The following is a 57,671-nucleotide window of genomic DNA, read 5'->3' on the forward strand; positions in this document are numbered from 1 at the left end:
TTTCGATATATAACTATAAAAAAAGTTATTATGTCTACATAATAACTTTTTTTCACCAATCTACTAGCATAGTTCTAAATATAGAAAAATATCCTAATAATATTTGAGGAAAACATATTCATATAATTTTATTTTTGTATATTAAAATTATATATAAATGCTATACTAAGATGAATCAAGAAGCATCCAAGATTCTTTGATTAATCACTACATTTTCCTTAAAGCAAACTCAACAAGAAAAGACACTGTATAGTGTCTTTTCTTGTTGAGTTTGCTCCTTTAATCAATAGTAAGAGAATATATATCTATACCTTCTTATTGCCGATTGGTATTAGAATTGCTGCTCCCACAAGCAGAATATCTGAAAGACACTCATATAAGAGTGTCTTTTCTTTATGTAAAAAATTATTTTTAAACAAAAACTCTTTATAAAAGAACACAGGTTCGTATATAATAAGAACAAACGTTCTTTTGATTTAAGGAGGAATCACAGTGTATGACTATTCAATCCTACCGAATAGAATCATCTTATGTGTTGATTTACGTAGCTTTTACGCTTCAGTTAGTTGCATTAAAATGGGGTTAGACCCTATGCATACAAAGTTGGCTGTAGTAGGTGATGTGAACAGGAGCGGATCAATTTTATTAGCTGCAACTCCACCACTGAAAGCACTGGGCGTAAAAAAGATGGCAAGGCTTTACGAGATTCCTCGAAGAAAAGATATTCTTGTTGTGAATCCGATTATGAGTACTTACATAAAATGCTCTAATTACATAACGGAGTTAGCTTTACAATACGTTCCTTATGAGGATTTCCACCAGTATTCCATAGATGAATTTCTGTTGGACGTTACTGATAGCATTCATTTATTTGCTAACGATCCCTATGAATTTGCTTTGAAATTCAAACGTGAAATATATGAGCATACACGCATTGAATGTACCATCGGAATTGCTCCGAACCCTTTAATGAGTAAGGTTGCTTTAGATATTGAAGCAAAGAAGAACAAAGAAGGTATCGCATATTGGAAGTATGAAGATGTCCCAACAAAATTATGGAGTATACGACCACTCAATAAATTTTGGGGCATTTCGTACAAAACAGAAGAAAAATTGAATCGAAAAGGGATACATTCTATTGGGGATTTAGCCAATTACCCTCTTAAATACTTAAAACAAAGCTTCGGCAAGATTGGGGAGGAATTGCACTTACATAGCAACGGCATCGACTTCAGCCGTATTTCGGAAAAATACGTCCCTGCTACAACTTCAATCGGAAAAAGCCAAATTCTAATGCGCGACTATACAATAGAAGAATTCCCAATTGTTCTATTGGAACATATTGAAGAAGTCTGTTATCGCCTTAGAAGACAAAACAAACTTGCTCAAACCGTTCAATTCTCTGTTGGTTATAGCAAGAGTTATACAGGTGGAATTAGGAAAACACATACTTTAAACCGTCCAACAAATTTAACAATGGATATTTATCATATCTGTACATACTTTTTGCATCAACAATATACTGGCGAACCCATTCGCAGCATAAACATATCCTTAACAAACTTAATTCAAGAAGGAGAAGAACAAATTTCTCTTTTTGATAATGTCACGAAACGAGAACAAGAAGTGAAGCTAACAAAAGTAATGGATGAAATACGCACAAAGTTTGGGAAAAACAGTATTTTACGAGGGATTTCCTACACGCATAGCGCTACAGCTAGACACAGAAATACACTAATAGGGGGCCACAAATCATGAATAACGCTAATATGCCAAAAGGAAGAGGAATGGTGTTAACAATAGTATAATATATGAGTAGAGATAACGTATACAACGATAGGTAGTTCTCTTTTTTTGTCTCTTTGTAGAAGCTATAATAATAGTATAAAAGAGATAGTATTTATAGTATAGATAGATTGAACAGTTGGAGGTGGAAAAATGTTTAAAGTACAAAGTATTATTACATCGTTTGGGGAAGAACGTTGGATGGTTTTACATAACAAGGGTGAACCAGTTATCCCAATCATGAAATTTATAAAACATAAGGATTCTTTAGGAAAAGCACCTAATACACTTAAAACATACTGTTATCATTTGAAAATATTCTGGTGTTTTCTAAACGAAAAGAATAAAGATTACAGAGAAGTGGATATAAGTTTATTAACAGAATTTATTCATTGGTTAAGAAAATCAACAGATGATATAAATACTATCTATTTAAATGACACAAAGAAGTTAGTGTACGCTAAAAGAACTGAATCTTCCGTTAACTTAATCACTAATTGTGTTATCGAATTTTTGGACTACCAATGGCGTAGTGGTCAAATCTTATTTAATGTAAAATCCAAAGTTACAAAAGAAGTCCATAATACAAGGCGGAAGTATCGTAAATTTTTAGATCATATAACACATACCCCAACAACCAAAATTAATATTTTAAAACTTAAGGAACCTAAAAGAAAAATAAAAACCATTACTACTAAGCAGGCGGAATTGATTCATATAGCATGTAATAACATAAGAGATGAGTTAATAATTCGTATTTTATATGAAGGAGGATTAAGAGCTTCTGAGTTATTAAGTTTATGGATAGAGGACTTCAATATCAATGATGGTAGTATCACTGTTAGAGAATCTAAAACACAAGCTGGAGAAAAAAGAAAAGTATATGTATCAAATGAAACAATGAATTTATTCCAAGATTATATTATCGATTACCATACTAATGATGTAGATTCTAACCATGTGTTTATTAATTTAAAAGGGAAAAATAAAGGGCAGCCAATGCAATATTGGGCTTTGCAAGCTGTTATACGTATATTGTCTAAAAAAACGAAAATAAACTTTACCGCTCATACACTTAGACATACATGTGCAACACAACTTTATGATCTAGGCATGGACGCTGGTATCATTCAAAAATTATTAGGACATGCCCAGGTACAAACTACTTTAAATATGTATATTCATCCTTCAGAAGAAACTATAAGAAAGCACTGGGATGAAGCCCAGCAGCATAGGAGAATGAGAAAATGAATATCGTAGCTATTAATTCTAATAAAATACAACGTAAAGTTATGAACGACCTTAAAGGGTATTGGGCTTTAGATGAATGGAAAATCGAAGAGTTTCCCCTGCCAGATAGAAGAGGAAAAATTAAAGAAACAAAAAAAATTGTTGATTTCAATAAAATTAGTAATGAATATATTAAACTGGAGATAAAGTACTATTCTTTTTATTCTTTAACCAATGAAATTTGGCTTTTATCCAGCTTTATGGAGAAGCATTTTTATAAAATGTACTTTCTTTCAAAATTTTTAGCCGAGAAATTCCCTCAAGTCACATCAATAATTGATATTCCTTACACTACATTATTAGATGAATACAAATTATATCTAACTGAAAATAATAAGCCGTTAAAATACCCCCATCATCGTGGAGGAGAATTTATTTCACCTTATCTTGGAGTATGTAAAAGTTTATATGATTTTTTCTCTAATTATTATGACGAACGACCTGAACATCAAAAAGATAAATGGAATATAAAAAGACTAGGGATTCCATATAATATGTCTCGAAGAGACAGATTTCTTAATTTCACCAGTATAAAATTTCCCTTTCGGGAATTAGTTAAAAAATATGTAAATCAAACATTACTTATACACCAACAAATTACCTTTGCGACCGCCCAAAATATTTTAAAGAAAATGTATTTGTTTTTTGATTTCATTGTAGAAACGTATCCAAAGTGGATAGATTTACAGAATCTACAAAGACAGGACATTGAAGATTTTTTATTTTATGTTAGAAATCGTGAAATGGGAGGAAAGAGTTATACGAAAAATCGTGTTCCTAGTAATCGTCATGTAATAGAGTGCCTTTCAAATGTCAGAAGAATAATTGAATATATGCAAGGTTTTGAATGGAAAGAAGCACCTAAAACCCCTGTTAACAGATTAATATTTCCCGAAGACTTTCCTCGAAGAGAAAAGAAAAACTATCACGAACATGTTAAACATGTGCCAGATTTTATATGGGAGCAAGTGTTGGAAAATCTACATAATTTAGATTCGGAAATTGCACGATTAATAGTCATTATGGAAGCAACAGGATTTAGAGTCTCAGATGTATGTCAGTTACAATTAAATTGTCTAGCATATAAGCAAGATGGTTGGTGGTTGGTAGGAGATCAACGAAAAGTAAATGTAAAAGAACATATTGTTCCTATTTCAGAAGAAATTGTGAAAATCGTTAAAATACAACAAGAATATATTAACAATCATGAAAAGAAGCATAACAACTTAAATCAATTTTTGTTCCCTGTTCTTACTGGAAAAAATAGAGGGATGGCCTTTTCACAAAAATCGGTTACCTATGCATTAAATCAACTAGCCGAAAAATATAAAATCCTTGATAAAAATGGAGAAATATTTCTATTTAAGAACCATGCTTTTCGACATAGATATGGGGTCAATCTAATTAATAATGGTATGAATATTCTTCATGTACAAAAGTTAATGGCACATACTAGTCCTGAAATGACATTAACTTATGCAAAAATTTCAGATAACACTCTTCGTAGGGAATGGGAAAAAGTTCAAAACTCAGTGCGTATTGACACAACTGGAGAATTAATACAAGCCAGTCTCCCTGAGCAGGCAGAAGAAAACGGTTTGGAACTAGAATGGATTCGCCATAACATGGACTCTATTCGTTTGGATCATGGATTATGCATAAAGAGTCCTAAGGTTAGCTGTGAATTCTTAGATTATTCGTTAGAAACCCCTTGTATTAAAAATAATTGTAGGAGTTTTCATGTAGATACAACATTTTTAGATTACTATAATGCGCAGATATTAAAGATGGAAGAAGATATTATAAAGTATCAAACTAGCGGTCGTATTCGTTCTATTGAATTGATTCAACCAAAACTTAATAAGTATAAGGAAATTAGGGATTCATTGAAAAATGAAATTGGAATTTTCGGTATGCCGAAACATAAACGAGAATATATAGGAGAGGAAAGAAAAATTGATGGTTAACAAACATCCGAATACAACGGGGTTATTGAATCATGCCTCTAAAAAAAAGAGGGAAACACAATATAGAGTGAATGAAGTAATACAGTTAATGGTTAAAGAAGGACAAAAAATTAATTTTAATTCAGTTTCAGAAAAAGCACAGGTTTCAAAAGCATATTTATATAGAGAACCCTTAATCAGAAAAACGATTGAAGACTTACGTCAACAGCAAGAAGGCATACATGATTTTAAGAATATAAAAAGAAGGACATCGGATGCCTCCAAGGATGTAATCATAGAAACTTTAAAGAATAAGCTCAATCTTTTAAAATATAAGAACAAGCTATTAGAAAGTGAAAATGAGCACTTAAAAACACAACTGAAAAAAGATTTAGGAAAGGTTTATGAAAATTTATAAATATGTGATATCGTCCTATCAGTTGTAAAATAACACCCTTAATAAAGCAGGATTTGAACATTTTTATTTTAAGAAATAGAATTTAAATCATAATGATACATATTAAAATCTTTTGAAAATACCTCTTGAACCAACTGAATTGTTTCTGCGTCATAAAAACTATCATAAGTAGGTAATCGTGGAAAAACAGGGGTTGTAATATCAGCGTCTGCATAAACTCCTTTGTAAATCATCTTACTCCCTTGATAATGCCAAGATTTTGATAATAGATCTAATGGTGATTTTTTTAATTTATATACCTCTTCTAGCTTCGAAATACCTGTGTTAAAATTTTCTAGATGGATATAGTTTGTAACAAATTCTTCTTCTCCTTGTATATATTGTTGTGTAAAGTGAGGATCTACTTGATCTAATTTTGTCATGTGTGCTTTTAAGTAATACAAAAATAGTTTAAAGGAAATGGGTTTATTGCAAGTTTCATCACCATACAGAAATTGCCGAATGGGTTTCCATACGGGATTTTCAATATTTGGTGGTGGAACCAGAGCAACAAAAGAACTTACTGCCCTTCTATAAGGATTTCTTACTAGTTTGTACGTCTTCTTCTCTTTAGTTTGTAATCCATTAGCTAATTGTGCTAAATAATGTGTAGAGTTCTTATATACTTCATACTCATAGTTGTGAATGAACGGATTGTACTTTATCGCTTCTTTAAATAAATTAATTTGATAAAAAAACCAGTGGGCTAGCGAAGTACATCCGCTTTTTTGGCTCCAAAACAAGATGAGGGGAAAATCTTTATGAAAATGAGGGACACGCCCTTGCTTGTATATAAAATTATATAGTTCTATATGATCCATTTTGAACCTCCATTCTTATATAGCAAAACATGAAATATTTTTAATAAGCGATAACTAACTTTAGTCCACTAACACCAATAATGATAGCTAAAAATATTTGAAGAGGTTTAACGGGAATCTTAGTGGAGAATTTACTACCAAGTATGACACCTGGGATAGAACCAATGAGTAAGTGAATTAATAAAAGATAATCTACGTTTCCTAAATTCATATTTAGTATGCTTGCAACCGTCACTAATAAAAACGCATGTGTAATATCTGTGCCTACTAATTCGGATGGTTTCAGTCGATATAAATATATCATTGCAATAGCAAATAAAGAGCCTGATCCAACGGAAGTAAGTCCCACGATAAAACCGAGTATTGCACCGATAAGAATTGTTAGGTTCTTTTTTTGGACCATAGTCTGTTTTTGAAAAAAACTTTGTGTAGATTCATTATAGAAAAATGTTTTTATAAAAATAGAAATTGCCGCAAGGATTAAAACATATCCTAATATATATTTTATAATTCCCTCTCGATTATCATGAAAAATTGGCAAGAAATGAATTATTATTACTGCGATAATTGCACTAGGTAAACTCCCAATAGCTAGATATTTTACTAGTTTAAAATTGATGGTTTTCTGTTTCCAGTGTTGGGATATTCCAAACATTTTAGTGATAGAATTATATACTAGATCCGTTCCAACAGCTACAGAAGGACTTATGCCTAATGTTAGAAGAAATGGAGTCAGTAATGCGGCCCCGCCTATCCCTGTTACTCCAACCAATCCCCCTATGATGAAACCCATCATTATAATAGAAATGCTCATTATAATTCCCCTTCCATACCGCTGGCTTTTCATAGTGGTTATAGTTTTTAAAGAGACTCTATACATAGTCGGGTGATAGGTATATTAGTTAAAAATTAATTTCATTCTTCTTATATCCATATGCTTCAAAATCGTCAGTAAATATTTCTGAAACAAGGTTTAGAGCTTCTTCATCATAAAAACTTCGATAGGTTGGTAATGAAGGGAAGTGTGGATTTGTAATATCATCATCTGCATAATTTCCTTTATGAATCATTTGATGTGCCCTATGGTGATTGGAGTTTGTAAGGAGTGATATATCAGAAGAAAGTAATCCATATTCTTTCTCCAGCTGCGGAATTATTGTATTAAAATTCTCTAGTTTTATATTTTGTTTGATGACCTTTTCTTCTCCCTCAATATATTGTTGTGAAAAATGTTGATCTAACAGAATGGATTTAGCCCCTATTTCTTTTACATAATATAAAAATTGTTTAAATGAAATTCCTTTCGATTCATTTTTATCATTATAAAAATACTCTCTAATCTGTTCCCATTGTTTCGAGGCGTAAGGGTTGTCATAAAGTATTAAAAATGAGCTTACAGCTCTTTTATAAGGGTTGCGCACAAGTTTTATGGTATCCTTACTTAGTTCCAAGAGTTGCATTTCTAAATTTGTGTAGTAATCAACTTTATTTTTGTATATTTCAGATTCATAGTAATGAATGAACGGTGCATATTTCATTGCTTCCTCATATAACCCAATTTGGAAGAAAAACCAATTCGCCAGAGAAGTACAACCACTTCTGTGACTCCAAAATAAAATTATGGGGAAATCTTTATGAAAATGTGGAATACGTTCGCCATATTCAATTAATCCTTTAATATTGTTCTTCATCAGCCAAACCCCTTCGTTATTCTGATATTTATTGAACACTTAAATACAATGGTAACTACTCATACCATTGTATTTAAACACCACTGTAAAGGTACTTAAGTTGGCATATAAAATCCCAGTGTATTAAAAACAGCTTACATAGGTGTCTTAATTTTCCAGGTTTATCAAAATGTAATAATTGCTTAACAAACTTTAAAATATAGAAATCTATTATAAAGAGAATTATGTATGAAGATATGTATACAACGATAGAGGCATTAATATCGCTACAATAATCGAAAAAAAGTCTTGATAATATGGTGAAATTCACTCCGTTTGCAGCAATTCCTGAACAGTTTGCTGGGATACGTGAAATCATCAAGGAGAAAAATAAAGTAACTCGGCCGATCTTAACAGATGAAGAAAAAGAACTAATTGAGAACATGTTATTATGTTCCTTATTATCTGAAGAAGAAATACTCATTACATATTATGAGGATGGTTATTTGCTCTCTAGCTATATGACTGTTGTTGATATTGATCCACCAAATAGTGCTGTTATATGTACCGATGCTTTTTATAACGAGATGAAACTGCAATTTTATAATATAATAGATGCAAAATAGAATATATTTACTTAAGCACATTTAGACCATTATAAAGGAGTGTAAATAATGCAAGAGGCTCAAATAAGAAAAAGTGCAGCAGGAGCAATTATTCATAACGATATAAATGACTATCCCTATTTAAATATACCGATGATTATTAATGAAAAAGATGGAATGATTTATGAAGTTCTAGGTGCTGGTTTTCACACTAATGATGCTGTAGCAATAATAACAACGGATGATTTTGCTACAACCAGGGTAACTGCGCCTCTTATAACAGTAAAAAACAATGATGGTAGTATTCAATTATATCGCTTACCTTTAGAACTAGAACATTGGGTACTTTCTTGTATGCGTGCTGCTTCAGTAGGAAAAAATCCGTTTCCCTGTAAAGTTGCTTTCGGAATCATCGATACTAAATTTTATGTAGAATTTATATAAAAAAGGTCTGCTTATTCAGCAGACCTACCATCAATTATAGCTTTATATTTTTTTCCTTTTCAATGTCCAAATAGGTGTAGAAGCAAGGATCTGGATTGGCTCAGGTAATAACGGTCTTACTTTCTTCCCATCTCGTTGTCGAGAAAACTTTGTGCTTAAACGTGCTTTATCCCAACCTAGTATCTCAGCAAATTCTTTTAAACCAACGAGAAGGGGAATTACTCCCCCAGTTCATCGCTCCACACTTGATAAAAGCCGCCACCAACCGTTTCAAGTACATTATCATCCTCTTGTGGGGATATTCCATACCAATATGAGGTTGTTATGACTTCGCCATCTAAAGTTTCAATTGTGATTTTTTCTTGCGTGTAAGCTATACCTTCTTCAGCAACTTTTTTCGCTTCACTTAAATCATTTACTTCAACTTCTTCTGTTACACCAGTATGATAGTTTACAATGTATTTTTCCATTTATAATATCCCCTTCAAAAGTGATAACTTTGTTAACACTTTTTAGGATAATTCATTTAATTATTTCCTTCCTTTTAGGAAAGAGAAAATCCATAGCTTCTACAGTTAAAATCCATTCTCCACGTTGTTTTCCTTCAGGCTTGTAGTATTTAACTTTTCCACTCTCAATCAATGCATCTATTAATTTATTATCTTTTCCTCGCTTCAATTTCATTAGCAGCGCTTCTTGTATAATCCCCCAACGATCACACGCCTCTCTTGGTGGCATAATTTCATCTAGCATAAATAACATCCCCATCACCTCTCGTTACCTATAAGTAACGTTCAACCGGATAAAAAAACATGATGAATTCTACATGCGTGTGATTGGAACCATAACTTTGCCCAAACGGCAAGGTTATGGTTCTTTTTGTTTGTGGCAAAGTTATGGTTCCAAAAATAAAATGTACAATCAACTTAATAACAAGTTGCCCCAAAAACGATAAAAATGAACTCCATTGTTATAAAGGAATCTAATTTTTTGTTTTGGGGGTAGTATAGAATATTAACTTGATTGTGATGTGGCGCTAAGCTTATAAGGGATCACTATATTTAAAAAAATTGTACGTTTAGACACGGTTTGGCAAAAAACTAACTGTTTTCTTGTACATTAATAAAAACTACAGTAAAAGTTGTAGTTTTTATGTTTTCATTTTCCTTTTTGCATTCATCTTTTACTTAGATGAATGCTTTTTTTAGTACATAATAAAAAAAAACGGAAAAAGTGTCACAAAATCCGTTTTTCTGGTTTCTATATAATACAGGCATCAAATTGAGAGTGAGGTTTTAACTAACATGTTAACAATAGAAAATGAAGAAAGTCATGCTTCTGACATGACTTTTGAAGATTTATTTAAGCAGTACTATGCTTACGCTGTGAAACAAATCATATGGATTGTTAAAGATCAATCTATCGCTGAAGAGTTAGCGCAAGAAGTATTTTTACAATTATATCGTAGCGATTGGAAAGCAATCGAAAACATACCTGGATGGCTGATTAAATCTTCTACTTATGTAGCGTATAACCATTTGCGATCTGAAAAAAGGCATCAAGCGAAGATTGATAAGGAAATACAATACCATGACGTACAAAATGTCTCATCATTAGACGATGATTGGATAAGAAAAGAAGAAATTACAAAAGTCCAAACGATACTAAATAAAATGAATGAGCGAGAACGAACCCTTTTACTAATGAAATTCTCTGGTTTTCAATATAAAGAAGTTGCAGAAATACTTCAAATTGAAATATCTTCTATTGGAACTTTATTAGTCCGAGCCAAAATGAAATTTCGCAAGATTTATAAACAAATGGAGGAGGCATAACAAATGAAATGTTATGATATCGGATTTATTCAAACATATATTGATGGAGAACTTTCTCATGATACAAGAAAAGAATTTACAAAGCACCTAGATACATGTGAAGCATGCCAAGATTTATTAGTAGAAATCAGTAAATTAAACCAATGGGAGAATGTAATGCTATATGAAGAATCTGCACATTCACCACAAGAAATCAAAATTGACGTAGAACAAGCATGGAAAACATTTGAAAGTCGTTCAAAACTAGACAATGTTTCTAATATAAATCATAAAAAACAACAAAAGAAGGGAATTTTTACAAACATGAATAAAAAAACAAAACGTTTCATTTATACAGCAGTAGCTGCAGCAGGACTATTTACAACAGCAATGATTCCACAAGTACAAGTGGCGGCTACAAATGTTGCCTCGTATTTTTCTGATGCAATTACAAATGATAAGGTTGTAAATGAAGGAATACAAGACGAAAATGGTGTCACACAAGATACGATGAAGAATGGCAAATATATTCCTATTGATGAAAAAATTACAGATCAGGGTATTACAGTACATTTCAAAGAATTATATATCGCGGATTCACGTATATCAGTTCATTATAGAATGGAAAAAGCAGATGGAAGTTTAGTACCATATGAATTTGATACAGCTGGAGTAGATCTTAAGAGTGATGGTAAGGTCAATGGACAACAAGAGGAACGACCTGAACTTAAAAATGGATCATTAATATCCTTTATACAAGATAAAGATGATTATCTTCCTTTCGAACTTATGGCAACAGGTAAAAAATTAGAAACAGGCATTCGTGATAAAGATAAACCAGAAGGCGTTGTTACATTTGTTGTAAATCCTGAAGAAAAAGACGCTTTTAAACAACCCCTTACATTAGATGTAAATATAAATAAAATTGGAAAAGTAGCTGGATCTTGGAAAGGTAAGATTCAAATTGATACTTCACATTTAAAGAATAAAACCAATTAACATGAAAAAAAGAATAGCACAATATGTATCTAATGCTCGGTTTATATGTTTTCTTGTTTTTGTTACATTTATTTCTTATATAGTTTTCACTCTATCTTTTATTTATGATTTAAGTTTATAAACTTAAATTAATCATTTAAAACATTATAAGATAAAAACTTCATAAAAAAGCTGTAAAATCAATAGCCGGTTCCTTAATGTATAAGGAACCGGTTAGTTTGTGTCTAAACGTACAATTTTTTTGATATGGTGACCCCTACTAGGGGTAGCGTCAGGAAAATGCGGATTTACAACGTTAAGGAAATTCCCTTATTAAAAAGCCTAATTTCTCAACATTTATATTGAGAAATTAGGCTTTTTTCGTTGCTCCGTTAAAGCGCCCTATTTTGGAAGATCAAGATAATAATTACTGCCAATAGATAATTGAACTAATGCTCCCGATTATGGAGCAAATCACTATCAAATCCTTCCTTTTTGTTCATTATATATACTCCAAATAAAATGATGATCATGGCACTCCAATCACTTATCAAAATGATTTCGTTTGCTAATAGTGCGCCGATTAATAAGGATATTACAGGTGGTATATAAGTTACTGTGGAGGCTATTATTGCCCCTAAATTATTGACGAGAACATAATAAAGAATGTAAGCTAGCCCTGTTCCTAGAACTCCTAGTCCCACTAATACACCAATCAACGCAACTGAGTCTGATTGAATATTCTCTATACTTTGTAAATCCCCAAAGAGACCAAGTATAATGATTGCAATGGCCACCTGGTAACTCGTTAAAGCTGCGGGAGAAATATTGATTTTTGTTAAATATTTTTTTGCATATACAAAAGAGGCACCAACACTGAGAGACCCTATTAACATATATATGACACCTTTAACGTCAAGAGCTGTATCTCCGTTTTTCCATGGTCTCGCAATAAGTAACACACCAATTAATCCTACAATAACTCCGACTACTCTTTTAACAGTTACCTTTTCTTCTTTTAAAACAAAGAAGGTCATGATTGTAGAAAAAATCGGTATGGACCCACTTAAAGCCCCAGCTATTCCAGAATTCAACAATGCTGTGCCTTTCGCAAAACAATAATAGTAAATGATAGTTGCGAGGATAGACATAATTAGAAAGTGGTGTATATATTTTATATGACTTAACTTTATTTGACGTTTAATAAGTGCATAAAGAAATACAGGAATAAAACCGGCTAAAACTCTTAGAAACACAATTTGTAAAGGATCAATATGAACGGCGGCCCATTTCATAAAAAGAAAATTAGTGCCCCAAATAACCCCGAGTGTTAGATAAGCTATATAATAAACGTTGAATTTCATTTGTGTCTTTAGCACTTTTTACTCCCCTTTCACACTTCCCTTTTTTCTTCTTTTTTTGTATAAGAGGAAGACGATAAGAAGTTTAATGTTTCATGTAATTGATCAGCTGCATAAAAAGCTTCCTGGTCTTTGGATATATCTCCAGGTTTATTTCCTTTCCCAATAATATATCCTTCAAAAGGTAGACCAACAAAGTCAAAGATGTAGTTGAATTGCTGAATTAATGGTAATCCTTTTATAAAAGGAGAATCTCCCCCAACTGCAACTACATAGGCCTTTTTCTTAGACATGATTTTTCGAAAGTCTTTATATTGAGGATCTCTCATCGTTTGGGACCATCGATCAATAAAGTTCTTCATTGTTCCTGTCATACTGTACCAATAAATCGGTGTCGAAAATATGAGAATATCGTGGTGCACCATTCGATATATTAGGGAGTTATAATCATCACCAACATCTTGAAAGCCGTCTTCAGTGTGGCGCATATCATCTATTGGTTTAATATTGTAATCCCTTAAGTAAATGGAATCTACTTCGAGATCCTTAATAGAACGTTTAGTTAACGTCTCTGTATTTCCATTTGGGCGAGTACCTCCGTAAATAACTGCAATACTCATAATTATTCCACTCCTTTTTTTTGACTGTTTATGATTTATAGCTTAAACTACACATATAAATCAGTAAAACAGATTATTCCGTTTGGTTCAATCGATATTTCCGATTTAGGAGGGAGACGAATATGGATATTAAACAACTCATCACTTTTAAGACGGCTACCGAAACTCTTAATTTCACCAAAACAGCTAGTATATTAAACTTTGCTCAATCTAGTGTGACAGCCCAAATTAAAGCATTAGAAGAAGAGCTAGAAAAACCTTTATTTGAACGCTTAGGTAAACGCCTAACATTAACCGAGGCAGGAAAAGAATTTAAAATCTATGCGGAAAAAATCATTAAACTAAATGAAGAAGCAAAAATGGCCATCAGTGGAAATAAAGAACCTTCTGGCACCCTTATCATCGGAGCACAAGAAAGTCAATGTACTTATAGGTTACCTACCATATTAAAAGAATTTAAAGATCGATACCCTAATGTAAAGTTAATATTTAAACCAGCTCATTCCGACGAGTTAGCTAGAAAGCAACTAATGAATGGTATGCTTGATATTGCCTTCATTATGGATATAACGAAACCTGAAGAAGCTTTAACGATAAAACCTTTGATACAAGAAGATATCAAGATGGTGGCTGCTCCAAACCATCCATTAGCTTCGAAGTCAGAGGTTTATCTTAAAGATATTGAGCATGAAACACTGCTATTAACCGAAAGTGGTTGCTCCTACCGTACTCTTTTAGAAAAGTCTTGTCACTCAGCAAAAGTCTACCCAGTAAATAAGTTTGAATTTGGTAGTATCGAAGCCATAAAGCAATGTGTGATTGCAGGATTAGGAATTGCTGCATTACCTACAATGGTTGTTGAAAAAGATATTAAAATGGGGAGAATGGTGGAATTAAAATGGGATAATAATATTCCTCCTATTTTCACCCATATCGCTTGGCATAAGGATAAATGGATGACTCCTCCATTGGAAGATTTTATTGAATTAACTCAAAGAACTTTCAACAGACACAAGATTTAAACATAAAAAATCGCTAAGAGTTTGTTAAACCTAGCAATTTTTTCATGTTAACCAGAATAATCACTTACTGGAAAAAAGAAGCATCAAAAATAATAAAACTCTAAGGCTATCCCTTGCCTTAGAGTTTTATTCTATCTTATTCAATTATCGGGTGCTTAGTTTAAATACACTTTTTACAAACTCTATCTAATTTTATCATAAACTTCCTTAATCATTCCTTACTCCATTATATGGCCCTTAATGGAATAAGGAACGATTATTGTTTCTCTTCCGACAGCTTTCTATATATGGGGAAATTAGGTCTTAGCTACAGCCTTACGCGAAATGGGAAGAATAGAAAAAACGATCTTTATTCTTAATTACATATCGGATGAAACTTTAAGAAGAAAAATACAAAGAGGATTGAATAAAGGAGAAGCGATGAATGGACTGGCAAGAGCTATTTTCTTCGGAAAACAAGGAGAGCTTAGGGAACGAACCATACAGCATCAATTGCAAAGAGCCAGTGCTTTAAACATAATTATCAATGCTATCAGTATCTGGAATACCCTACATCTAACAAAAGCAGTTGAATATCAAAAAGAGACAGGTAGTTTTAATGAAGACTTATTGCACCATATGTCACCTTTAGGCTGGGAACATATTAATTTACTAGGAGAATATCATTTTAATTCGGAGAAAGTGATCTCATTAGATTCTTTAAGACCACTACAACTTTCTTAACGTTGTTAAAAATGGGGGAATCGTCTTGGAAAAGAGCTTAGCGTTGTAAATCCGCATTTTCCTGATACTACCCCATGCCCATCAACTTAAGAATTTGCACTACCCCCAAGTGTCAAAAAACGTTATTCTTTCTAAAAAGCTAGCTAGAAAGGATGACATTTTTTATGAATCTTTCAATTCAAGATGAATTACAACTATTTTCTGAAGAGCTGTATCGTCATTTAACCCCTTCTCTTTTGGAAGAACTCGCTAAAGAATTAGGTTTTGTAAAAAGAAAACGAAAGTTTTCAGGAAATGAATTAGCTACCATATGTATCTGGGTCAGTCAACGTACAGCGAGTGATTCTCTCGTTCGACTATGCAGTCAATTACACGCCGCCACAGGCACTCTTATGAGTCCAGAAGGACTCAATAAACGCTTTGATAAAAAAGCGGTTGAATTTTTGAAATATATTTTTTCTGCATTATGGAAAAGTAAACTTTGTAAAACATCAGCCATTTCAAGTGCAGCACTCACGTATTTTCAACGAATCCGTATTTTAGATGCGACGATTTTCCAAGTACCGAAACATTTAGCACATGTATATCCTGGGTCAGGTGGTTGTGCACAAACTGCAGGTATCAAGATTCAATTAGAATATGACTTACACAGCGGACAGTTTTTAAACTTCCAGGTAGGTCCTGGAAAAAATAATGATAAAACATTTGGAACAGATTGCTTAGATACCTTACGGCCGGGTGATCTGTGTATTCGTGATTTAGGATATTTTTCATTGGAAGACTTAGATCAAATGGATCAACGTGGCGTGTGCTATATATCAAGACTTAAGTTAAACCATACCGTCTATACGAAAAATCCATTTCCAGAATACTTTCGAAATGGGACAATCAAAAAACAGTCACAGTATATCCAAGTTGATTTAGAGAACATTATGCACACGTTAAAACCAGGACAAACGTATGAAATAAAAGAGTCGTATATTGGCAAGAATCAAAGATTATTTACAAGAGTAATTATCTACCGATTAACAGAGGAACAAATACTGGAACGTAGAAAAAAACAAAGCTATACCGAAAGTAAAAAGGGGATTACATTTTCAGAAAAGAGTAAACGATTAACGGGTATCAACATATATGTTACGAATACGCCTTGGGAAGTGGTTCCGATGGAACAAATTCATGATTTTTACTCCCTCCGCTGGCAGATCGAAATCATATTTAAAACGTGGAAATCTCTATTTCAAATTCATCATTGGCAAACTATCAAACAAGAGCGATTAGAATGCCATGTGTATGGAAAACTCATTGCCATTTTTATATGTTCTTCCACGATGTTTAAGATGCGCCAACTTCTGTTGCAAAAGCACAAAAGAGAACTAAGCGAATATAAAGCAATTGGGATGATTCAAGATCATCTATCCCTGTTATATCAAGCGATACAGAGAAACACCCGTATAATAACAAAGGTTTTAATCCGCCTGTTTACCCTACTAAAGAAAAATGGCCGGAAATCCCATCGATATGAGAAGAAAACTATCTTTGATATTATGGGTGTTGTCTATGAGTATAATGGATTGAGAAAACAAAAGAAAGCTGCATAAGAAAAAAATGAAACCCGTTAGGGTTTATTTCGTATGCTCATTTTTAAGAGGATTATACTGTTTAAAAGTTTGTTCATTTCAATTAATGGAAAACCGTAGAGTTTCTATCCTTAAGTTGATGGGCATGTGATACTACCCCTACTACTATTTTTTGAGGCAAGTTTATGAGTTAATAAAAGATTTATGGCAATGTAATGCTTCAAATATTACAAGGATGTTCTCTAAAAACTATGCTTTCGGGCAATATTATGGTTCAAATTGTGGCGGACTTATAATTCAAATCACAAAATAAATCGGATGCTAGAAGACCAAAATAAAGTTAATAGACCAATACTCACTGATGATACAAAAGAAAGAATCCAACGCTCTTTACAGCAATCCTTAGAATACAATGAAGAGGTATTCCTCTCTTACTACAGAAAGGGATATTTACATCACCAATACATAACAGTGACTTCTATAGATCCAGGAAACAAATTGATTCATTGTCTTGATGCTTTTAATACACATACACAATTAAAATTTGATGAATTAATTGATATTAAATAAAAAGAATGCATACACAATCGTACAATTTATTAAGAAGACTCCATTCTGAAAAAATTTAATCAAAATGGAGTCTTTTGTTAGAAATATTCATTTGTTTTTTTAAAATACTGAAAATAATTAATGCAAAATAGTTATTTAAAAGAGTTAAACCCCTAACGGTACGTTAAGAGGCTGTGATTAACAAACTCTTACTAAAAATACATGAGATTGATGAAGAAATATGATAATTGATCCCTCGCATTATAGCACTAAATTAATTTAAATTTCAACTTGATAAATTTTCGTGTGCATTCAATTTATTAAAATACGTATTATCCGTTCAAACGATACTAAAAATTTAAAATGGTATAAGCATATTTATAGACCTGTCTTTTATTGTTCATATAAAATAAAAAAGTACGAAATACCCTATTTTGTATGTGATCCTGCAAGGTAACTTGTGGGATTTTTTATTGTCATTAAATCGGAGGGATTATATGGGATACTTTAATGTTGAATTAATGAAAGCTGAAATTACTCAAGAAGAAGCTATATATAGTTACAAATTATATACAAAGGATAGCTGACAATAAGGCAGATAAATTATATGCTGCCGAAGTAATTGAGAGAGTTCATAATGAGGATAGCTCAACGAAAGATATTGATTTTATTATACGTTGTCGTAAAATGCTATAAAACAAAAAGGAACTCTGCAATATTAAAGAGTTCCTTTTTTATATTGTATTGAAAAAATTTTATGTTTCTTAAAAATGCTCTTAGAATTTCAGGATAAAGTGAGTAAAATGCATATGTAGAAAGGAGGTTTTACAATATGCAAAATCAAACAAAAACTTTTCATTTGAAAATAAAATTTTTCGGATTCAAAATAAGTATTAATTATTCCTTTTAAAAGAATCTAGCCTGTTTTTATTTGAGTACTAAAAGGTAGGATATCTCTTATTCCTATCTTTTAGTTTAACACCATTATTTTCATGAATTTTTAGACTGTAACAATTTTATTAGATCCTAAAATCTCTAAACTTTTCTCTAAAACTTTCTCATTATCAATGATAATAACATGCAATTTTTTTCTAGCTCTTGTCATCATTTGATAGAGCATTTTTGTATTATCATAATAGTAATCTTTTTTACTTGTTAGTAAATTTTTATTGTAAAAAAAGTTAGAATCTATCACTACAATTACATTATCAAATTCCTGTCCAATAACCTCATGTGCGCTTTTATTATCTCCGTTTTGATACACTTCATATGGATAATATTTATTTCCGTAACCAGGCGTATAATTTATAGCCTTCCATCCCCTATCAGTCAGTTCTTGAATATAATCCCTCACACTAGTATGACCCTCAAAATACTGCACGCTAATATTAGAATAAATTTGATGTGCATTACTTTTTGATGTATCAAACAAATTTGTGATAAAGGAAATAATCTCTTTATTGGTTCTAATTGTTTTTGTCAATGGAAAATGTCTTGGAGATACCTCAGCTTTTAAAAATTCAGGAATATTATTGCTAACTTCCCAACTAGCCAGACATTGATTAGGATCATATGAAAAAATACATTTCACATTGTTATCATTAATCCTTTGTAATATTTCCTCTAATTGGTCTTTACGTATGCGTTGAACTTCGTCTATGACAATCAGATCATATTCATTAAAGGTATAACTTTCATAGTATCTTATACCTGTTACTTCCCAATCATAAAACATTAGCTTTCTATGCCCAGCATTTACAGTTCCACAATGAATAATAAGTACTCTTTTGGAGTTATTTATATATTCTTTTGCAATATCATACGCTAAAAGAGTTTTACCAGTTCCAGCAGCTCCTTCAATTGCAATATAGGATGGTCCTCCCTCCTGTCTTAAATTTATAATCTCAGTTTTATAGTTATCTTGATGTTCAGTCAAAAAATACTGATTCTCTAGAAAGGCTTCTGTAGAATTGAATGGTGAGACTAAATAATTACAGGGATCAAACTCTTGATGTATGTCTTCAATTTCAATTAATTTTTGTTTATGTATTTGTTTAAATAAAAATTCAATATCACTCTCTTTAAATTCTTCATTTTCGTTTAAGTAATAAAGCTTTTCTTCTAAGGCAACGTAAGTGAACTGTAAAACTTTCTTTTCTAAAAAACTGAGATAATATTTATTACTTAAAAGTTGCTTTTTCATTCTATCCCCAGTATTTTTTCTTTTCAATTCTATATTAATAATAGTTTCTTCTCCAAATCTTAAAAGATCAAACTCTTTATTAATTTGGTTAATTTTATATCCTACATAAAATCCCTCTACTATTTTTAAAATATTTACAAATGATAGAAGCTCTTTAACTAAAGAACTTAAATCTTCGATTTCATCTTTTTTAACTTTAATGTCAAAATGTTCTTTATATAATTCAAATACGGAAGGTGATAGCTTTTCACTTGCATCAACTAGAGACAATAAATTTATAGGTTTCACATCAATCTTTCCCCTCAACTTAAAATAAATATCTAAACACTATCTTATTCTATTAATAAAATACCACATTTAAATGAATCTGGTAAAAATAACAAAGTACACATATAAAAAGCAAGTAAATAAAATCCCAGTAGTTAATCAAAAAACAGAATATTCAATTTTTATTTTTCCAATAACAACATCACCTTGAAATTCCGCTAACATGTTAAGATTATGGAAATATATACTAATAGGGTGAGGGGATTAAATATGAATGTGCAAACTGTCTCCAAAGGAGAAATAACAAATCTACTAAACAATTGGTATCAATCCATCATTTCACAACATGTACTAAAATCCACAAATTTCAAGAAAGAAATTGATAGCAAGATTCATCAAATTGAAGAAGACCAAAATATACTTATCTATTATTCATTACTAGATTTTAGATATAAGTTACTTACCCATGACGTTAAAAACTATAAAGATAGTTTAGAAAAGATAGATTGTATACCTGATCAAGCAGACACCTTCCTAAAATATTATCATAGTTTTTTTAAAGCAATTTATTCAATTAATATAGGAGATTACACATCAGCTAAAGAGCAATACGAAGAAGCTGAAACATTATTAAAGGATATTCCAGATGAACTTGAAATAGCTGAATTTAATTATATGTTTGGTTCTTTCCACTATCATATTTATCAGCCACTACCAGCAATCAAATATACTACAAAGGCAAAGGAATTATTTTCAAAGCATGCAGGGTATGAAATCAAAGTTGCTGCTTGTAATAACACACTAGGTCTTGCTTGTACTTCCCTCGGTCAGTATGAAAGTGCGGAAGAACACTTCCTTGCAGCTTTAAATACTTTCAACAAACACGACGAGGATAAACTATCAGCAAAAGTGAAACATAATTTAGGGTTATTGTACGCAGATCAAAACCTTTCCGAACTAGCAATAAAATACCTAAATGGATCACTTGTAAATAACCAAAAAACATTGTTCTTATTAGCGCAGGAGTATTTCAAATTAAATGATAAAAATGCTGTCACGTTGCATATTAAAAATGGATTAAAAATTTCAAACGAAGAGTATAATCATCATTTCAATATTCTAAAAGGATTAAATGACAATATAAGTACAGATGAATTGGAAGAAATCATTTTGGCAGGAATTTGTTATTTTAAGAAAGAAGAGTTATGGAAATACGTAAAAGATTATTCAGCTATTTTAGGCAATAAGTTTTACGATTCAAAATCGTATGAAAAAGCGAGCAAGTATCTACACATGACAAATGAAGCTGATAAAAAGGCTTCAGAGAAAGGAGCTTTAAAATAATGAAAAAATCTCTATTAATTTTTGCTATTATCACAGGTTTTTTATCTTTCAGCTTCAGTAACAATACAAACTTACAATCTGTATCAAAAGAAAAAGTAGATTTTGTTCAATATGCACATGGTGAAACTATTTAACACAATGAAATACTACAAAGTTATGTCATTACCCCTTTACAATGCATAACACAAATAATTATTAACAAAATAAAAAGAACCTATCATGTAGGTTCTTTTTATTTGCTGTATAAAGTTTTATAAGAAATGCTTTAACGTTACCTTTTCAGAATACAGTGATTTTCATATGTCCTTAAATTTATAACAATAACTTTTCTACACCTACGCCATCCATTAATAACAGTTTCAAAGAAGGTGATATTTTAATTGCTTCTTCGATATCTAAATCTCCAAAATCCACCATATATAATCCAAATCCTTCTTTTCCATTTGCATATAATAGCACTTTCCCACCTTCATCATCACCAATTGCAAGTGAGTTAGGTATATATTTTTGGATATTATGAGCTTCATTCATCTCTATACAATCTGCTGGACTCCAAATACGGATATATATTTCATTATTTACATTAATCTCTGCATCTGTACAATGTTGAATTATCTCTAGATAATCTGAAGGAACATCTATTGATGAAAAACCTTGTAACTCTTGAATTGTTTCTTTAGTTGCTGGAGGTTCTTGTGTTTCTAAAGTGAAAACTGCATTTAAGTTCTCAAGTATACTCATTAATACTCAATCCTTTCATATTTTACTTTTAACTTATCAAGCATTCTATATTGTTGTTCTAAAGTTCCTCTAATAGTTTCTTTAGAAAATCCCGCTTTTTCAAAATCAGAAACTATATTCTTTAATTCCGCTTGTAAAGAAGAGCTCCATTTTCCATTTCCTAAGGCTACACGTTCATCACGTCTCAAGTTCTGCGCATTAGTAATAATAGTATGTGGTAACCCCTTTCCTGTTTCAATCGTCACTGTTGGTGCAAGTTTTGGATCATATCCATATTGACTTAAATTTGCTTCCGCCCATTTCCCTTGTAAACCGTGATGAGATTGTAACTTCCCTCCATTTGGACCTCTCCCTTTTGGTTTAGGCATTGATTGTATATGCGTTTTATTAAAAAGTACATAATTCGATTCAGCACCCTTTACAGTTTTAACAGCACTAGCTGACATCTTTACACCTTTACCGATTTTAACCAACTTCCCGATTGGTGTAATACCGGCTACCGCCATACCTCCAGCTATGACTCTGTCAAAAGTACCAAGTTTCTCTCCCGTAGACGGATCTACACCTTCCCAAGCACGCCGAACATCATATTCTCCACTTATTTCACCTGTAATATCTCTGGCTAATTTATTACCATCAAATTCTTTTTTTCCTGATGCTAATGAAGTTTCATTGTTTATTGTTTCTTCTTGATTTAAATCGCTATACACAATTTTATCAGATTCACGTGCTTTTTCCTCTGTGATTTTTTGAATTGATGCAGTCCAGTTCATATTTAAATCTTGTATACTGAATGTTCCACTCGCAGGACTAAAACCTTTCCCACTTTGAACTTCTGCAAGACCTTGAGCAATACTCGTAGCTAATTGAAGCGCTGTATCAAAATTACTACTAGAAACATAATTAAATTCATATAAATGCTCTAGTTTTTCTTGAAGCTTTTGTTTCATCGTATCATAAATTCCCACCATAACTTGCATTCCTGGAAGGGTAATACTAGTTCCTTCAATGTCTGCTTTCATTCGGTCAATTTCTCGAATTTGTTCTCGTATTTCTTGTTCAATGACATCTGTTGTAGCGACTTGTGATTGAAAATCGTTCGGAAAGGAATTATTCTGTCGAATTAATTCTTCACACAAATAAATAATTCCTTGAGCTAAAGGATGAAATGTCTGTGCAAAGAATGTCTTCCCTGTATCATAAGTTTTCCCTTGCAAAATAGTATCGCCCACAAAAGCATCAATTGAATTAATAACTTGTTCCATACCTTGAATAGTGGCTACACAAAAAGCATTCATACTTTCTGTTTGAGCTTGTACTTCTCCCAAATACATGTTTAAACCCATGTACTCCCCCCTTAATAAGTAAATGATACCAACTAAAGGATAAAATTGTAAACTATGATTTTATTGATTTTTTTGATAATTTTAACTATAAAATCCTTAATGTTATTTCGCCGCCTTGTATCCTACAATTAATTCCGCAACCTATTTTTAAAACAATCGTAGCACAAAGTCAATTACACTCTCCCAAAAGGTACACCTTTAGATATAGTATATTCTTTGCAGCTTAAACTACTTCAAAAGGTATCAAAATGTACTTAAGACACACTTCATAAGTACACACACTTTTTGAGATGTGTTTGTTGAATGATTTTATGCTTATTGGAGGAGGATAGTGTCCCTATCAGTTGGATACACCACAGAGAATCCCCTTATTGTGCTGTTTATTGTTTTTAATATTTAATCTGGTACATGAAATTTTACAATTAAGTTATTCCTTTGTTTTACTTATAAAATTCCTATAGCATTCTATATGAATTTTGTGGTATTATAGAGATAGAAAATTTGTTTCCATTGTTTATACTCTATTGTACGTAGCGTGAAGGACAAACCTTACGCCCTGTTAACTCGGGCGAGGTTTGTCCTTTTTTTTTACTTTAAGGAGGAATTTACTATGAAAAAAATCTACAAAATTGGAGCAATTGTTACTACTTTATGTGTTGCTTGTATTGCGATCTTTACTTTAACTAAGAATGAATCAGTCAATACAGAAACTATAACACCAGAAAAAACAATTGTATCTGCTGCAGATGTAAAAGGATCACCTGAGAATATAAAAGATATTTCAAAAGAAGAATTAAAGGGAAAAATACAATCCCATGAAGAGTTCATTGCGTATTACTATCAACCAACCTGTCATTTTTGTAAAAAAGCTGCACCGGATATCAATCGTATGTCAAAAAAGCATGATAGAACCATTTATCGTATTGATATCTCTACACCAGAAAATCAAAGTGCCTTTCAAGAGTTCGACATTCCAGGTACTCCAGTTGTTGTAGCTTATAACAGAGGTGAAGAAATTGAACGTCTAGAAGGAGCAGTGTCAGCTGCTACCTATGATGGATTCTTTGCAAGACGTAATTCGAGCGCTAGCTAGTATAGTGCTCGTTTTTTCTGTTTAAGAAAGGAGAATTGACATGCAACAAAACGCCCGTATTCATTCGTTAGACATAATAAGAGGTATAGCCATACTATGTATCCTATTTGCGAATCTACCCACTATGACGGGACTAGATCCCTTTAATCAAGCGGGTTATATCGGTACAGATAAAGTGATTCGTTTTTTAGTAGATTTGTTTATACAGGCAAAGTTCTATACTATTTTCGCATTCTTATTTGGAGTAGGATTTTACATTTTTATGAAAAATACAGAAGCAAAAGGATATCCCATGTATAGGCTATTTATCCGAAGACTATGTATCTTACTACTCTTCGGTTTACTCCAATTCACCTTTCTATGGTATGGAGATATTCTACATGCGTATGCCTTAGCTGGATTTATTCTATTGTTCTTCTATAAGCGATCTACTAGGCTTATTTTTATAGCTGGTTGCAGTTTCCTAATGGTTAGTTATGTATTACATATCATTGTATTTTTGCGAGCAAGTTCTTCTATTTCAGAAGTGCCCAATTACTATCAATATATGTTTACAGGTAACACTACCAATCACACTGTAAATCTATTTATACATTATTCTCATCAAATAAAAGCACGTCTTTTCTTTCTAATGACTCAGGAATTCCAGCAACTACTAATAGGAATTCCGGAATATATAGGCTTATTTTTAATAGGGTTATGGGCTGGTAAGAAAAATATTTTTAAAAGGGTACCGGAATTAATAAAGAAAATTAGATTTTTACAGTGGAGTTCGTTATGTATCTCATGCCTTCTCTCTTATCCTATTATCTACTACTTTATAAAAACAGATGTCTATTACTCTCAGGATGTACAACTATGGATTCTATTTGGAGGGAAAATGCTAGCTATATTCTATATTTGTACTCTACTGAGAGTTTGTGAGAATAAAAAATATATAGAATGCCTGCACCCCTTTATGAACGTTGGCCAGTATGCTTTAACGAATTACATCACTCAAAGCATACTTACGCTTGTCATTCTTTCGTGGTGCTTTAAAGATGTCTCACACGTATATTACTGGCAATTATGTATCTTTGGGCTTTTAATTATTTTTGTACAAATTATATTCAGCAAGATTTGGAGTAAATATTTCCGTTATGGTCCTATTGAGTGGGTATGGAGAAAAGGAGTTTACAAGAAATAGGGGCACTATATCATTCTGATCCTATTAAACATTAAATAAAAAAGTGCAAAATCTATCAACAGATTTCGCACCAAAAACAGATAAAAAATACAATCACTAGAAACATAGGAGAGTGTTTCACCACTTATTATAAACCATATCTTTACATTTTTGTGTTGTAATTTTAAAATATGTAAAGATTCAATATTTTGTTTTAAATTTTCTTTTTATTTAAGTTATACTAAACTACAAAGGAACAACTCTCCTTTAGGCCGTCAAACATTATGCTAACAAAACACACACCAAAAAAACCAATTCCCGTGTAATGGAATTGGTTTTTTTGGTGTGCAATTCAGTCAATACAGCAACTTGAACCCACATTTTCAAATGTAGTCTTATTAATCTTACCATAATTTTAAAATTCTTAAACAAAAAAACTAAATCACTAGTAAGTTACGTGAATCCGCTGCTTTTTCATCAAGAAATCTGGAGTATAACAACAATTAAGTTCATACTAGCATGAACAACAAATGATACTAGTAACCTATTAGTACGCATATATACTACAGCTAGTATAACTCCAATTAAAAAATACCCAAATATAAATGGAAAATCAAAATGCATGATAGAAAAGAACAATGCGCTTATTAGTATGCTCCAAGTTTTCTTAAACTTAGACATTAAAATGTTTATGGCCGCATAACGAAAAACAAACTCTTCTACTAAAGGTGCAAGAAGAACAATTGAAACAAGTGCCACAGGAGATATTGCTGCTGCAGCGACTGTACTAGACGTATTTGCTGATTGCGTAGTTAGCTGGAATACACCCTTATCTAACACGCTACCAACCATCTGCGCAAGAAATACGAATATGATCCCAACTAAAGTCCATATGAATGAATTTCTTGATAATTTAATCGAAAACTTTGGATCATTTATTATTTCTTTACTATATATAAGAAAAATGATTATCAGCATAAGTGAAAACCCAATTAGTTCCCAATGCACAAGAAGTTGTTGAATTGCTTGCTGTTGGTTTCCCTGAATATCATACCAGCCCGTCTTCGCTAGCAATTGTACACCTATAATCCCAACAAATTGAGTCATTACAAAATAAATGAGTATGATATAACCTGATTTATGTATATTACTATTATTCATGTTAATGTATTCGCCTTTCACTTTTTTATTTAATTAACGATTTTGTTTTTAATAACGAACTTTCATTGGATCCAGTGATGTTTTTCGTTCGTCTTTTTTATAAAATTTTCATGTTATTTTTGTAAAGCCATTTCATTTTCTTTTTTAACACGTTTTCGATTACACCAGTAGCAAAGATTGGGACCCTTATGATTCATTGATGGTCTATATAAAGTTTTAACTGGCTTGCTGCATTTTGGGCATTTTTGTTTATCATATTTCACGATTTCATTCCCCTCTCAAATAAAAATTTTGTTTAGTTCTTGCAGTCAGCTTTTTGCTAACTTCCTTTTTATTTACGATCGAAGAATGATAAAAATTCACTGTAGCTAAAAAGTTCAAATTCTCCCGTGTCACTTTTAACAGCTATACCTACATCCTCTGGTGTTCTAAACATCTTGAAATCTTCATAGTTAAACCAATATTCTTTATCAATACTGAATCCTCTTAAATTGGCTTTTGGTACGACGTACATCCAATCTCTAAGATTTATTAGTAACTCAATTGAATCCTGTAAAAGATCTAGAGTATCATCCATATATATTCCCCTTTTCCCTTAAATAATTATTTTGTTTTATTTCATCGATTTTAAATATCAGATAAATCATAAATTGAAGCATCTATATGCTTAATAATAAAAATGTCTTTTTTAGAGTAACTACTATGGTTGCTAAAGCTATAAACATCAAGAGAAGGAAAACGCTCTGTAAGCATCTTTATAAGTAATGAACGATTTTGATGATTGTCGATTAAATCCAATTTTTCACTCCGTCCTTTTTCAAAGTCGGCAAATTCAAATCCCATTTCACGTAAATATTGAATGTGTTCCTCTCGGCTCCTTTTATCTGTTACAGGAGTTTTACTGAAAGAACGACAATGTTCTAACATAAAGCTAAGTTTCACTCTCATTCCACCATAGGGGTAATACTTCGTATCATGCACATGATTAAAACCTTCTGTATTCCACCATTCACTAACAACTTCAGAAAGATGTTTCAACTGTTCTTTTAAACCATCAACTGGTTTATCGGAACCTAATTTACCCTGTAATTCATGTATCTTTTGATTCGCCTTTTTAATCTCCGCATAACGTTTTTCTTTTTCTTCCAACAGATATGATTCGTAATTTAGTACTTTTGCTGCTTCACTAAAATAGCTTTCTATCAATGATGGAAGTGTTTTTGACATTTCGATTGAAAGTAAATCTTTACTCACCCATTCACGTAATTGAGCATTAGCAAAGTGCATATCCTTTAACACCTTCAGTAATACAGATTTTTGATCCTCATTCAATTCCAATTTCTTTTCGTCCATTTCCCCAGCTCCTTTATTTTCAAACAACGCTTTGGTTAATTATGATAATGATTCTTTTGCTATTCGATTCACATCTTTAACAATTGCATTATCTACTCCATTTGTTATTCCTTTTATTAGTTTTAACGATTCTTGGTATTTTTCGTTACGTATTTTGTACTCTTTATATGCCTTTGATGTTTGCTCTAAATTCCACAAAGCATTTAAACGATAATTATTAATGTCATAAGCCAAGCTCAGTAATTCATTTAATTCAGATAAACTAACCTCTACCACGGTCTTACCATTCTCAAAACGAGATTTTCCATTAGAGAGTTTATTTTTAATTGAATCAATCTTTTCTTTCATAAACCCACCTACTTCTCTACAAAATTCATATTTTATTACATTAAGTAATTACAAATGAACACTAAAAATTATATATAATAATTATATAATTAGGTGCCCATACAGTTATCTCAGACTATCTACTAAAATCAAGCCGCTTGCAGATGCTTTAAACCCATTTCTAATGCACCTGTTCCACCAAATCCCTGATTAAATAATAGTGGGACATCATACTTCTTTGCGTACTCTTTTGCTACATCAATAGATACATGGCCACATGCACCTTTTTGAATGACAATAACATCGCATTTTTTTATAACACTTCGAAACGTTTTCTTTACGCCTCCGTGATTTTTCCCATCATGGAAAATAACCTGGCAGTCTCTTTTTTTGGCCAACTTCTCTAACGTTCTTCCATTTGATCCACCTAAAACTAGAATTGTACTCATTCCCACTCACTCTCCTTATCTTTCTTCTTTATGTATGTACTTGGTGATGTTAATAACACAAGTGTACAAGCAACAATATTCATTAACACAAAACAAACTATTAATAAAATAATGAAAATCGGGGACAACAAGATAAAAATAAAGCCACTTACCACCAAACAGATGAAAATGAAGCCATTGCTCATATCTTCGTAACCATCTAGCCCTTTTACAATATTTAAACTATGCATCCATACTGTGATACTATCCCAATTTTCTATTAACAGATAGCCACCACCCAACAAAAAAGCCCATCCAAGCAACGTTCCTAATAATCCAGAATTTCGTCCTATATAATACCCCGAAACAAAATTCGCAGCTGTTCCAATTAACATTCTCATTTGTATTCCTCCATATCCATTTCATTTAACGTTATATACAAATTTCTTTTAACCATGGTTTTATTATATCAGAAAATTATGAATATTCAATAAATGTTTTTAGGTACTCTTTATTTTTTTATAAAAGGGTTGTGTTTTTCTCCACAACCCTCACTTTCTTCTTAATCCACAGGTACTTCTTCTTGTCCATGTGGAATTTGTGCAATTGGTGTTACAATTTGTGCATATTTGTTTACCTGCACTTTAAATTGTCGTGGTTCTAAGAAGTTTACCTGTTGAATTAAAACTTCAATATGAAACGTATCTACTTTTTTTCCACGATCAATTTTGGTAATACGCGCATTGTAAAATTGATCTCCATTTAGGAAATACCTTTGAACAGCTTCTGTAGCCAGCATACGCTCATTACTTGTCATCTTCATTGGTTCAATACCAAATCCAGCCTTTGTAAACAAATACGGGACATCATAACTACTATTAGAAATTTTTCGTAGTAAATCCTCTACTGTTTTTGTCTTTGCGATATATTCTTCCTCTTTTGTATCAAATCCCTTTGGCTTATCACCAAGCATCTCGATTTCATCTTGATTTACCTGCTCTTCCTCTTGTACTTGTGATTTCATCATATAACGATGAATCGTATTATAGGTCGCAACGCCTACTACTAACACTATAATTACCAATATAACTAAGTACTTACGAGGCAGATTCGCTAACATATTCATGACTTTCTTCATATCATCACATCCCATATCAGTCGATTACATTACGGACTTGCGTCATATGTTGTCCTCTTGCCGTATAGTTTAGACCTGTAATTTGTACACCTTTATTATCACCAATATGAATCATTTTCTGATTCCCTAAATAAATAGATACATGGTTCGGATTTTCATAGAAAATTAAGTCTCCTGGCTGTGCACGACCGATATCGGGCACCTGTTTTCCCTGTCCAATTTGAGCACCTGTCCAATCCCCTAGTTGGACACCTATACTGGTTTTAAACACGTATTGTGTAAATCCTGAACAATCAGCACTACCTGCAGCTGGATTTCTAGCACCGGATACATAGCTCACTTTCCCTTGCCCAATCCATTTTTTCGCTTCTTCCAGTACCTTTTGTCGTTTAGCATTTGTCATTGTAGGAGAACCACCAGATGATAACCCTGGATCATCATTTTTCTTAAAGAATTTCATTGGATCTGTTGGTTGGTCATTAATACGAATTTGGAAATCTAAATGGACAGCGTATCCATTCATATTAAGGAAACCTGTATCTCTATCAAAGTTAGAACCGCCCATTTCCCCAATAATTTGCCCTTTTGTCACCATAGTTCCCGGTGCAACTGATATTTTACTCAAATGTAAGTAACGAGATACAATACCATTTCCATGATCTACATAGACACCTAGACCACCACCATTTACATTTCCTGTTTGGGCTGTTACAATACCTACTTCCATTGACCATACAGGGTCTCCAGCTTTTCCGGCGGTCATGGCCCCAATATCAACTGCATTATGTTGCTTTCCACCACGCACTGCATCAAACGTATCTGTAATACGACCTGATTTCGTTGGCCATTTCCAACCTTTATCAGAAATCCATTCTCCAGATACATCTGCCACACAACCTAAATCTTTGTAATATTTTAAAACTTTGGAAACATATGTGTAGAGTAAACATCCAGCGCCTTATTACATTCCTGTGATAGGTTTCCAAATGTTCCTCCCCGAACCGGACTTACATCTCTCAATGTATCCGGCTCTCCATCTGTCTTCTGCATTTTATATCTCGCCCTTGTGTCTTTTCATATGACACTCTTTACAGAGTGCGATAGTCTTTCGATTTCTCGCTATCATTTGTTGTTCAAGATATGATTTATTTGACTTTGCTCGTAGATTCTTTAATCTCTTAATGTGATGCATATGTATCACAACATTGCTAGTTCCGCATAGTTCACATGTTTCCGCCTTGATTCTATCTGACAATTTAGTCGTACTCATTACATGCCGAGTATTTGGTAAAATGTCTGTTCCTTCTAGTGATAAATTTCTTGTCATTGGAAACTTTCTTTCAATGAAATGAACTTTATTCATTCCTTTCTTTGTCTCATACTGTACAGTAAATTGTCCGTACTTTTCGTATTTCTCTCGAATTTGTTTCGTACGTGTTCTGTATTTTGACGCAAAAGTTTTCAACATTGAATAATACATGAAATATGCAAAGCGGTGCATGTGATTGCTCACATTTTCAGCTAGTCGATAGTAATTGTATAACCCTCGAATTTCGCTATTATATTGCGTGATAATCTCTAAATCTTCATTGTGTTGGAAATATCCTCTTGGCTGAGGTTTCCAAGTGCCATCGGCACACATTTTAATGGCCTGATACTTTTGAAGTTTCTTTATCCATGCCTCATGTGGCATTTTCAATTGAATTTTACCGTTAAGAACCCTAGAAGCTCTCCCAAGACTGTTAATGCGTGTTGCTTCACTTTTAAACACTTTAATTTCAAATCCTAGAAATTTAGCGTGTTTCTTGAAGGCATTTGTTATCAGAGTCTTTTCCATAGATAATTCTAGTTTTATCTCTTCTTTCAAAAATGAAGCTATCTCATTTTTAATAAGAATTGCATCCTCTTTAGAACCTATTACTCCAATAAGAAAGTCATCCGCATATCTTACATATTTGAGCCTTCTATAATTTTCATCCATTGGATTATTATAAGGTGTTTGTAACAACTTCCCTTTCAAAACTTTTTGTTGTTCTTTTAGTTCCGTAATTCGTGTTACTTCTCCATTTAGATAGGCAGTATCGATTTTCTCTTGAATCTTCCGCACTTTATACTGTAAATTACTATACTCTTTATTTATTTGTCGCTTTTTCCCTGATTCAAATCTATCCTGATACTTTTTCATATAAGTATCTAATTCATTTAGATAAATATAAGAAATTATTGGACTAATGATTCCACCTTGAGGCGCTCCACTATAGGTATTATGAAATTTCCATTCTTCTAAATATCCAGCTCGTAAGAATTTCCAGATCAACTCTATAAACGCCTCATCCTTTATTCTTCTTTTAAGAATTGTAACTAGAGTATGATGTTCAATATTGTCGAAAAATCCTTTAATATCTCCTTCGATAAACCATTTACTACCTGTAAATGTGCGCTTTATCTCTAATAACGCACTATGGCATCCCTTTCCTTTTCGGTATCCATGTGATGAACTAGAAAAGCTTGAATCGTATATTGCTTCTAGTATCATACGTATAACTTCTTGGACTAATTTATCATAAAAGCTAGGAATTCCTAATGGCCTTTTCTTGCCATTTTTCTTTTCAATATAGGTTCTTCTAGATGGATATGGTTGATAGCTTTTACTTTTTAAAACACTTATCAAGTCTTCCACTTCCTTCATAGAAAAACCATCAATAGACCTTTGGTCTACTCCTATCGTTAATGCGCCATCATTTTTACTTAGATTATCGTATGCTAATAAAAAGAAATCTGGGTTATATAAATTACGATAAAGTCTTGTATATTGATATTCCTTATTAAGACTCTTCGTTCGCAGATTGCTTAGTACTATTTTTGGACATTGCATAGTGCCTTTCGCACCTCCCCAATTTGGTAATAAGCTAACAGACTGCCTTCCTTCGCCCTGTACTAGGCTTTCCCTAGCTCTGACTACTACGAAGGCTCCGTTGTCATATTAGATATTCATGAGCCATACTTCTTGACTGTTACATCTTGAAGTTATCCTCAATAGCCTCGCAGGCATTCTAACTTAGACAATCCCCATTTAGTAAACAAGGAATTTGCACGTATAGTGTCGGATGTGACGTTCACACTTTTCTTCCATATAGAAGTGGGCAACAGATAACCCTATTCATATAAGATGACTCACACTATCTTTATGATATCTGTTGAATCTCGTTTATAAACATCTTTCGAGACTAGTTACGGTGGCCTCCCTTGTGCTATCATTCAAGCAGTTTAGCTTTCATCCTTATCTATACTTTATATCTTGCCGCTCAGTCTTGACTTGATGTTTAGCCAACTTACGGCTTTCTTGGCATGCTGTTGTCCCCTTTCAGTTTCCCTCCAAGGTTAGCCAAGTGATACTAGGTCTTTTAGGGTTGACCTAACAGCTTGCAATCACCGTTTTTCCTTGCCCCCTTATGGGCGCACAAAATCACCATAACACGCATTTACCTTGGTTCGGAAGTTATTCGGATCGGAGCAACCACCTGGATTTAAATGATTCTTACTTCTTGAAAACTCAATAGCTGTTTCTTCTGAATAGCCACCCTTTGCTAAAGCGTAACTAATAAAACCTTCGCCAAATAGTGATAGGTAAGGTTTTGACATCATCTCCACCTTTTCCCCCACTTCACACCGTACGTGAGACTTTCACCTCATACGGCGCTCCATCTAATTCAATTGACCAACTTTTGTATTGAAGCAAAGATAGGATGTCGACGCGCTGATATTCTCAGCTTGTCAAACATCACTTTCTTATCTTCAATAATGTCGTACTTATTTAAGATTGATTTTGCCTTATCTGAATCATCGCTATGAATTGCTATGTGTATGTCTTCTAGTACAATTACCAGATTTTCATAATTGTCCTGTCCCCCAAATTCCAACGGAATTTTATGATGACAGTGCCAACCTACTAATCCAACTTCTTGTTTCGTAATTGCACATTTTCCATACTGTGCAATAAACTTTGCAATTCTGTTATCGTTGTATTCTACTGTTCGATGCTTCATATAAAAACGATGTACATGTCGGAGTGTCTCCCTATCTACGGCTTTTAGCGTATCATGTATTTTCTCTCTACCTTCTTTTGTATAATTTGAGATAGACTGAGTAAAATTTCTAGCCGGTTTGTGCTTCTGCGCATGGATAGGTAGTAATACGATGTCTTTGATTTTATACAATTTAGGATTGTATCGTTTATATCTTTTCCTTAATACAGTCGACATGTCACTCTTAGTGGCTTTTTTCCAATCTCGCCTCAGTCGATTATAGAGTGTTCTTATGAGATGGCAACTCATGTGATCTAGATCGTGATTAATATGTGTGGCGGCTGAATAATAATTTTGTATTCCCATTACAGTCGTGTTAAATCGCCATACTGATTCTGGTGTTTGTTCTCTGCTTATATCTTTAACAGCCTTTTTCAGCTTGCTATACGCATGTTTTCTGGATTTTACACACATTCTGCTATGAGCCACATGTTTGTTTCCTTTCTTATTTGCCTTAACTGTAAAGCCTAAAAAGTGACTCGCTTTTTTCCTCAAATTTATAATCTTTGATTTTTCAAGGCTAATATCCAGATGTAGGCGTGTTCTAAGAAAGTCTTTTGTTGCTTCAAACATTTTTAAAGCCGTTACATAATCACGACATAATATTTTTGCATCGTCTGCATATCGAATTAAGAAACATTCCTTTAATTTGCTTTTCTTTAGCGCTCGATATTTTTCACTATTTCCCTTATATGGATGTGAGGTCTTTATCGTTTCCCATTGGTTACTTACCCACCAATCTAATTCGTTGAGTACGATATTAGATAGAAGCGGACTTAGTATTCCTCCTTGCGGAGTACCTTTTTGAGGAACACCCTCATTTACAATTTCTGCTTTCAGTAGTCTTGAAATGATAGAAAGTAATTTCTTATCTCGTATACCTATCGTCCACAATTGCTTTAGAAGTTTTCCATGATGCACATTGTCAAAGAAACCTTTAATGTCTATATCCACACAGTAGTGAAATCCGTTTCCTTTTCTATTCACTAAAGATTTCATTCTCGCTAGTGCATGATGTGTACTTCGGTTAGGGCGAAAACCGTAACTATGGTTATGAAATTTCGCTTCGCATATTGGTTCCAATATTTGCAATACACATTGCTGAAATAATCTGTCCCATATGGTTGGTATCCCTAAAGGTCTACGGTCTCCATTTGGTTTTGGTATAAATACGCGTCTTACAGATTGTGGTTCATACCAACCAAACATCGTTCTTACTTTTTCTATCACTTCATCCGTTGAAAGCATTTTAATATCATTAATTGTCATTCCATCTGTTCCAGCTGTCAGACTTCCCATATTTCTTTTTATATTTCGATATGCTAAACGTATGTTTTCATCCATCTTCATAAGCTCTATTAATTTATAAAAGTTGTTACCGTTTTGACTTTGCTGATACAAGTCATCTAGTGTAGACTGCATATCATAATATTCAGCGTGTCTAAGCTTTTCAGTTTTCTTTATAAGTCGGATCTCCTTTCAGAGTTTACCTTTTTTAGTCTCACAAGAACCTTATAATTCGACTGCGTAGCTTGTTGAAACGGTTGGTCAATCTTTCATCAGACTAATGGCTATCCCTCTGCAATGTTTCCATTGCTTCACCGGTACTATGCCATCACTCTCACCACCATAAATGAAGGTTATACGTTTGCTAATCTCACAAACACCTTCCCTTCAAACACTTCCTCGAAGATAAGTTCTCCATGTTGGTGGCTTTCCACGTTCCATTATTTCTATCTATGCATAACACTTTTAGGGTTCTCCTTTAAGCCTACTGACTTGATGTCGCCTATAACGACATATGGACTTTCATAACAACTATTTTTACTCATCCACATCAGCACCACGCTCGTGGCACACACATTTCTATGTGTCATCGTTCTAGACCCGTACATTCGAAGATTCGTCAGATTCTGCCTACCCGTTGGTTTTGTTGAATCCATTCTACCCATGAGTGCTTTTTAGACTCCCGGCCTATAGGCTACACCATCCACCGCTGGACAGTTTTCGTAGTATCGAGATACTTTAACGGTAGCTCTCAGCCGACTTCACCGAGCTTCACACAACTACAGGCTTATCTTTTGTATGCTGCATGTCGGAGTATCAGAGGAAGCCCTTCAAGGCGTTACCCTATCATTTGACTTCTCGAAATAATAGTTCTGCTGAATATTGAATCAGCGCCTAACCTTTTCAGTTAGGAACGTGTCGCACAGTTGTACGACTGCAAAGCGAGTGCAATGTCACCATTGACCTTTCCTAGTACATCTTTAAATTCCCGTACACCTGCTTCTATAGAAATATTGGGATCTTTAATACACCCTACACGAGCATTCCCCTTTACACCAATACAAGATGAGCTCATGTCTCCATATTGCCCCTGTTAGTGATAGGTAAGGATTTGAAGTTATCTCTACCTTTTCCCCCACTCCACACCGTACGTGAGACTTTCACCTCATACGGCGCTCCATCTAATTTGTTTATTGTTTAATTTTTTCTAAATTACAAGCTCTTCGATATTGGTTTATTCGTTTAACTTGTTCCACAGTCAACGAGTGTTTTTGAAAGTAGGATTCAATCGTTTGTTTATTTGTCATGTGAATTAATCTATGAATTTCTTTATGAATGATTCTAAGATTTTCATACTCATCTGTTCCGCCTAATCCCTTCGGAATATAGTGGTGGCAATGTAGCTCACTTGCTGGTAAAAATTCTTTAAGTATCTCACATTTTCCATTCAACATAGAATACCTTGCCATTCGATTATCCAAGTACTCTATACTTTCATTAGGGATATTTGCAGTTAGTAGTTTCTTAATTTCGCCTAATACCAATTTATTTAACTCAATATGTTTGGCAATCTTTCGGCCTTTTTGATTGTAAGGTGTTTGGGTTTGCGTGTAATTCCATATAGTTGCTGTTTGTATATCCGCTAGTGGAAATAAGTAAATACCACATACTTTAAATGTTCGATAATTATTTTTAAAGAATTTTGTAAACACCGGAGGTGCATTGATTGGAACTTCATATTTCCCGACACTTTTTAATCGATTGAATATTACTAATGATAGGTTAAATGCAAGCTGTTTCATTTCAATATTTACATGTGTAACATACCTAAAATAGTTACGCAGTCCAAGTACATAGGCATTATATAATTGCACATTTTTCCGAGTTGATGACAACTGAATAGCTTTTATTCGCTTTTTGATCTCAAGTTTGATTTGCTTCTTTTTCTTATTTGATATCCTAGAGTTACAAACCCATTTGTTTCTTTTGGGTACTACATATAATAAATATCCTAAGAACTCAGATTTGTTTTTTCTAAGGTTGATTATTCTGGATTTTTCTGGTGAAATGTCCAACTTTAATCGTTCCTTGAGATACATTTTTGTCGCGAAAAACCATTTTTGTGCCGTTCGGAAATCCTTTGCCATAATTTTAAAATCATCTGCATAACGAACAATAAATCCTTGTTTCAATTTGGTACCTTTCATTGCTCGCTTTTGATTTGCATTATTTGTATATGGATATGATGTTTCAAAATAGTGCCATTGGCTTGCTATCCATTGGTCTAAATCATTTAAAACTATATTGGATAGTAATGGCGAGAGTATTCCACCTTGTGGTGTTCCCTTTTTTGGAATTCCAAATCCCTTAATTGGTGCTTTTAGAATTAAATAGATAAGTTTTAACACTCGCTTATCTTTAATACCCATATTCCACAATTGTTTTAGAAGTAATGTGTGATTAACATTGTCAAAGAATCCTTTTATATCTATATCTACCGCGTAATGAAAAGTATTTCTGCTTATCAAAAACATTACTCTAGAAATGGCATGTTTTGTTCCTCTCATCGGACGAAATCCATAACTATGTTCGTAAAATTTCGCCTCGCAAATCGGCTCCAAAATTTGCCTAATCATTTGTTGAATTAACCGATCAAACATTGTTGGAATTCCTAAAGGTCTTTTATCTCCATTGGACTTAGGAATAAAAACTCTCTTTACTGCTTTTGGTTTGTATATCTCTAGTTGTTTACAAACCAATGATAAGAATTCCTTTTTATACATTGGTTTATAATTATCTATCGTGAACAAATCCGTGCCAGCGGTTTTGGACCCCTTGTTAGATTTTATTGTTCGGTATGCTAAAAGAATATTGTTCTCCGAAGTAATCAATTCATATAGACCATGGAATGATTTATTTCCTTGACTTTCTTCATATAACCTATCAAATGTTTCTTGCATATTGTAATATTCCCAATATCTCATTGTTGTGCTCAACTGTGGAAACCTCCTAGGTTTTTGCCCACATTCCTACCTGACCATTGAGCTTCATTTTCTTAAAATTAAACATAAAACAAACTAGACTTGGGGCCATCCCTCCACGTTCATTAGACGCTTCAACGGTACTGTGCCCCTACCTTCACAAAAATAAAGGAATTTCGGCTAATTACCTTATATCCACCTGCCCAGTAGTAGCTGTTTTCATTTAGCAGTTTTTTGCTTCCCACGTTCCAATATATCTAGCTATTCATGATAACCGTAGGTGTTTGCTATAAGCCTGTAGAGTTTATAAGCTCATCGTTGCTTATCCCGATTTCCTACCGTCAGATTCGTACTTCTCGGTACCCTACCACACTCTTGTGTGCTATACCTTTCGGTATAGTGCAATTTTAGACCCGTACCTTCGCAAATTCGTCAGACCCATAAGGGACATTCTCACCATAGTTATCTTTTCAGCCATCCGACCTATCCTACACCATATGATTAAAAATCACTTAGGCTCGTTCAGCCGACTTCACCTAGCTTCATACACAATCTGTCTACTAACAAATCATGCATGTAGGAGTATTAATGGAGTTGTTTCAATTCAACATGACGATTTTCATTCCAACTCTCGATATATTAGTTATTGTTGCTTAAGATAAATTTCAGCAACACTCTCACTTCACGTCTAAACGCTTATAGAGAAACGTGTCGCGCCTGAAGCCTGCATCGGGTCATTTCCTGCTCCACCTGATTCCTGCATCATTTGGGCAGCCAAAATACCAACATATTGAGCAACACCATGTTTTTCTGCCATTTCTTTAATCTTTGGAAGATATCCTGTAACTTTTGCATTAAGATTGACAGGCTCCCCGCCAGGACTCACATTACCTACACACATACCACCAACAAAATTACTAGAAGGTGCTAGATGTCCATACATACCTTCTAACATCCCGGCTTCTAATATCTCACGCGCACGTTCTTTTTGACTTTTACTAAACTTTGCGAGTTCCATAGCTTTCTCTAGTCCATGAGAAGATGTTGTCACTTTTTTGCTTCCACTTGCATTAATCTCATCTATTTTTTTCTTAAAATCTGTATCTCCTACTATCTTTTTTACATCTGGTCCGGAGTAACTTTCAGATTTTGTTTTTTGCATCTCTTTTTTCTTTTTTTCACAAGGACCATTCGGTCCCGCCTCACATACCTCTTTTTCTGTATATTCTTCATATTGGATATCCAATAAATATGATATAGCATCATGCGGATCTTTACCAGTTAAATCATTATCATATCGTGCCATGTCAAAGGCGACGACCTCTTTCCAATCCACATTCAAAGCCATTGAGACTTCCATATATTTTTTTACTTGTTCCTCTGTCTTACCTTCATCATCAGTAAAAGGTACAAAAGAGACTAAAATCACACACACAGCAATAATTACTCCCATAACCAAAGCGGCAGGTACTCCAACCGCTGCCACAACAGCACCCACAATTTTTAATATACCTGCTTTTAGCATTTTGGCAGCAGCTTTCGCTGCCGCCCTTCCTGCTTTTCCTGCCAATTTTGCCATTTTCCCGCGCGCTTGCATCCCTTTTTTCTTAATAAAGTGGGAAGCTACATCTTTTAAAGGATTACTTTTTTTCTGTTCATTTGGATCGTTAGGATTTTGACTCATAGACTTATCACACCATATTTTCCATTTTGAGAATTTCTTCCTCTTCGCTGTGCTAAGCGAGGGTTTGGCGCAAATGGAATCAGATTTTGTGGGTCATGTTCTGATAAATTCAAATGCGTCTCTGTACGGACTACTTCGTCCTGTGTTTGTGTTACTAAGATTTCTTCTCTTGGTTTAATACTACTGTCTTTCACTTCACAAGCTCTTTCAATCCTTTGGTTTGCTTGTAAACGCGTATCTCCTTTTCCGAATGGCGAAATACGTGACACTGTACCGTCTGTTGTTGTCGCAACCATGTAACTACGATCTCTTTCTACCACCATTTGTACATTCTTATAGCCACCTTGGTCTAAATCAGACATATAGAAGTGACCATTGTCTACCTTGTGATTGACTGTAAGTGGTGGTTCATTAAATACCGGTTTCTGTTGTAAAGGTCTTTGATTTTGGTTTCCTACTAATTGATTTGGATTTACATTGATTGAGCGATTAATATTGATTTTGCCACCACTTGAATCTTGTATATAGGCTGGAGATGCTTTCGTACCATTACGATACTGCGTTAATTGTCCGTCTGAAATATTTAAATCCTGATATACCACTTGTCCAGAGCGTATATTACTATCTCCACTACCATAACGAGATACAACTTGCTTCATTCCACTAGCGTCTTTTGCTTCAATCCATGATTTATTATTTGTCGTCACAAGACGTACTGCACCTTTTACAACCGATTGCGCGCCTGTATGATCTGTTGTTGTTGGTACCATTCTCTGAATCTCCTGAATCTCTTTTGCTTCTGTACGAACTGCACTGTTATACGGATTATGTTTACTTACCATACGTGCAGTTGCTTGATAAGCACCCGCACCACCAATCACACCTGCGGCGTAACTTAAGCCTTTTGTCACATTATAGTGGCGCTCTGCTGCATTCCCACCTAATGATGTATTAACAGCAGCAGTAGTCCCACTTATCACTCTTTGTACTGCATTCCCTCCGGATTGTTGAACAGCACTCGCGGCACTAAAGTATGCATTTGATACCGTATCAATGCGATCCGCAAGCATAAGGTGTTTCGCACCTTCCATTACACTCATGCCAAGTTTTGTACTCTGCTGTGTCATACGTCCCACTGCAGATGTTGGGATAGACATTTTACCAGCACTTTGTGCAATATTTGCTACACTTGTTGATGCATCTGCATAAGAGCGTTCAATTTCCGCAACGGAAAGATCTCCTGCACGTGCGATACTGGCTTGCGTTCGTGTCGCTGCATATACTGCTTTATTGATTGCGCTACTTGTTGCAACGCCATGTGAACGAACACCTTGAATCGCACTAGTAATTCCAGAACCTACTTGTTGACTCACCGTTCCAAGACTTGCATGGCTTTGTAATCCTTTCGTTAATTGCGAAGCAAAGGCATCTTTATTAATATACGATTGATTATGTAGACTCTTACCACTCGTATCTTTTGCCTGTACGGGCATCGCTCCTGCTTGTACTGCCGCTTGTTGTGCGACTGCTTTAAATTCATTTCCTTTTTCATTCAGGTGTGACTGCCACGCTTCTAATTTTTGCTTTGGATACATAGTTGGAGACAAGTTTTTCATAAAGCTTGCCTTGTTCTCAGCTGCATATCCTTGTTTAAAGGATTCTGTAGAAGCTTGTACCAGGTTCCCAACATTACTTACTTGTTTTGCTTGCTGACCTCCTGTTCCATTTGTCAAACCGTGCGTTTTCACACCGTTGACTGCCTGCTGAATGCCTGCCGCACTGGATATACCCATCGCATTTAAGTCAGGATCTTTTTGTAACTGTTGTGATAAATGAGAAGCGAAAGCTTCTTTATTCGCATAGTTTGTACCATCTTTTTGCTGTACAATACCAGCTGATTCCGCCGCTTGTTGTGCATGATTTTGAAATCCTTGTACTTTTTGACCTAAATGTTTATTCCATGCGGCTTCTTTTTCTTGCTGCGGCATATCTGCAGGGAATTGTTTCATGAATCCCGCCTTATGGTCTGCACTATATGCTTTCTTAAATGCAGCAGTAGAAGCACCGACAAGAGCACCGACTTGTCCCATATTTTGATGGCCACTTTCTAACGTTTCTCCTTTTACATCCTCGACTGCTTTTCCGACTTTTCCTAATGCAAGCCGAGAAGCAAACGCATCTTTATTCACATAGGACTTATCAAACAGATTGTTTCCTTGTTTGTCCTTCGCATCAACTGGCATGGCTCCTGCTTTTGTTGCCGCCTGTTCTGCGTGGTTTCTAAATCCTTGTACTTTTGTGTTCAAATGGTCGTTCCAATGTTTCTCTTTCTCTTCCGCTGACATATTTTCTGGTAACTGACTCATAAACGTATCTTTATGGTCTGCCTCATACCCCTTTTGGAATGCATTCGTTGCAGCGTTAACTAAATCTCTAGCATTTCCATATGGTGTAGCGGTTTTCTTTATATTTTGTAAATCTTGTTTCCGCTGATTTGAGAAACGAGACATTTGATCACCATTTGTTTTCGCTACTTTTTTAGCAATCTCTGCATCGGACGCACCAGGGAATGCTTGTTTTAAGCGACTCGCAACTGCAGAATCAGGATTATCCGCTTTCCAATTTTCAAAATCTTTTGTAGCTAAATCCTGTGCGATATCTTCATCGGTTAGTTCCGGATACGATTCGCCATTTAGATTTGAATACGTGTCCGCACCCTTCTTTATACTCGAACCAATATGTTTTCCTAAGGCTACAGCCCCTTCGCCGACTGCAGCAACACTTCTACCAGCCACTGCACCAGGAGCACTACCTAATGCACTTCCAACTTGCGAGCCTGCTACCATCGCTCCCGGTCCAAGACCAGCTCCCGCTGCCATACCTGCAAGTCCTGTCGCTGCTTTACCAATTGAACTTCCAATTTGACCTGCTTTTAACATACGAGCTGCACGAGATGTTGTACCAACATCTGTCCCTAAATTTGCTCCTAATGCATTTTTCGGGTTATCCGCATCTTCTTTATTATCTTTCTCTCCATCTTTCTTTTCTTTCCCTTTATCTTTTGCACTACGGTAGTCGTCACGAACACCTTTAACCAAACCAGCCACACTTGCTAAAGCACCCATACCCATCATCGTACCCGCTCTATGAATACCAGCGGATGCATTGGTGCTAAGGCCAATAAAACTTTTCACAATTTCACCAACTGGGATAAACATGGCAAGCAATACTAATTTTATGATAGGATTTTGTGCACCTCCAATAAGTGTAATGACTAACCATAGGGTAATTGCGTGAATCGCTTGAATTAATACTGCTCCCATAAACTCACGAATCCAATATAACGTCTGTTGTTTCTTTTGCGGGAACAACCACATTCCTACCATTACAGGGCCTAGTAACATTAATACGTATAGTGTCACAGCACGCATTAAATAATAAAAGTTTGCCCATATCATTAATCCAGCTTCAATAAATAGTCCGAATATGATAAACATATAATCATTTTTATGGCCTTCCATTGAAAGTTCTGTAATCGTCTTATTGTCAGACAGTCCAGACTTTAATAAAGGTATTTGTTGATCCGGGTTGAAATTCCCGTTATTTACTCCATTTATCGCCTCTTTAAATTCCAATGTAATCCAAGAATTTAGATCAAATACAAAATTATAAAAGAAATCTAAATGCCAGAGGCAAATCGAGATAATCATTAAGTCTTTTGCATATTCAATTAATGCCGTGCGATTATTTGGATTCATAGTCGTTGCTGAATATTTTGCTGCTGTAATCACTACACTGACGAGGACACAAAAAGCAACAAATTTAAACATGACAGGCATACCAGTATCTAATACATTCGTAACTGCATTCTTTGCATATAAAAAATCTAGATTAGATTTATCTCCACCAAAGACTAGAACTGGAATAGTATCCATAAATCCATAAATAGGCGCTAGTAGGGCCTTTACCATATGGATAACAAGGCCACCGACCCAATCTATTATTTTCTCAAGCATAATTTCACCTTCCTTTACAAAGGTACGCTACTATCCTGCGTACCCTTGTACTTTCTTCATATTGTTTAGAAGCTCTTGAAGTACCGCTTCATTCGATTCAATAAACATCATTTCTTTATCTGATGGATCTGTTTGAATCCAAACCGAACTATCTCCTACACGGAAAATCCCTTCTCCTTTTCCTGGATTGTTGAGAATAATATCAAGCTCCCCAGCAGTTAAGTTAAAGTTCTCTTGAATTTTTTTCTTATCAATCTTATTTTGTTCTAAGAAGAAATAAGAGAAAGTAGATTGCAAGATACCACGAGCTTTTACATTTTCTAAGATACGAACAAAGTCCTGACTTGCCCAACACATACCGGCATTTCTTTTACGTGAACGACGTGCTACTTTTTCTAAGAAGTTAACCGTTTGTTCATAATCGATAAACTGCCACATCTCATCCACATACAGTACTTTTCGTTTGATAGCATGTTCTGGACTCTTAATCCAATGCTCCCAAATATAGTTCAAGATAACGTGGAAAGCGATTGGTTTTAAAAATCCTTCCTCTAAATGGCTAATGTTGAAATTAACAACGCGTGATTCATTTAACTGTGTTTCTACACCACGACCAAAATGACTTTGTCCATCAAATAATGGTTTTGAACCATCACGTAAGAACGGACGAATCGCGGCGATTAACTCTTCTGCCTTCACATCATCTCCATGATTTTCTACTATGACATCGTAGATTTCTTTTAACTCTGGCTCTGGCTTTCTTACTTGAGACTGAATTAATTGTCCATCCACCTTCTTCACTTCATCTGTATATAAAGAAGAAGGATGTGAAGTAATACCATGTTTATCAAACACTTCACGGATTGCATCTTCTAGCATTGTACGTTGGAATACATTTAATCCTGGTTGATCAAAATCTTGTCCGCGTATAATAATGTCAAAGAATCCGAGTATTTCATTGATTTTCTCTAGAATCGGTACAAATCTTACATACTTCACGCCATCACGCTCTACGAGTTCTTTCTTATCGTATTGTTCCAGCGCTTCTAGTTCTTCATCTTTATCTGTAATTTGCAGTTCTGTTACAGCGATTGCACAAGGGTTAATAATGATATTACTTTCTGGTGAAATGTTTAAATTAATACCACCTAAACGTTTTGTAATTTTTACGAATTCACCTTCTGGATCGATAATCATTGCATGTGTATCTGCAAGTGACGTTTCACGAGCTAGCTTCATTTTTAAAAGTAAACTTTTCCCGGAACCTGAAATTCCTGTCACACCAATGTTATAGTTTGGTGGACGATAATCTGCATTCCCGAATGAATTTAAAAATTCTACTTGGCCAGTAATTTTGTTCTTTCCTATTGGTATCCCACCGTTAAATCTTCCGGATCCTGATACAAAGGGTGCAAATGTACATAGAGCACGTCTATCGATATTTCGATAAGTATCTTGCAGCGTATTTGGTGCACCTAATGGCATAACCGCTTTCAAACCACTTTTCACACGGTTCCAAGTACTCGCTATCTTAAAGTGAGATGCTTGCATTTCATCTTCAAGATATTCACATAAAACGTCTAATTCTTTCTTTGATTCTGCATACGCAACAGCCATCGTACTCACCATATAAGAGTCGTTTTCATTGAACTGGATTTCATCCATTAAATTGTTTGTATCTTGAATTTTTGCATCTAAGTCTTTTTCTTGGTCAATGTTTCCTCGTGTACGTTGGAAAGAAAGATTGGAACGTAACATTGTCAGCTGCATATCTAATGATCGCATTGCTTTAGCTTTTGGCTCTTTATGAATATCGATCATGACATCCACTTCTCCAGCCGAAGTTAACATGTTGAGCCAATTGGTTTGCATCATACGTGGGTACCCATCACGTGGAATATAAAACGGACGGAAGAACGTATTGCTTCCTAAAGATTGTTTAATAACTCCATAATCTTCTGCATCAATTTTCATACCTTCTGGAGCAATAACATCAAACACTGTTGTTTGATTGTCTAATTGCGTCGGTACTTCTTCTTCCAGCTCTTCCTCCTCTAGCTCCAATTCATCCTTCTCTTCGGCTTCTACTTTTTTCTTTTCTTTTTTCTTTTCCTTTTTCTTTTTTCCGAATAACTTCATATTTACGCCACCCCATTATTTGATTTTTCTGCTTTTTCTTCTGCTAGCACTTTCTTCATTAACTCTAGTTTTCTTTCATTTGTTTCCCCTGTTGAATAGAGCGAGAAATTCTCGTTTTCAATTAAATCCTGGAAACGAGCTTTTACGGCTTTCCGACGGTTAAATGCTACGTATAAAAGTTCTATTAATTTATCTTTCGTTAACATTTCTACATTAATTTTTGCTTTCGATAGTAGATTTCGGGATGCATTATAACGACGATATAGTTCGTTAAATGCCTTATCTACAATCTTTTCTTCTAATTCGTCCTCTGTATCAGCCGTAATCGTACTAATATCAACCTTATATGGATAAATTAAATAACGTTTTTGTTCATATCGAGGTTGTGAACGCTGCCAGTACTCTAAGTTATCGATAACTTCTTGTCCATATAGAACCGTCTCTGGTGTAAGGTCCTTCGCACCTTTCATCGTTTCTGTCATTTTTCGTACAGGATCTGTTAAATCTACGAACTTACTTTGAATATATACTTTCGTATTAAACTCTAATGTGGTTAACCATGATTCAATTTTGATATCAATCGCTTCTTGTTCCATATTGGAAAGTAAGTAATAGTTAACCGGATGTGCTTCCGCAATTAGGACAAATGTGTCATCATGATATCGAATCATGTGATTATCAATTTCCTTAATGTCTTCTACAAAATCCCGAAAGAAATCAACATTATCCTCATCAATTTCCGATTCAGCAGGTGTATTCTTTTTGTTTTTCTTTCCAGATTTTTCAGCAGTATGTTTCTCTACTCCACCTTGCTTTTTCCCCTTTTTCTTAGAACCAAACAGCGGTTTTCCATTCATTTTCCGATAAAAGAAAAACCCTACAATGGCTATCGCCGCAAAATATATCATTTCCAACATTTATAAATTCTCCTTTGCCCATGTAGTTGGCTCGTACCCTTTTCTCCACTTTCCTTTTTCGGAGCGGCTACGCATTTTGATAAGTAAAAATCTATCAAGATACATGTGTTGTTTTTCTTTATAAATAAAACCAAACGCTATTACACCTACTACCGTTGGTAGTGCTAAAATTAGGCAAATAAAAAACGCTACTACCGCATCAATAGGTGCAAACAACTGCCATAAAAATGGTACATATAAATAAAGGGCCGCCCCGCCACCTAATAAATAAATCAATTGGCGCTTACTTAATACACCTAACAGCGTTTTTTGTTCCGAAGTCATATCAACAGGAACAGTTACTTTTCTCATTTTGTTTCCTCCCTTGTATAAGAGAAGCTCTCCCCAAATGGAGGAGAGCTTGTACAAACTCTTTTATTAGATTGTTGTAACCCAAGCAGCAATGTCGTACGCTTTGATCATGACAAAGCCTCCAATTGCCGCGCAAGCTAAACCAATCATAGCTTGTGTACGGTTTTCAGGGTTCTTTCCTTGTGCACCAGATAGTTTAATAGCTGCGAATACAACGCAAGCTGCCACCCAAATTCCCCCAAAACCAATTAAAGTTTTCACTAATGTGTTCATGCTTTTTTGGACAGTTTCAGCATTGGCACCACTGCCACTACCACCAAGACCTTTCGTAAAGCTACTTTTTGCCAGTAAGAAATCTCCTACTGATGTTGTCATAAGTTTTGCAGACAACCAATTCAACATAATTCCTGCACCTCCGGATGTTTTTGCTCGCAAAACGCAAAAAGACCCCAATACACGCACACGTCCCCTAAGGACATGGCGCATATTGAGGTCTTCTCTTATATGCGAACTGATTAATTTTATATTTTATTGTAAAATCTTATTACGTTTATATTATAGCAATACGATTTTAAAAATACAACCCCTTATTTACACCTTTATTACTTTTTATGCTCTTTGTTAGGATCGTACCATACCATTTGAATTTGAAAAATATCACTGTCCGTAAGACCTAAAACTTTCATTTCTTCATTCAATGAGCACGATGGTTCTATTTTTATAGATTTTGTACTTTTGTCTCTAAGTGTATACACATGTACATAATAACCTTCTTTTTTATTTTGCATAATAACATACCTCTTAACGTCCTTAAATATATAAAAATTACATATTAAGTATATAATTATTCTTTCTCTTCAAAAAATGAATCTAATGCATCTAACGAAACAACTTTTATTTTTTTCGCTTTTCTTAACGCTGCCTCTCTAGGGGTAATTATAATTTCATTACTATTTAAAATAGATTGCAACACATCGTATATTTTATGTATTTCACTTTCATTTACCTTGTCTATCATTTCATGTAGCATATCCCTGGTTACCTTCATATTTATTTCCTCTTCCCTCGTATATATTCTCTTAATTTCATTATAGCGTATTGAATTTTTGATCCCACATCGTTTTTTCTGAATGGTACAATGTAGAAAAAGGAGGCTTATTCATGGGTGACTTAATTGGCGATATATTTGGGGGAATCCTTATGTCCATTCCTTCAAAAAAAGAAAAAATGATTCGTAAAAACTTTAAGTTATTGAAAAATGAAACGTGGTTTAAAGAGATTGAACAAAGATACGGTAGATTAATGTTATTTAACCATTCCATTAGAGAATTTGTTAAAAAAGAGGATCTTGAGGCAATCTTAAAGGATGTTAAGAAGACTAATGAATTTCGTTATGAATTAGAGGGAATCCTAAAGCAAGAAAAAATATAGTTGTAATCACAAAATGGGCATCAATCAAAAATAATAAAAAAATAGGTAATTGTTTGTAATCACAATTACCTATTTAATATTATTTATATTTACTCTTTATTTTTTAAAATTTCATTAACCTCTTCCACACTTAATTCAGTGGCTTCCGCTACTTTCTCAATAGGTATACCGACATTAATTAAATTGTGAATCATCTCTATCTTAGTTGCAATTCTAGTCTCTTCTGTGGCTTTTTTGGTAGCTATTTCTGCGGCCTTTTTCGCAGCTTTTTCTTCTGCCGTTTCTATTTCTGATATTCTATCTTTTATTGCTTTTTCTCTAGCCTCATATAAGCGTAAAAAATCCTTATCGCTACTTAAACGCTCCCAATCCTCTATTGCCTTTTTCAAAACTGGATCTTTTTCCATTGCTATCGCCTCCAGGATTGTTGTTAATCTCTCATCCTCATGCGCAGGAAATAATAATAACCAACGCGCTAAAGAGTCTTCCCATGGATTCATTCGTTCTCCTTGCCATTCTTGAATTACTTTTGGAATTTCAAGAAAATGCAACTGCATATTTTCTGTAATGATACGCTTAGATTTTTTGTTCATCACTGTATTAACATTATGAAACTCTTGCTCTTCTGGAAATAGTATGAAATCTACTATATTAATACAAATGGTTGGTCTTAATTCCGTGTACTTCATCCCTTGAGTCATTTGGGAATAATACATGCCTGACCAATAGAACAAAGAGCGCTCTATCATATCTTTTTTGTCTCGAACTTGAATCTCTATATTTAATTTTATACCATTATTCAGAGTAGCTCGCAAATCTAAAATAGATAATTTATCACCCTTCTGCTCTCTTGGAAGATGCGGATCATCTAAGTGCAAAGATGTAATTTCTTCATCAATAGATGATTGTAGTACCGCATTCAGAAACCCTATTAATATATCTTCATTTCCTTCTACTCCAAACAAGCGCTTGAAAGCAAAATCAACTCGTAAATTCACTAGTTTTTTTTTCATAGATGTATTCATATTCTCTTCTACCCTTCTTTTAGTTAATTGGATATAAGAAAAAGATAGAATTAAAAACTCTATCTTTTTCAATCTACCTATTTATGAAAATATCAACCTACTTTATAACTTTCACAATCTCTGAAATACAGGTTTAAATCCCGCTTGCATTGTATCATCCAGCCCCTTACCTTGCGTTGGGTTCCATGCAGCTATGATTACGTTATAGCCCAATCGCTTTAACTCTGTCGCAAAGTCTATAAGAGCTTTCCTTACTTTTTGATTCTCTACTAAATCGGCATCAAACGCTAAATAGACATTTTCTACACCCATATCCTTTAATACAGGCATAGTAATTCGCCAAGCGTTTACACCAGGAATCGCAAGAACCGTCGTTCCTACTTCAATAAGTTCTGCTTTATTAAATCGCTTTGGAATCAAATCAGCAATCAAATCAGCTTTCATGGGTCCTTCTGTGATCATTACTGATTTAGTTTGATGCAATGTACCAGAATTCCAATGTTTTAAATGAGAACTCGGTACCGCTACATGTACAGGAAGTGGATTTTCACTACCACCTGCACCAGTCCCCTGATTTTTGTTTGCTGATGAGAGCCACAGATACTTTTGCCCTTTATGTATCTTTACAACAATTTGTCCCTCTTGAAATGGTATCTCTAGCTTTTTGCTCACTTCTAGTTCGCCTTCAAAGATACAATCACCATTTTTAGTTATCTTTACAACATTAGGCTGTTCGATTAATTCCGCTTGAACTCCATTGGGTGCCGATTTCACATGAACGGAGTTTTTCACTTCATCCACACGAACCTGCCATCCAACAATTTGATTGTACTGGTTTCGAAAAGGGATCAATATACCAGGAGATCCTGACATCAAACGAAGAGAAAGTTGACCCTTCCTCATCTCATAAAAGCCCGGAACCCCCTGCCAACAGTTTTTATTCCCCATCTGTTTAAAATGCTGTTCCCAAACAGTCGTATACGTATTATCCTTCTCTAACACAATTTGTTGTTTTAAGAAAGATCGATATTGACGTACTTGTATTTGTTCCTCGCTCATTTTTCTATCTCGTAATAAATGTGTATGATGATGCTCCTGCAATGGTATGAAATCCATTAATTTCCGATTAAACACATCTAATTCCTCATTGCTTTTCTTATCATGAATCTGAACTTCATCCGCCTCAGGCAATCGATACTTATCTTTTCCATTTATGTAGTGAATGTAGCTTGGGTTGCCCGTGTTTTTTCCGTAAATCCATTTACTTTCTACACGTGTACATGCTACCTTCTCTTGCGAAACATGCAGCATGCAATTACCTGTATCATGACAAATCGGACACGTAACACGGTAAAATTCCCACCAGCTACCTCTTGGATAAGCACTCGTTAAACGAAATTGACCTTTTTGAATGTTATAATTCATTATTCCCCACTCCTTGTATACTGTTAATTATATATGGAACAGCTACTTCCATTAAACTCTTTATACTTCTATTCAGATATTCTCTTTGTTCTCCTAACGGATATACAAAAGAATATGTATCACAAACTAAATAATCGTTTCTATGTTCTTGATCTAGCAAAGCTGATTCTACATACGATTCAAATGCTCTAGCAAACATCTCATGATTCGTAGACCAATACTTTTTGGTTCTCTTCTTATCTAACTGAATGGCTGTATCAAAGTATACAGACCCTTTCGCTTGATAAGATATTTCATTAAGTTTCTCGCCTGTTTTTTTATAGTGATAAGCAGCCAACATTTGTGCGGTTTTCTCAAATTCTTTTTCAACTTTACGTTCCATACGCGTCTTAGCTGCCCCTGATAAGGTATCCAGCTTTCTGTACGAACTTAAGTGATAGGATTCTAGAATACCTGACACATTCCCCTTATATACATCATAACTATTAATGACGCTACCATAGAAATACCACTTTCTAGCATGGGCATTTTCCACATTAATTACTCTGGCCACTTTTCCTTGTTTACAAGCATCTAGCACAGCTTGCATCCTATCTTTGATAATAGCAGGCAAAATATTTCCGATACTCTTCCCACTTGATAGGAAAGCAAGGCTACCATTTTTAAAATCATGACTACAATCATATAAGAAATGATCCAGTGATGTGTAGCATCCTCCTGCGATTAGCAAGAGGGTAGCTACTGCCCATTTCGGGTACGATAGGTAAGAATTTGATGTTATCTCCAACTTTTCCCCCGCCTCACACCGTACGTGCGACTTTCACCGCATACGGCGTTCCATCAATAACTTTTGTATTATTAAATAGTAAATAGATTCATGTTGGATCGTAGTTTATTTACCTTCTCAACCTGCTTATCACTAAGCATAAGCTGTTTCATTAGTTTTTCGATAAGGTTCGGTTTTGTAGCATGAAGCAATCTGTGTGCTAATTCATGTACAATAATGAGATTTCTGTAATTATCATCGCCACCATCAGCCCGCCTTTTCACATGATGGCAACGTACCATTTGGGGGTAGAATGCCATCTCAACACCTGAGATTTCACATCTTCCTTGTGTTTGAGCGAAGCGACGAATACGGTTATCATTAAACTCAATGCTACGGTTGGGAACAAAATTCCTTTCAAGATAAGCAAATGCCTTTTTCATATGTGCTGCTTTTTCTTTGTGGCCGTACTTTACCCGACTTTCTTCTGAGTAAATGGTGTGGGCTTGAGAAAAATTCATAGCACTTGAATGTGACACGTTACCGATGGGAATTGCTTGAATACCACCAACATTAAAAGTTTTGTAGCCTGATTTCTTATAACCTTTATTACTTCCATTATCCGCATGGAAATAAACCTTACCTTTTAACCTATTATAAATAACCCTATTAGAGTGATAGGTGATTTTGTGAAAACCTTTGTTTACTTGTGTTGCAACTTTAAAGTAGTCATGCACACCACGAATATAAGCATTTAATTCAGATACTTTTACTGGAATCGTATTAATGCGGATAGACTTCACTTTCTTCTTAATATTTGCTTGAATTGATTTCATTGAATCTTTAGGAATGTAGCTTTGTGCCACAAATTTTTTCTTCTTAGCAACTGCTTTAAATTCGATTCCTAGAAATAACGACTTCCTTTTACGAAGGTTAGTAATTTTTGATTTAGATTCTGAGATTTCAAGCTTTAGATTCTTTTCAATGTAGTTTTTCACCGCATGAAACCATCTTTTAGCTGAATTGTAGCTATTTGTGAAGATTTTAAAATCATCTGCATATCGCACAATAAAGCCTTGTTTTAGTTTCGTTTTCTTCTGTACCCTATATCTTGGTCTGTTATCTTCATAGTGTGTATTCGTTGGGAAGTTATGCCATTGTGAAGCTACCCAATGGTCTAAGTCGTTAAGTACGACATTGGCCAATAAAGGAGAGAGGATACCACCTTGTGGCGTTCCTTTTTCCGCTTTACCTTCACCCACAATTTCACATTTCAACATTTTCTTAATAATTGCTAGAACCTGCTTGTCTCTTACCCCAATATTCCATAGTTGTTTTATTAGCTTATTATGGTTGATATTGTCGAAGAAACCCTTTATATCAATATCTACACAATAGTGAAGCTTATTAATATTAATTAAAAAGTTGGTACGAGCGATTGCATGGTGAGTCGATCTCAAAGGCCTAAACCCATAGCTATGCTCATAAAATTTTGCTTCTACAATCGGCTCAAGAATCTGTTTGAAACACTGTTGAATAATGCGGTCAAGCATAGTTGGTATTCCTAACGGTCTACTTTTTCCATCAGCTTTGGGTATGAAAACCCTTCTTACGCTATCAGGCTTGAAGTTAATTAGTTTTTCACGGACTAGATGAATGATTTCATCATCTGAGAATCCTTTGTATTCATTAATTGTTATTTGGTCAGTACCAGGTGTTTTACTTCCTTGATTAGATTTAATAGTACCAAAGGCAAGTTTTATATTTCTTTCATCAATAATGAAAGAATATAAATCTTTGAAGTTCCCACCATTTTTTGATTTTACATACAGACCATCTAATTCCCCTTGAAAATTATAATATTGTGGTTGAATACTACGATTTGCCATTAGTTTGTTTGTTACTCTCCTTTATAGGATTTCACCTATCTACTCTTACTCGATTCCAAACATATTCACTATAATAATTATTTTGGTATTGACTTAGGGCTATCCCTCCACTATGTTTCCATAGTTTCAACGGTACTATGCCCCTACTCTCATCACATTGAACTACATTTCTTCTAGTATTTAGCTTCCCTGTAGTGACAGAACACTCGCCTATAACGATTAACATTTCTGTATGTGACTTTCCACGTTCCGTAACCTCTAGCTGTGCATACGATTTTAGGTCCAACCTCTCCACCTGTCACTTTAACAATACCATATAATTGCTCCCGATTTTCATAATCACGATTTTTACTCATCGGTAAGTGACCTTGCGAACTTAGCAAGAAGTCCATTTCTAGACATTATGGGTATAGATGGGTACATTCAGTTGTTCGTCTATCCTTAATGGAATTACTAACCATAATCGTTTTATAGCCTCCCGCCCTATCTAATACGACAAGTACCTCTACTTGTTTTTCCACAACTCGTAAAGGAGATGTTAGGGTATTATTCAGGCGACTTCACCTAGCTTCATACAATAAAGCCAATAGGCGCTTTATCGCATGTAGGAGTATCAGAGTAGACGCTTCAAGCTTTTGTTGGCAGCTCTCATTTCATCTATCGAGAATACAGTTATCATAAACCTTTAATAAATACTGATTTATGTTCTCTTTTCGTAGTTCAACTACTTATAGAGAAACGTGTCGCACCATGTCCCCATTCATGACACAATGCCCCGACTCCATTATCACGAGTTAAATTAATGACTTTGGTAGAAGGTTCATAATGTGCTAATGTATTGCCGCTTCCTCTCGCACCAATTGCCAGCCCTAAGCGTCCTCCTAGCCCTATATACTCAGGTGGAATCCCCAATATACGGGCTACATCATGTAACGCCTCAGATACATGCTCAATATGTTCTTTTGCATATTGTTCGGTGCAATAATGTCCAAATTGCATTCCCTTCAATCCAAACATAGTAACTACGTCTTCAGGTTTGGTAGCAAATTCTATTTCTGGTCCTTTTCTTTGGAGGGTATCTGGCAGTTTCCTACTCCAAGCAGCTGTGGATTTCTTACGAGTCGTAACCTTTTTCGTAAGTAAATCATTCCATGTTAGTTCATGTGATACACGAAGGTATGTAGAATTAATACTTTTTGAATTTGTACAAAGTGATATGAATTTCTTTCCTAATATTAATAACTCCATACCATCTGCATCAACAAATTCATCAAAATATTCTTCTACCATTCTTTTAAATGTGTATGTGACATTCTTATCTTTTTTAAATGCATACCAACCGTTTTGCATTTCCTTACCGTAAGAACCAACAAGATCTATCCATTGTTCTGAGGTATGTATTAACTGTATATCATGCCAAACTCTTCTACATGCTTGCACATACAGTTTCCTTGCAGTCGGTGTATCTACAATTGGCTTCTTATCAATCCTGCCCACTAGCAGTTGCTTTAATTTTGCAACACGTGGCGGGACATCATTTTCTTTTTCATGTTCAAAAGAGAATGGAATTAATGCGTTTCGATCCAATGTATTGAGCGCTTCTACTGGAGATTCTTTTTCAATTTCTGCTAAAACTTCTAAAGAAAATGATACTAAAAATGATTCTTTTAAGGCTCTTAGCTCTTTCTTAGCTCCTACTAATTTCTCACCAACATCATAGCTGTATTGATTGCGAACTTGTTTATCTGTCCTCACATCTTGTACTATTATGTTTTCTCTTACCTCTAAATCGAACAGTTCAAATAAATTCATGCTAAAATCCTCCTTTATAAAATAAAAAGACAGAAATTCATAGTCGTTTTTCACTACGGATTTCTGTCATTCCCTCTGTCTGTAGACTTCCATATAGTTATGTAAATCACTCATTACGATACACTCACACCTGTTAAAGAGAAAAGATCCTCTTTTGTCGGATTTAGTGCTTGTAACCAGCTATCTACCTCCAGAAAGTTTACTTTTTTTAATTGTTCGCCTTTTTCCGCACGCTTAACCACCTCTAAACCTCCATGCTGATGCACAATCATTACAAGATCATCTTTCTTGAAAATACAATCTACATCTGCAGAATTTATGTGGTGGTTACGTAGAATCGGTTTCCATTTTTTAAGTGAATAACCTTCTACATCTAAAAAACCACGGATAGCAGTAAAGCGAAAACTCGTCCCTCTAAAACATCTTTCCAATAAAAAAAGGAAATCCCGTACACATCCATTAAAATGAACATGATACAAATAGATTTCCCCTGCTTGTTTGGCTGCTCGCTGTGACAAGTTTGATGGTTTAATGGAAAACTGATAACAATCTCGTTCCCAAAATGCTCCTTCCTTTGTAACCCTCATTCGTAATGCACGTAAATTTGGCATAAAATCATCTGGATGTGCAGAACAAAATATAGATACTTCATAACTCATTTTCATTTGAATTTCCCCCTGGTTATATATTTATTATTTTTCTACTTCACAACAATTGATTACTTTACACGTAGAATAGATAACTCAAAAATATGAAGAAAAAGTAATACTCGATAAAGCCACGGCAAATGTTTTTCTCCATGATACATGTAAAGTTCTTTCGTTTCCCTTCTATAAGCAAATTGAACACCTAAGTGTGTAGGAAGTTTTGATATGTCCTCCATTTCAACGTTTTGAATAATCTCAATAACGGTATGGGAGGACTCCTTTAATAATTTCTTTAATGGCTCAAGAGGAATATTAAATAATCTACTACACTCCTTAGTTCGCTCTTTGTTATATTTAATAATTCTGGCCAATTCTTCTACAGTCGGATCAAATAAAGGATTTGTAACCTCTACATACTCAGACATAACTTTTTCTAATGTACAATCCATCTTGTTAATAATATAAAGACCCCACTCCTTAAACATATCTTCTAACGTACATGGATAGCCATACACCTCTAAACAGTACTTCCTTTCAAATGGAAAATAACAATCTTCTTCACAATCATGGCGTAAAATTGGTAAAAAAATCGTATTGTAATACTCATCAGAGTTGATGTGTAAGGCTGTCATTTTATCTGCAATATAGTCTTCTGTATCACGGAAAATGCTAGAATTACGCTCTCGAATTGGTTGAGTAACTTCATTCCTCTGAAAGATTTTTATTATCTCCTCTAGTGATAGTAATGGTTTATCTAGTGTAATTGCATGTTCGTATTTCATTATAATGATCCCCTTCCAAAGCAAAAAAAACACAAATCTTGTGTTTTTTCTCACAGTGTTTTTTATTTGTATACCTAAATCTAAATACCTTTTTACAAGTGATTCCTAACTTGAAAACAACACAAAAAGGGCTCCTTCAAGTCGATTAAAAATGTGCATAGCAAAATAAGCTAGATATACACTAATCGGCTCAAAGAAGCCCT

The 57,671-nt window shown here is 34.2% G+C and carries 50 protein-coding genes and 6 pseudogenes; 17 read left to right on the plus strand and 39 right to left on the minus strand.

Annotated elements, in window-relative coordinates; all coding sequences use genetic code 11:
* Positions 1 to 492 precede the first annotated feature (492 nt).
* From ACXKY9_RS30030 to ACXKY9_RS30045, 4 genes are all read left to right on the plus strand, one after another.
* Positions 493 to 1,758, plus strand: a complete 1,266-nt coding sequence (locus ACXKY9_RS30030) for a Y-family DNA polymerase (protein ID WP_000272577.1) — start codon at positions 493 to 495, stop codon at positions 1,756 to 1,758.
* A 180-nt stretch (positions 1,759 to 1,938) separates the two neighbouring features.
* Entirely contained in the window at positions 1,939 to 3,036 is a 1,098-nt protein-coding gene (locus ACXKY9_RS30035) for a phage lytic cycle repressor MrpR family protein (RefSeq protein ID WP_000477499.1), read from the plus strand.
* Positions 3,033 to 5,042: a tyrosine-type recombinase/integrase gene (locus ACXKY9_RS30040; protein WP_001028065.1), complete on the plus strand. Its 2,010-nt coding sequence runs from the start codon at positions 3,033 to 3,035 to the stop codon at positions 5,040 to 5,042. The genes ACXKY9_RS30035 and ACXKY9_RS30040 overlap by 4 nt, the downstream gene beginning before the upstream one ends.
* Positions 5,035 to 5,439 (plus strand): DUF6262 family protein, encoded by a 405-nt coding sequence (locus ACXKY9_RS30045; protein ID WP_000247457.1) that lies wholly within the window; start codon positions 5,035 to 5,037, stop codon positions 5,437 to 5,439. The genes ACXKY9_RS30040 and ACXKY9_RS30045 overlap by 8 nt, the downstream gene beginning before the upstream one ends.
* Before the next feature lie 68 nt (positions 5,440 to 5,507).
* Here ACXKY9_RS30045 and ACXKY9_RS30050 read toward each other — a convergent pair whose 3' ends face one another.
* The 3 genes from ACXKY9_RS30050 to ACXKY9_RS30060 all read right to left on the minus strand — a co-directional run bounded on the left by ACXKY9_RS30050 (position 5,508) and on the right by ACXKY9_RS30060 (position 7,990).
* Positions 5,508 to 6,299 (minus strand): sulfotransferase family 2 domain-containing protein, encoded by a 792-nt coding sequence (locus tag ACXKY9_RS30050; protein ID WP_000349585.1) that lies wholly within the window; start codon positions 6,297 to 6,299, stop codon positions 5,508 to 5,510.
* A 40-nt stretch (positions 6,300 to 6,339) separates the two neighbouring features.
* A complete protein-coding gene (locus ACXKY9_RS30055; protein WP_000027993.1) occupies positions 6,340 to 7,113 on the minus strand; it encodes a sulfite exporter TauE/SafE family protein in 774 nt (257 codons plus the stop codon).
* Between the two features lie 88 nt (positions 7,114 to 7,201).
* Positions 7,202 to 7,990, minus strand: coding sequence for a sulfotransferase family 2 domain-containing protein (locus ACXKY9_RS30060; RefSeq protein WP_000794364.1), 789 nt, complete (start codon positions 7,988 to 7,990; stop codon positions 7,202 to 7,204).
* A gap of 296 nt (positions 7,991 to 8,286) precedes the next feature.
* Between ACXKY9_RS30060 and ACXKY9_RS30065 the strand changes: the two genes are divergently transcribed.
* Entirely contained in the window at positions 8,287 to 8,595 is a 309-nt protein-coding gene (locus ACXKY9_RS30065) for a YolD-like family protein (RefSeq protein ID WP_000238290.1), read from the plus strand.
* Positions 8,596 to 8,643: 48 nt separating this feature from the next.
* Positions 8,644 to 9,018 (plus strand): hypothetical protein, encoded by a 375-nt coding sequence (locus ACXKY9_RS30070; protein WP_001154608.1) that lies wholly within the window; start codon positions 8,644 to 8,646, stop codon positions 9,016 to 9,018.
* Positions 9,019 to 9,236: 218 nt separating this feature from the next.
* On the opposite strand, the gene ACXKY9_RS30075 is transcribed toward ACXKY9_RS30070, so the two are convergent.
* Both ACXKY9_RS30075 and ACXKY9_RS30080 read right to left on the minus strand, forming a co-directional pair.
* Positions 9,237 to 9,488, minus strand: a complete 252-nt coding sequence (locus ACXKY9_RS30075; RefSeq protein ID WP_000417392.1) for a hypothetical protein — start codon at positions 9,486 to 9,488, stop codon at positions 9,237 to 9,239.
* 52 nt (positions 9,489 to 9,540) lie between these two features.
* Positions 9,541 to 9,780 (minus strand): helix-turn-helix domain-containing protein, encoded by a 240-nt coding sequence (locus tag ACXKY9_RS30080; RefSeq protein ID WP_000898260.1) that lies wholly within the window; start codon positions 9,778 to 9,780, stop codon positions 9,541 to 9,543.
* Between the two features lie 542 nt (positions 9,781 to 10,322).
* On the opposite strand from ACXKY9_RS30080, the gene ACXKY9_RS30085 reads away from it, so the two are divergent.
* Positions 10,323 to 10,853: an RNA polymerase sigma factor SigX gene (locus ACXKY9_RS30085; RefSeq protein ID WP_000955500.1), complete on the plus strand. Its 531-nt coding sequence runs from the start codon at positions 10,323 to 10,325 to the stop codon at positions 10,851 to 10,853.
* Positions 10,854 to 10,856: 3 nt separating this feature from the next.
* A complete protein-coding gene (locus tag ACXKY9_RS30090) occupies positions 10,857 to 11,831 on the plus strand; it encodes a DUF4179 domain-containing protein (RefSeq protein ID WP_000650425.1) in 975 nt (324 codons plus the stop codon).
* Between the two features lie 428 nt (positions 11,832 to 12,259).
* Here the strand turns inward: ACXKY9_RS30090 and ACXKY9_RS30095 are convergent, their stop codons facing one another.
* Both ACXKY9_RS30095 and ACXKY9_RS30100 read right to left on the minus strand, forming a co-directional pair.
* Positions 12,260 to 13,189, minus strand: coding sequence for a DMT family transporter (locus ACXKY9_RS30095; protein ID WP_016090335.1), 930 nt, complete (start codon positions 13,187 to 13,189; stop codon positions 12,260 to 12,262).
* A gap of 14 nt (positions 13,190 to 13,203) precedes the next feature.
* Entirely contained in the window at positions 13,204 to 13,791 is a 588-nt protein-coding gene (locus ACXKY9_RS30100) for a flavodoxin family protein (RefSeq protein ID WP_000020440.1), read from the minus strand.
* A 122-nt stretch (positions 13,792 to 13,913) separates the two neighbouring features.
* On the opposite strand from ACXKY9_RS30100, the gene ACXKY9_RS30105 reads away from it, so the two are divergent.
* The 4 genes and pseudogenes from ACXKY9_RS30105 (at position 13,914) to ACXKY9_RS30120 (ending at position 17,686) form a co-directional block, all read left to right on the plus strand.
* Positions 13,914 to 14,813: a LysR family transcriptional regulator gene (locus ACXKY9_RS30105; protein WP_000351941.1), complete on the plus strand. Its 900-nt coding sequence runs from the start codon at positions 13,914 to 13,916 to the stop codon at positions 14,811 to 14,813.
* A 303-nt stretch (positions 14,814 to 15,116) separates the two neighbouring features.
* Positions 15,117 to 15,536 (plus strand): annotated as a pseudogene (locus tag ACXKY9_RS30110) (Tn3 family transposase); the annotation flags it as partial.
* Between the two features lie 164 nt (positions 15,537 to 15,700).
* Complete coding sequence (locus ACXKY9_RS30115) at positions 15,701 to 17,137, plus strand: IS4-like element IS231C family transposase (protein WP_001053969.1); 1,437 nt, start codon at positions 15,701 to 15,703, stop codon at positions 17,135 to 17,137.
* A 297-nt stretch (positions 17,138 to 17,434) separates the two neighbouring features.
* Complete coding sequence (locus ACXKY9_RS30120) at positions 17,435 to 17,686, plus strand: YolD-like family protein (protein ID WP_000888766.1); 252 nt, start codon at positions 17,435 to 17,437, stop codon at positions 17,684 to 17,686.
* A 979-nt stretch (positions 17,687 to 18,665) separates the two neighbouring features.
* Here the strand turns inward: ACXKY9_RS30120 and ACXKY9_RS30125 are convergent.
* A complete protein-coding gene (locus tag ACXKY9_RS30125; protein WP_000802626.1) occupies positions 18,666 to 20,156 on the minus strand; it encodes a DNA/RNA helicase domain-containing protein in 1,491 nt (496 codons plus the stop codon).
* 249 nt (positions 20,157 to 20,405) lie between these two features.
* Between ACXKY9_RS30125 and ACXKY9_RS30130 the strand changes: the two genes are divergently transcribed.
* Both ACXKY9_RS30130 and ACXKY9_RS30135 read left to right on the plus strand, forming a co-directional pair.
* Positions 20,406 to 21,479, plus strand: a complete 1,074-nt coding sequence (locus ACXKY9_RS30130) for a Rap family tetratricopeptide repeat protein (protein WP_001102776.1) — start codon at positions 20,406 to 20,408, stop codon at positions 21,477 to 21,479.
* A complete protein-coding gene (locus tag ACXKY9_RS30135) occupies positions 21,479 to 21,613 on the plus strand; it encodes a hypothetical protein (protein ID WP_000749279.1) in 135 nt (44 codons plus the stop codon). Before ACXKY9_RS30130 ends, ACXKY9_RS30135 begins: the two co-directional genes overlap by 1 nt.
* A 178-nt stretch (positions 21,614 to 21,791) precedes the next feature.
* On the opposite strand, the gene ACXKY9_RS30140 is transcribed toward ACXKY9_RS30135, so the two are convergent.
* Together ACXKY9_RS30140 and ACXKY9_RS30145 are read right to left on the minus strand one after the other, a co-directional pair.
* The gene (locus ACXKY9_RS30140; RefSeq protein ID WP_000025329.1) at positions 21,792 to 22,220 is read right to left on the minus strand and encodes an SMI1/KNR4 family protein; all 429 of its coding nucleotides are present in this window, start codon (positions 22,218 to 22,220) and stop codon (positions 21,792 to 21,794) included.
* On the minus strand, positions 22,220 to 23,566 hold the full coding sequence (locus tag ACXKY9_RS30145) for a pre-toxin TG domain-containing protein (protein ID WP_000523962.1): 1,347 nt from the start codon (positions 23,564 to 23,566) through the stop codon (positions 22,220 to 22,222). The genes ACXKY9_RS30140 and ACXKY9_RS30145 overlap by 1 nt, the downstream gene beginning before the upstream one ends.
* 610 nt (positions 23,567 to 24,176) lie before the next feature.
* Between ACXKY9_RS30145 and ACXKY9_RS30150 the strand changes: the two genes are divergently transcribed.
* Both ACXKY9_RS30150 and ACXKY9_RS30155 read left to right on the plus strand, forming a co-directional pair.
* Positions 24,177 to 24,659 (plus strand): thioredoxin family protein, encoded by a 483-nt coding sequence (locus tag ACXKY9_RS30150; RefSeq protein ID WP_000725572.1) that lies wholly within the window; start codon positions 24,177 to 24,179, stop codon positions 24,657 to 24,659.
* Between the two features lie 40 nt (positions 24,660 to 24,699).
* The gene (locus ACXKY9_RS30155) at positions 24,700 to 25,845 is read left to right on the plus strand and encodes a DUF418 domain-containing protein (protein WP_001186844.1); all 1,146 of its coding nucleotides are present in this window, start codon (positions 24,700 to 24,702) and stop codon (positions 25,843 to 25,845) included.
* Positions 25,846 to 26,301: 456 nt separating this feature from the next.
* Here the strand turns inward: ACXKY9_RS30155 and ACXKY9_RS30160 are convergent, their stop codons facing one another.
* From ACXKY9_RS30160 to ACXKY9_RS30260, 21 genes and pseudogenes are all read right to left on the minus strand, one after another.
* Positions 26,302 to 26,985 carry a CPBP family intramembrane glutamic endopeptidase gene (locus ACXKY9_RS30160; RefSeq protein ID WP_001065855.1) on the minus strand — a complete coding sequence of 228 codons (684 nt, stop codon included), beginning with the start codon at positions 26,983 to 26,985 and terminating at the stop codon, positions 26,302 to 26,304.
* Positions 26,986 to 27,316: 331 nt separating this feature from the next.
* Complete coding sequence (locus ACXKY9_RS30165) at positions 27,317 to 27,562, minus strand: hypothetical protein (RefSeq protein ID WP_000342852.1); 246 nt, start codon at positions 27,560 to 27,562, stop codon at positions 27,317 to 27,319.
* A gap of 50 nt (positions 27,563 to 27,612) precedes the next feature.
* Positions 27,613 to 28,338, minus strand: a complete 726-nt coding sequence (locus ACXKY9_RS30170; protein WP_000343609.1) for a hypothetical protein — start codon at positions 28,336 to 28,338, stop codon at positions 27,613 to 27,615.
* A gap of 39 nt (positions 28,339 to 28,377) precedes the next feature.
* Positions 28,378 to 28,686 (minus strand): hypothetical protein, encoded by a 309-nt coding sequence (locus ACXKY9_RS30175; protein ID WP_000659905.1) that lies wholly within the window; start codon positions 28,684 to 28,686, stop codon positions 28,378 to 28,380.
* Between the two features lie 128 nt (positions 28,687 to 28,814).
* Entirely contained in the window at positions 28,815 to 29,114 is a 300-nt protein-coding gene (locus ACXKY9_RS30180) for a DUF2325 domain-containing protein (RefSeq protein ID WP_000104242.1), read from the minus strand.
* A complete protein-coding gene (locus tag ACXKY9_RS30185) occupies positions 29,111 to 29,494 on the minus strand; it encodes a hypothetical protein (protein WP_001242518.1) in 384 nt (127 codons plus the stop codon). Before ACXKY9_RS30185 ends, ACXKY9_RS30180 begins: the two co-directional genes overlap by 4 nt.
* A gap of 161 nt (positions 29,495 to 29,655) precedes the next feature.
* Positions 29,656 to 30,231 carry a hypothetical protein gene (locus tag ACXKY9_RS30190; RefSeq protein WP_000757464.1) on the minus strand — a complete coding sequence of 192 codons (576 nt, stop codon included), beginning with the start codon at positions 30,229 to 30,231 and terminating at the stop codon, positions 29,656 to 29,658.
* 16 nt (positions 30,232 to 30,247) lie between these two features.
* Positions 30,248 to 31,171 (minus strand): annotated as a pseudogene (locus tag ACXKY9_RS30195) (NlpC/P60 family protein); the annotation flags it as partial.
* Between the two features lie 111 nt (positions 31,172 to 31,282).
* A complete protein-coding gene (locus ACXKY9_RS30200; RefSeq protein ID WP_001149932.1) occupies positions 31,283 to 33,106 on the minus strand; it encodes a reverse transcriptase/maturase family protein in 1,824 nt (607 codons plus the stop codon).
* Between the two features lie 575 nt (positions 33,107 to 33,681).
* Positions 33,682 to 33,876: a lysozyme family protein gene (locus ACXKY9_RS30205; RefSeq protein WP_230676013.1), complete on the minus strand. Its 195-nt coding sequence runs from the start codon at positions 33,874 to 33,876 to the stop codon at positions 33,682 to 33,684.
* Between the two features lie 65 nt (positions 33,877 to 33,941).
* Positions 33,942 to 35,738: a group II intron reverse transcriptase/maturase gene (gene ltrA, locus ACXKY9_RS30210; protein ID WP_003275463.1), complete on the minus strand. Its 1,797-nt coding sequence runs from the start codon at positions 35,736 to 35,738 to the stop codon at positions 33,942 to 33,944.
* A 790-nt stretch (positions 35,739 to 36,528) separates the two neighbouring features.
* Positions 36,529 to 36,696 (minus strand): annotated as a pseudogene (locus tag ACXKY9_RS30215) (transglycosylase SLT domain-containing protein); the annotation flags it as partial.
* A gap of 97 nt (positions 36,697 to 36,793) precedes the next feature.
* Positions 36,794 to 38,599: a group II intron reverse transcriptase/maturase gene (ltrA, locus tag ACXKY9_RS30220; protein ID WP_000108316.1), complete on the minus strand. Its 1,806-nt coding sequence runs from the start codon at positions 38,597 to 38,599 to the stop codon at positions 36,794 to 36,796.
* Between the two features lie 703 nt (positions 38,600 to 39,302).
* Positions 39,303 to 40,268, minus strand: a pseudogene (locus ACXKY9_RS30225) (lysozyme family protein); the annotation flags it as partial.
* The gene (locus ACXKY9_RS30230; RefSeq protein WP_000890337.1) at positions 40,265 to 44,284 is read right to left on the minus strand and encodes a TrbL/VirB6 family protein; all 4,020 of its coding nucleotides are present in this window, start codon (positions 44,282 to 44,284) and stop codon (positions 40,265 to 40,267) included. The gene ACXKY9_RS30230 and the pseudogene ACXKY9_RS30225, both read right to left, overlap by 4 nt.
* 30 nt (positions 44,285 to 44,314) lie before the next feature.
* Positions 44,315 to 46,258 carry a VirB4 family type IV secretion system protein gene (locus ACXKY9_RS30235; protein ID WP_372584303.1) on the minus strand — a complete coding sequence of 648 codons (1,944 nt, stop codon included), beginning with the start codon at positions 46,256 to 46,258 and terminating at the stop codon, positions 44,315 to 44,317.
* 167 nt (positions 46,259 to 46,425) lie between these two features.
* Positions 46,426 to 47,340 carry a hypothetical protein gene (locus ACXKY9_RS30240; protein ID WP_000892000.1) on the minus strand — a complete coding sequence of 305 codons (915 nt, stop codon included), beginning with the start codon at positions 47,338 to 47,340 and terminating at the stop codon, positions 46,426 to 46,428.
* On the minus strand, positions 47,341 to 47,691 hold the full coding sequence (locus ACXKY9_RS30245; protein ID WP_001233517.1) for a PrgI family protein: 351 nt from the start codon (positions 47,689 to 47,691) through the stop codon (positions 47,341 to 47,343).
* Between the two features lie 66 nt (positions 47,692 to 47,757).
* Complete coding sequence (locus ACXKY9_RS30250) at positions 47,758 to 48,177, minus strand: hypothetical protein (protein WP_001216652.1); 420 nt, start codon at positions 48,175 to 48,177, stop codon at positions 47,758 to 47,760.
* A gap of 116 nt (positions 48,178 to 48,293) precedes the next feature.
* Positions 48,294 to 48,479, minus strand: a complete 186-nt coding sequence (locus ACXKY9_RS30255) for a hypothetical protein (RefSeq protein ID WP_001180021.1) — start codon at positions 48,477 to 48,479, stop codon at positions 48,294 to 48,296.
* Between the two features lie 56 nt (positions 48,480 to 48,535).
* Positions 48,536 to 48,739 (minus strand): hypothetical protein, encoded by a 204-nt coding sequence (locus tag ACXKY9_RS30260; RefSeq protein WP_000869334.1) that lies wholly within the window; start codon positions 48,737 to 48,739, stop codon positions 48,536 to 48,538.
* Positions 48,740 to 48,852: 113 nt separating this feature from the next.
* Between ACXKY9_RS30260 and ACXKY9_RS30265 the strand changes: the two genes are divergently transcribed.
* Positions 48,853 to 49,122, plus strand: a complete 270-nt coding sequence (locus ACXKY9_RS30265) for a hypothetical protein (RefSeq protein WP_000502626.1) — start codon at positions 48,853 to 48,855, stop codon at positions 49,120 to 49,122.
* Between the two features lie 89 nt (positions 49,123 to 49,211).
* On the opposite strand, the gene ACXKY9_RS30270 is transcribed toward ACXKY9_RS30265, so the two are convergent.
* The 8 genes and pseudogenes from ACXKY9_RS30270 to ACXKY9_RS30305 form a co-directional block, all read right to left on the minus strand.
* On the minus strand, positions 49,212 to 50,147 hold the full coding sequence (locus tag ACXKY9_RS30270; protein WP_001098031.1) for an Rpn family recombination-promoting nuclease/putative transposase: 936 nt from the start codon (positions 50,145 to 50,147) through the stop codon (positions 49,212 to 49,214).
* A 111-nt stretch (positions 50,148 to 50,258) separates the two neighbouring features.
* Positions 50,259 to 51,572, minus strand: coding sequence for a DUF3854 domain-containing protein (locus ACXKY9_RS30275; RefSeq protein ID WP_001108754.1), 1,314 nt, complete (start codon positions 51,570 to 51,572; stop codon positions 50,259 to 50,261).
* Positions 51,562 to 52,275, minus strand: a pseudogene (locus ACXKY9_RS30280) (LPD1 domain-containing protein); the annotation flags it as partial. The pseudogene ACXKY9_RS30280 and the gene ACXKY9_RS30275, both read right to left, overlap by 11 nt.
* Positions 52,276 to 52,430: 155 nt before the next feature.
* Complete coding sequence (ltrA, locus tag ACXKY9_RS30285; RefSeq protein ID WP_000013625.1) at positions 52,431 to 54,227, minus strand: group II intron reverse transcriptase/maturase; 1,797 nt, start codon at positions 54,225 to 54,227, stop codon at positions 52,431 to 52,433.
* Between the two features lie 173 nt (positions 54,228 to 54,400).
* Positions 54,401 to 54,610: a hypothetical protein gene (locus tag ACXKY9_RS30290; protein WP_170927429.1), complete on the minus strand. Its 210-nt coding sequence runs from the start codon at positions 54,608 to 54,610 to the stop codon at positions 54,401 to 54,403.
* A 352-nt stretch (positions 54,611 to 54,962) separates the two neighbouring features.
* Positions 54,963 to 56,039: pseudogene (locus ACXKY9_RS30295) on the minus strand (hypothetical protein); the annotation flags it as partial.
* 113 nt (positions 56,040 to 56,152) lie between these two features.
* A complete protein-coding gene (locus ACXKY9_RS30300) occupies positions 56,153 to 56,704 on the minus strand; it encodes a hypothetical protein (RefSeq protein ID WP_000784218.1) in 552 nt (183 codons plus the stop codon).
* Positions 56,705 to 56,757: 53 nt separating this feature from the next.
* Complete coding sequence (locus tag ACXKY9_RS30305) at positions 56,758 to 57,468, minus strand: hypothetical protein (RefSeq protein ID WP_000873001.1); 711 nt, start codon at positions 57,466 to 57,468, stop codon at positions 56,758 to 56,760.
* Positions 57,469 to 57,671: the final 203 nt, after the last annotated feature.

Source organism: Bacillus sp. 2175, assembly GCF_057812155.1.

Coding starts and splice junctions, on each gene's coding strand:
- ACXKY9_RS30265 (WP_000502626.1), top strand. CDS start 48,853: ATGGGTGACTTAATTGGCGATATATTTGGGGGAATCCTTATGTCCATT.
- ACXKY9_RS30190 (WP_000757464.1), bottom strand. CDS start 30,231: ATGAAGAAAGTCATGAATATGTTAGCGAATCTGCCTCGTAAGTACTTA.
- ACXKY9_RS30140 (WP_000025329.1), bottom strand. CDS start 22,220: ATGAGTATACTTGAGAACTTAAATGCAGTTTTCACTTTAGAAACACAA.
- ACXKY9_RS30145 (WP_000523962.1), bottom strand. CDS start 23,566: ATGGGTTTAAACATGTATTTGGGAGAAGTACAAGCTCAAACAGAAAGT.
- ACXKY9_RS30040 (WP_001028065.1), top strand. CDS start 3,033: ATGAATATCGTAGCTATTAATTCTAATAAAATACAACGTAAAGTTATG.
- ACXKY9_RS30115 (WP_001053969.1), top strand. CDS start 15,701: ATGAATCTTTCAATTCAAGATGAATTACAACTATTTTCTGAAGAGCTG.
- ACXKY9_RS30185 (WP_001242518.1), bottom strand. CDS start 29,494: ATGAGAATGTTAATTGGAACAGCTGCGAATTTTGTTTCGGGGTATTAT.
- ACXKY9_RS30250 (WP_001216652.1), bottom strand. CDS start 48,177: ATGCGCCATGTCCTTAGGGGACGTGTGCGTGTATTGGGGTCTTTTTGC.
- ACXKY9_RS30090 (WP_000650425.1), top strand. CDS start 10,857: ATGAAATGTTATGATATCGGATTTATTCAAACATATATTGATGGAGAA.
- ACXKY9_RS30170 (WP_000343609.1), bottom strand. CDS start 28,338: ATGGACGAAAAGAAATTGGAATTGAATGAGGATCAAAAATCTGTATTA.
- ACXKY9_RS30045 (WP_000247457.1), top strand. CDS start 5,035: ATGGTTAACAAACATCCGAATACAACGGGGTTATTGAATCATGCCTCT.
- ACXKY9_RS30050 (WP_000349585.1), bottom strand. CDS start 6,299: ATGGATCATATAGAACTATATAATTTTATATACAAGCAAGGGCGTGTC.
- ACXKY9_RS30065 (WP_000238290.1), top strand. CDS start 8,287: ATGGTGAAATTCACTCCGTTTGCAGCAATTCCTGAACAGTTTGCTGGG.
- ACXKY9_RS30035 (WP_000477499.1), top strand. CDS start 1,939: ATGTTTAAAGTACAAAGTATTATTACATCGTTTGGGGAAGAACGTTGG.
- ACXKY9_RS30205 (WP_230676013.1), bottom strand. CDS start 33,876: ATGATGTCAAAACCTTACCTATCACTATTTGGCGAAGGTTTTATTAGT.
- ACXKY9_RS30055 (WP_000027993.1), bottom strand. CDS start 7,113: ATGAGCATTTCTATTATAATGATGGGTTTCATCATAGGGGGATTGGTT.
- ACXKY9_RS30235 (WP_372584303.1), bottom strand. CDS start 46,258: ATGAAAATTGATGCAGAAGATTATGGAGTTATTAAACAATCTTTAGGA.
- ACXKY9_RS30180 (WP_000104242.1), bottom strand. CDS start 29,114: ATGAGTACAATTCTAGTTTTAGGTGGATCAAATGGAAGAACGTTAGAG.
- ACXKY9_RS30305 (WP_000873001.1), bottom strand. CDS start 57,468: ATGAAATACGAACATGCAATTACACTAGATAAACCATTACTATCACTA.
- ACXKY9_RS30175 (WP_000659905.1), bottom strand. CDS start 28,686: ATGAAAGAAAAGATTGATTCAATTAAAAATAAACTCTCTAATGGAAAA.
- ACXKY9_RS30130 (WP_001102776.1), top strand. CDS start 20,406: ATGAATGTGCAAACTGTCTCCAAAGGAGAAATAACAAATCTACTAAAC.
- ACXKY9_RS30200 (WP_001149932.1), bottom strand. CDS start 33,106: ATGCAATGTCCAAAAATAGTACTAAGCAATCTGCGAACGAAGAGTCTT.
- ACXKY9_RS30275 (WP_001108754.1), bottom strand. CDS start 51,572: ATGAATTATAACATTCAAAAAGGTCAATTTCGTTTAACGAGTGCTTAT.
- ACXKY9_RS30120 (WP_000888766.1), top strand. CDS start 17,435: ATGCTAGAAGACCAAAATAAAGTTAATAGACCAATACTCACTGATGAT.
- ACXKY9_RS30160 (WP_001065855.1), bottom strand. CDS start 26,985: ATGAATAATAGTAATATACATAAATCAGGTTATATCATACTCATTTAT.
- ACXKY9_RS30260 (WP_000869334.1), bottom strand. CDS start 48,739: ATGAAGGTAACCAGGGATATGCTACATGAAATGATAGACAAGGTAAAT.
- ACXKY9_RS30085 (WP_000955500.1), top strand. CDS start 10,323: ATGTTAACAATAGAAAATGAAGAAAGTCATGCTTCTGACATGACTTTT.
- ACXKY9_RS30155 (WP_001186844.1), top strand. CDS start 24,700: ATGCAACAAAACGCCCGTATTCATTCGTTAGACATAATAAGAGGTATA.
- ACXKY9_RS30230 (WP_000890337.1), bottom strand. CDS start 44,284: ATGCTTGAGAAAATAATAGATTGGGTCGGTGGCCTTGTTATCCATATG.
- ACXKY9_RS30105 (WP_000351941.1), top strand. CDS start 13,914: ATGGATATTAAACAACTCATCACTTTTAAGACGGCTACCGAAACTCTT.
- ACXKY9_RS30080 (WP_000898260.1), bottom strand. CDS start 9,780: ATGTTATTTATGCTAGATGAAATTATGCCACCAAGAGAGGCGTGTGAT.
- ACXKY9_RS30060 (WP_000794364.1), bottom strand. CDS start 7,990: ATGAAGAACAATATTAAAGGATTAATTGAATATGGCGAACGTATTCCA.
- ACXKY9_RS30100 (WP_000020440.1), bottom strand. CDS start 13,791: ATGAGTATTGCAGTTATTTACGGAGGTACTCGCCCAAATGGAAATACA.
- ACXKY9_RS30245 (WP_001233517.1), bottom strand. CDS start 47,691: ATGAGAAAAGTAACTGTTCCTGTTGATATGACTTCGGAACAAAAAACG.
- ACXKY9_RS30300 (WP_000784218.1), bottom strand. CDS start 56,704: ATGAAAATGAGTTATGAAGTATCTATATTTTGTTCTGCACATCCAGAT.
- ACXKY9_RS30165 (WP_000342852.1), bottom strand. CDS start 27,562: ATGGATGATACTCTAGATCTTTTACAGGATTCAATTGAGTTACTAATA.
- ltrA (WP_003275463.1), bottom strand. CDS start 35,738: ATGCAGTCTACACTAGATGACTTGTATCAGCAAAGTCAAAACGGTAAC.
- ACXKY9_RS30255 (WP_001180021.1), bottom strand. CDS start 48,479: ATGCAAAATAAAAAAGAAGGTTATTATGTACATGTGTATACACTTAGA.
- ACXKY9_RS30075 (WP_000417392.1), bottom strand. CDS start 9,488: ATGGAAAAATACATTGTAAACTATCATACTGGTGTAACAGAAGAAGTT.
- ACXKY9_RS30070 (WP_001154608.1), top strand. CDS start 8,644: ATGCAAGAGGCTCAAATAAGAAAAAGTGCAGCAGGAGCAATTATTCAT.
- ACXKY9_RS30240 (WP_000892000.1), bottom strand. CDS start 47,340: ATGTTGGAAATGATATATTTTGCGGCGATAGCCATTGTAGGGTTTTTC.
- ltrA (WP_000013625.1), bottom strand. CDS start 54,227: ATGGCAAATCGTAGTATTCAACCACAATATTATAATTTTCAAGGGGAA.
- ACXKY9_RS30150 (WP_000725572.1), top strand. CDS start 24,177: ATGAAAAAAATCTACAAAATTGGAGCAATTGTTACTACTTTATGTGTT.
- ACXKY9_RS30135 (WP_000749279.1), top strand. CDS start 21,479: ATGAAAAAATCTCTATTAATTTTTGCTATTATCACAGGTTTTTTATCT.
- ACXKY9_RS30270 (WP_001098031.1), bottom strand. CDS start 50,147: ATGAATACATCTATGAAAAAAAAACTAGTGAATTTACGAGTTGATTTT.